Raw genomic sequence first — 57,671 nt, 5'->3', positions numbered from 1 at the left:
TGGTGTACGGATTCGATGAAAATTTCTTTTGCCTTCTGTTCAATGGCATCCTTGTTGCGTTCATCCTCTATCAGGTTTTCCGCCTTGATGCGGGCTTCAATCGCCAGTCTCGGCATATTCAGCGTAGTGAATGAAAGATTGCCACGACCTAAAGAAGATTTTTCTCCTGCCACGTTTTCAAAGACACGGGTGCGACAACCCATCGTCGCCAATTCGTAGATGTAACGTTTCGGATCGTCCGCTCTCCATTTCTCGTTCTGATTGAAAGGTGCGTCGAGGAACATGAAGTTCGGGAACAATGCTTTCGCCGTAGTCTGGCAAGCCTTCAACAGCAAGTCGAAGTTGGGAGCCTCGTAACGGTCGGTCATTGCCTCTTCGATATTTTCCGCTTTCATTGCTTTCTCAAAGTCTTTTTCCGAGTAAGAAACTCCGTCTTTCACCTTGAAAATCTGGATCGGGAATACAGGCACCTCACCTCTTGTACCCAATCCTTCAATGGTAGCTTTCAGCAATTCTTCGATCACCATGCGGCCTTCGGCAGAAGTGTCCGTACCGTAGTTGATGGAGCTGAATACCACCTGATTACCGCCACGTGAATGCATCGTGTTCAGGTTGTGGATAAATCCTTCCATGGCCTGATGGGTATCTTTGCGAGTCTGCTGATAAGCTTTCTCAACGATACGGGCAAGGTGTTCCTTATCTATAATAATCTGTAAAGCCACCAAAGCAATGCGCAATGTTTCGCGTTCGGCTTCAGTAGTCTTGATAGACGGAAGATATTCTTTAATCAATGTGCGGATGGATTTCTCATCGGCCTGATTTCCGTTTTCCATGGCGACATAGAAATTGATGAACGATGCCAGATGCTTGCGGAAAGATTTGGCCACACCTTTTGCCATGAAGAAATCGAAAGCAGGAATTGCCTGTCCGCCATGCTGCTCATTCTGATTCGTCTGGAAAATAATAGTAGCCAACGTAGCATAACTCTGGATGCTTTGCGGGGTACGGATACTACCGTTCTTGGTGCGAAAACCACGTTCAAAGAGGTCATCCATATCATATTGGATACAGGTCGTCGTCTTTGTCGGATAATAATCCAAGTCGTGAATGTGAATATCTCCCAACTGGTGCGCTTCGGCAAAACGTTTCGGCAACAGGTATTTATACGTATAATCTTTGGTTACTTCGGAAGCGAACGTCATCATCTGTCCGGCAGGCGTGTGACTGCTCATGTTGGCATTGCTCAAGTTGACATCGTTCTTGTCGATAGCAACGATGCCGTCCATCACTTGCTTCATCTGGGTTTTCTTATCGCGCTCCGTATTCCGCCATTCGCGATAAATAATATATTTCTTCGCTACTTCCGGGCGTACTTTCATCAACGACTTTTCTACTAAATCCTGAATCTCTTCTACGGTAATAGTAGGAGTAGTAAACTGACTGATTACGTTCATAGTGATGTCAGCCACCAACTGCTGCTCATCCTGAATACCTGTTGCACTGAATGCTTTACTAATTGCATTCTTGATCTTACTGATAGAGAAATCTTCTCTCTTACCATCACGTTTGATGATACAAATTTCCGCGTAGTTCATAACTTTAACTCCCGAAAGTTTAAATTTAAAATATTGATAACTAAAAGAAAAAGTTCCGGCAGGTCTTCTGACTTATCCCTCCCTCGCAACACCTTCCCACACCGACATCGATGCAGTGGCTTATTGTGCGGATTCTTAGAGAATTACAGCAGCGGGTACTGTCGCCGATTTACACAGCGTTCCCTCATTGACTAAACCTCTTTTAGCTCCGAAACCGGATACAAAGATAGAAGATAATCTAATAGCTTGGTTAGCTTTTAACATTAAATTTCGGGAAACATTTCTTTCTCGCTGATACAGAAAGTTTTCCAAAACGGAAAACTTTTTTCTGATTTTAACGTGGATAATATTCCAATTCCGTTTATTTCACCCAAAAGACATATATAGTTTTTAGCTACTTCACTCTTAGCGAAAAAAGAATGTGTTAAAAGTCTCCACAACTATCTTTTGCTTCATAAGTTACAGACTATTTTTCACTTTCGACCAAACCTTTCTTTCCGATAAAATGAAAGAAATTATAATTTTTCGATTTCTTCTTTCGAAAGCCCGGTAGATTTTATGATAATATCGTCAGCCACTCCTAATTCTTTCAAATTACGAGCTGTTTCTTCTTTACCTTTTTGCAAGCCTTTCTGTTCAGCAAAGTCCAACGTATTAAAATAATCGTTATAAACTTTCCATTCTTCTTCATACTGGGCTCTTTCCTCCTGGGTCATATTTGCTTTGGAAGCCAACTTTTCAAGTCGCTCGAAGACGGCCTTGCGAGCCTTGAAAGGCATCCGGTCAAGTGTATCCATATGCTTTAGTATATAAATCCGGCGTTCAAAATCATTTTCACATTCATCCTCCTCTTTGTTGAAGTTCGGCAGTTCGATAAAAATCTGCCGGAACTTGTTGCTGAAGAGCTTCCCCGTATCCCTGTCAGAAAGAACGATATCCGTTCTGATTTTAGAGGGCATATCCTTGTCCATCACGAAATTCATGAAGAACACTCCGTACACGGCATCCAATTGAAAGTTCCAAACTCCCCTTTTCGCCTGCTGCGTAATGGCCCTAGAAAGATAGAAGAGGGCACGATCTTTAAAGTAAGGCTGTTCCCGGTTCTGCATTTCTACGATAATACGTTCACCGGTATCGGTTACGCAATAGATGTCGTAGATAAGACCTCGTTCTGTTTTTACTTCCGGCTGCTGTTCACTGTTAAGGAACTGGATGTCGGTAATCACATGCTCTCCTACGAGCAAATCGTTCAAGAAGTCGATTAACAACTCCTTTTCTACCTCTCTGCCGAATAAAAACTTAAAGCCAAAATCGGTAAAGGGATTGATAAATCTTCCCATTATATGCTGTGTCTCAATTACAAAACAAAGATAGAGTTTTTTTGTTGAATACGGTCAAGAATAGAAAAAAATAAATGGGTACAAAAAAAGAAGCTGCCTCATTCATCGGGAGACAGCTTCTTCATTTGAACCTTGAGCCTTACTTTACTTTCACTTTATGAGTTGCTCCACGTTTGTTACCGGTTCCGTGAGCTATGTGCGGGCGGCACGTTTCGTTTTTTTTCAGGATCATTTTTTTACACGTACACTAATCTTTTTCCGTCTTACTGCTTCTCCGATGACGGAACCGCAGAACAGCCTCAAGAATGTCTAACAACTTTTCCAGTAATAATTTCATTCGCTTTTCTATTAAGGTTGATAATCTATTTTATATCGGTCGAAGTGCAACCATCAGCTATACCCGATTCGCGGCTACTGATAAGTCTATCAATAAGCTTTAGTTTGCCTGACAAACTTATCAGTTAATCCCTACGGATTCAGCTGCCAGCTGCACTTCCGGTCAAGCGGCCGGGTCCGGCGCTTCTCCTCCTCCGCCACCGGGTTCGTCGCCGTCATCCGGGTCTTTGTCAACGACATCGTCGGCCACAAACGAACCCGCTACATCCTTGATGTGCACAAACTCCACTCCGGTGGTCAATGCGCGGGTAGCACTTCCGTTAGCGGCACGGGTGTATTCAGGGGTAAACTGACAACGCAATGAAGTGATCTGCGAACTGCTGACTTTACTCTCCAACTCCACTCCTTTTCCTCCTGCTTTGGCAATCATTGTAAATGTTCCCAAGCCTTCGAGGCGCACCGTGCGGCTGTTGAGCAACTGTTCGCGCATCACCGACATCAGGTTACGAATCACGTTATGAACATCACCCGCCGTCAGCGAGGCTTTTTCTGCAATCAATTCCGCCATTTTCTGCGTATTGACCATTTTCCCGAATTTCACCAGACGGGGATAATAAAGTTTCTGTCCTTCCTTGTTGGCAAGTGTTGCCTGATAAGGTTTGTAAATTAATGGCATACTGTTTTCCTTTCTTTTTTGATTGATGAATAAATAACTACTGTTTGTAACCGATTACGAAGACAAAAGTACACGAAGAGAAAAAAGCAGGGAAACACGATGTTACAACCCGTCGCAAGAGAGAACAGACAAACACAATTTGATACGATTCATGCCTACAAAGGCTTCTGTACAAAACAGAACCAACCGACATAAAAAGGCGTACCTTTGCATGAGTTCATACAAAATAAACCTCTAAAAAACAGTCAATATGAAAACAGAAACAACTCCAAAAGCAGAAACAGAGAGCCGTACCCGCATACAAGCCTATAGCAAAAGCCAGTTGGCCGGACTTTACCTACCTCACATACAGTCCGCCTCGGCACGACGCACCCTCCGTAGTTGGATTGCCAAGAACACTGCACTGCAAGCCGCACTCGCTCAAACCGGATATAGTGAAAAAGCCATCCTGCTCACTCCGGCACAAGTAAGGCTGTTCTTCAAGTTTTTAGGAGAGCCCTGAAACGACTCTTTTACAAAGAAAATATCATTCGGAGAAAGATAAAGCCAAACAAGGCAAGAAAAAAGGCAAGCCAAAGCAAAGCGGACATTTCATCACAGATCACGCGAATCAAATTATAACTTGCTGATTGCTGTTATAAAGAGTCCAAGATAATCTGTAACGAACTGTCCGCTCATTATATAAAAAAAGGATTATATCATTCCGGAGTACCTTCTCCCGACGGCTTCATCAAATCGGCTGTAACCTCCGCTTTAAAACGGACACCGTCGTGAAGCCGCAGATTCAATTTGACAGTAACATTCTCATCGTTGTTACGCTTCACATAAAACGTTCCCGTCACCCTTTTATATTGGGAATAATAATAGAACGGATCTTCGTAAATAAAGAAATACTGGTCGTTTTGGTACAAGGTCGATGCATCCACCACTTGCCCCTCCCAATACATACCCAGAGAAAACAAAAAATAAGTACTAGTTTTCCCGTCCTGTATCTTTTCCGGAGAAAAGATACAGGTAAAATAACCACCGTCCATAGTAGCCTCACCGGACACGATCCTGTTCGCTTCCCCCCGGAATGAATAAGTACCGATGGAAGGCAATTCCTCCACATCCGGACCGGGATTTACCGGATCATTATCTTTATCGTCACTACATCCGGCAAAACCCACCAGAAGCAATCCCGATAAAACATATAAATTTAAATATTTCAATAAGATTTTCTTCATGAATACACTTCATTAAATCGTCACTCTATTACTGTCACCGCACCTTTATAGTAGCCGGACAAACTGGCATCGCCATATTTCTTAATACCTACCACTTCAAAAGTCATTTCAACTTCATTGCCCTGAAGAGACACCGAAGTCCGGCCTCCCAGAGCCAGATTGCCCAATGTGGTATTAGCCCGACTGTAAGTCACTCCTTCATACGTAATCGAGATTTTCACATTTTCATCATCACCGGAGAATCCGCGGAGCACTCCATCCAGCATTGTTTTCGAAAGACGCACCACTGCATCCGCTGCCGACATTCCCGCCACAGTAGTGATACCTGGTTGTCGTGAAAGGTAAATAACACAAATATCCGCATCCGTCTTATCTATCACCACAGACTGGATAGTGACCGGAGTACCGTCCGCCCCTAAGCGATATTCATTCGGGATCGTCGTATCATACACCGCGAAAGCACCGTTATAGTTACCTGATATTTTAAGGCTATTATCACCCAAATATTTGAGGTTAAGCGTCAATGAATATTCATTATCCGCTGATTTCGATACACTGAACGTACCTGCCGCATCCTCCAGGTGACCTTTGGATATTTGTATTCTTTCTTCGTCATACGGGCTATAATAAGTAAACTCAAAAGCCAGATTGGTATCTGTAATATCCACCTCCTGCCCGTTAAGTCCTGCATTCGGAACAAAAAGGCGCACATAATACGAGTTTACATTTTCCAAGTCCGCAGCAGATGAAATTCCCGACGGAGTGAGATACAACGCTACTCCTGCATCTGTCTTTTCATAGAAAGTAGCTTTGATGTCACGCGTTTTTTCTCCGTTCAACGTTAATATATTCGTCGTACTCTGCTTAATTTCAGAATAAGCACCCTCATAAGAACCTTCGAACTTTTCACCCGAAAGCAAAGTAAAGCTAAAAGTTACTTTCACATGATCGTCCGTCTTTTCTACTTTGAACTTACCTGCCGAACATATTTCAGACCATCCATAAGGCTCCACCGCAGTCAGGTCGTCAGCTCCCAATTCTGTCATATTATAGAAAGCATAATCCATACCGTCATAAGACGTGATATCCAATACCTGTCCCAACATAGCGGGATTGATTCCGATCATCAGGAACTCCGTATCCGACATATCTTCCACCGTTGTCAGTCCTGCGTACGGACTAAGATAAAAATATTGAATTCCCCCGATGACAGTAGCCACCACCGATTTCAACGGACGCACTTCACTTCCGAAAGAAAATTCACTGGGCAACTTTGCAGGAGCCTTGTAGCTACAACCAGCCTCCCCTGTAAACTTACCGCCACTTTTCAGCGTACAATCAAAAGTAGCTTTCACAGCCGATGTTTCATTCTCACCCGGAGTCATCGTCAAGGTGAACTTACCTTGCGTCAGCACCTCTTTCCACTCATAAGGATTGACAGCCAGAATAGCCTCACCATCGGCATCCATGTAATAAAGCACATAATTGTCATCTTCAGAGCCGCCTATCGTAACCGGGCTGCCCACCAGACTCTTACTCACTCCCAACATCACATATTCCTTACCGCTGTTCATAAAGTCTTCAAGCGTTTCCAAACTCTGCAACGGACTCATACACACATACACAATGCCATCCTGTTCAAAACAAGACACCGATTGGGCTTGTATGGTCTTATCCTTATACGTGTACGTATTCACAGTTTCCACAGGTTCCGGCTCCGGTTCGGGATCAGTGGCCGGATCATCGTCACTACATGCCACAAAACAACTCATTGCCAACATGAATAAGAAAAAGGAAATAAATCTAGTTTTCATATTTCTCGTTTTTTGGGGTTAATTATAAAATCGCGTTATTAGTAAAATGATGCCATCCACCCGTGTTTACTGCGGACGATAATCAAATACGGTAATAGGAGCATCCTGCGAATAAGTGGTACGTACATGATTCGGGTGTTCCTTATCACAGTCAATAAAATCTATCGTCAGCGTGTGTTTGTCACCGTCGCGTGCCACAGTCATGGTTCCGCCGTCTATGCGTGCATATTCTTTCATGGCTCCGTTCTGAAGTTTCTCATACCAGGTTCCTCCCGGATAAGTAAAGCCGTTAGGATAGCCCGAAGCTAGGTTTCCCGGTTTCAGCAACTCGCGCGGGATACCATATGATTCCTTATCACGCGCCACCACCGTATAAGTACCTGCCGGAATACCCTGTGTTACATCCGTAGCCCATTCCACGAAAAATTCCACCTTCAATACTCTTCCATTACCGGCCGGCCAAGTGTCGACAAGACTTATACTCTCTTCCGCCAGATAAAGCTCGACTACCCGGCACGACTCATCTTGCAGATAATAAGAATCGCCCTTATCCTGCAGGCGGGCTTGCGTCCATCCATTCAGTGCAATATCGGTGGTCAGCGTAGAATTAGGAGTTTCATCCTTGCTTTCGTGACGGTCGATGGTGATTACTTTTCCCGTATAGGTGAAATAACGTTTCAAGGAAAGATCGCCCACCAATGTTCCGCTAATCGAATATTCACCACCGGACAGCCGTTTCACCGTCATTTTACCACCGGAAAGCAAATCGGCATCGACACTCGTAGAGTAAGATTTCACATCACCGTAGAAAGTTCCGGCAGGAATATCCACCTTTCCGGTCGGGAGATCGATTTGATTCATATATCCGAGGTTGAATGTCCATTCATCAAACGTGTATCCGTTCAATGCTGCATCAAAAGTGCCTTCAGGGAGCGGAAATTCCGTAGCTTCCGAAGCAAATGGCGGGACATTCAGGCTGAACGCCATGATCTTGCCCGGTCCTATCGGATTACCAGTAGCATCTACTTCCATATCCGTATAAAGCGTCAATACAAAATGATCTGTGCCCACTCCGTCTTTATCTCCCCAGTACACCAGGTTGGAGTTGACAAACTCCACCACTTCCGGCGCCGGGTTTACGTCTTCTCCACCGGGTTTTCCTCCCTCCGGATTTTCGGCGTCATTGTCACTGCAAGCGGTCAACACCCCCACAGACGCAACAGCGAACAGGCAGACACCCAATAACTTCATTATTTTCTTATCCATATCAGACTGATTTATATATTTTACATCATTGAAAAGAACTTCCGTAGCGACCGGGAATCATAAAAAAGGCGGAGTAAGCTCGGGAAAAGGATTCCCATTCTTCGCACGAGTATCCCCGCCTGTCATATAGTAAAGTTAAATTAAGAGAGAATTAGTAAATTCTCATTCCGTTTCACAACGGTAGTTCTTTTCTTTATTCATCAATGTTATGTTCGTTTTATCTGAAAAGTGCAATATCCGGGAAAAGGATACAATCTTTCAGTGTCCCGGTCAGGAACTGCTGTCCGTCAAACAATGCTATCGCCAGGTAGCATCCGCTTTCCGGTGCTCCGGTCACGTCCTGAAAACTGACTCCGACAGAACCGTCCTGATAAAGCACAGGAGCGAAACCGAAATTTCCTTTCGAATAAATATTGGAAGAAGCCGCTACAGAAAAGCCGTACAGGGTTTGCAAAACAACACCTGCCCCATCATCCGATGTTCCGTCCGATACTCCACCTGACGTTCCGTCCGAAGCGCCTTCTGCCACCTCATCCGCAACTTCTTCCACGACCGTAAAGTCTTTCTGTGCCGCACCGATAGGAACCACAAACGATCCATTTTCATAGGTAGCCTGCAATGAAATCGTAGCCTTTGCGGGGTCTTTCAGATATTGCGCTGCCGGAGTATTTGCCAACGACATCTTAATGGTATATCCCTCGCCATCGACATTCTTCGAAATTTCAGTAGCCGACAAGGGATAGGCGTTTTCGATATTCTTCGTATCCCATTTCACATAAATCCGGCTATTTCCCCACACTCCAAGCAGGTCCGTCGCTTCATACTGGTAGACGTAGTAAAGGAACTTCCGCCCCTCATTGGTGCTGACCAATAACTGGCAGGCACGGGGATTTCCGGTTTTGTTCTCTTTCAACACAAGCAAGAAACCATCTTCTTTTGAAGCAGCCGGCACCTCCACCCAGTCGATTCCCCGCTGCACGCTCACTTTGAAATCAAACGAACTATTCACACGTACAATCGTCTGTGAAGGAGCATTTCCGAAGCGTATCACCTGCTGGTCGGAGTCGGGAGCAAAAATATTTCCCTCCTGCGTCACTACAATTTTCTGTTCGCTATTACCATCGCTCACGGTCACCTGCGTGGCACGTGACGTATATTCATAATTGGCTCTGGCAAGCAAAGTTATCTTTTCGTTTGTCACTTCGATTACCCTGCACCAGTCCGCACCCGAAACGGCAGTCAGTTCTCCGGTAGCCTGCAAAGCCACTTCCACCGTTCCGCCTCCGGCTGCCAGATCGACGTCCGCATTCATGATGCGGAAGCCTTGTGCCGTTTCATCGTTTTCCTTGTCGCACGCTGTCATCAGCAAACAGCACGCAGATAATAACAGTATAACTAACTTATTCATCATATCATTCTTCTATTGTTTTTTTAATCAACCTGATTGCTGCAACTGCATCCGTGTATCCCATGAAAGAGGCCTCCTCATCCTGCGAGTCGTACACACCGAAGATAAATCCGGAGATTTCACCCATCCACACTCCATTGTCCACCAGATAAATGCCGTCGGTGGTAGGATAACTGATAAGACCGATTGCCGAACTGCGCAAAACATAATCATTCATCAAATCCCACATAGCCAGATACACGTAACCTCCCTGTACTTTCTTCAAAAATTGCGGCAAGATGGAAAGTCCGCCACGCGGCTTGTCATAAGTTACCAGAATGTCATATTCGAGTCCTTTGAGCCAATAGCTCTTGCCGTCCTCGTCCTTCACCAGTTGAATCTCCTGCGAAGCCACTTCCATCTGGTTCGTCGCATCGTTCAGACGATAAAAATCCATCTGGTAAGTGCCTGGATAATAGTCGTAACTTTGATACCCGGCAGTATAGACACCCGCCAGTTTCACCTCCGTAGCTCCTTCGTCGGTACAAACAAAGCTGATCTCCTCGTTCTTCCAGACAAAATTCTGCATGGTTTGTCCGTCTATCGTCACCGGTTCGTGAAAACGCATTCCGTCGGTGGTAAACATAAAAGGTACGGTTTTCTGATGCACCTTTCCAACTTCGTCATAATAGGTCACAATGAACGTATAGTTGCTGCGTAGCATTTGCCCGGTGTAGAGTCCGTCCATCCGCAGGTCGTATTCATAAAAGAAAGCATCGTCTTCCACTTTCTTTATCCGGGTGAGATATTGCTTCCACGTCTGGTCGGCAGAAAAAGCCTTCATCACGATGCGGTTGCCATATTTCTTGCCTTTCAGTTCGATACGGTCGGCGGTGGCATCGGAGATCACGAATTCGTAGTCGCCTCCGAGCGTTCCGTTCGGGTCGTCGGCCATACTTCCCTGTGGTTGACCGAAATAATGCACCAGATAATTGTAGGTATCGAAAGACAACATCGTTGCCTGCTCGGACTTGACGCTATAAAGCGAACTGACCGTCTCATCCGCTCCCGCTATCTGCGAAGCCATCGTCACCCGCTGGCCGTCGAACTTGCAAAGCAGGGTAATACCTCCCAGCGAGTAGTCCTTACCGACGTAATATTCCATCACCCATCCGTTGGGTGCTGCTTCCAGCAGTTCGCTGCAACGCTTCACATCGGCCGTGGCACGGTTGGCAGACGAATCGTCAAAATAATCTTCTTCCTGAAAGAGGCACGACTGCAAACCCAGGCAGACAAGGGCCAACAGGAAATATATCGTTCTATTTTTCTTCATCATAATAATGTGTAATTAAATAATCATCCAATCGTCAATCAAAAAAACAAGAGGTGACCGGCACTTATTGAATAGTGCTCAAGTCAATTTCGGTAATCTCCTGCTGGCGGCGCAGCACGATTTTACGAAGTTCGTTGAGGTCGATCCCCCATGTGTCGCGCATATAGTTATAGACAATCGTGAATTTCTTGTTGATGATGGCAGCGCCCGATTCTCCGGCTGCCGTCATCATATTGTCCCAGTAGGCCTGCGTATGTGTGACGTACATGGCTATATTTTCCACAAAATCCTCGTTGGACTGGCTCATGGCATAAGCCGTCACGAAACCGTCGGACCAGGCCACATCGTCCGTGCGGGGCATGGCACCCTGGGCGGTCATGTAGTAATACCAGTCGGCTCCCACGTATTTTCCTTCCGAGATGCGGTTGAAAGAAGGGTCGAAATTCCGTTTCTGATGCAGGATATGGGCAAATTCATGATGCATCGTTTCAAAATAATACTCGTTGAGCTTTTCGATATTGATCTTCTTTATGTTGAGGTCGTTCACGTTATAGAGGGTGATTTTCTTCCCGCCTTCTGCCGTGCCGAGCACCATGTTACCGCTACTTTCGTAGGCGGGCGATCCGATGAGGTGGAATGTCTTGGGTACGTAGACACGGAGAAAATCCATTCCTGCCAGTTCGACGTAAGCGTCCATCCAGACGTGTTTGATGATTTTCGACAGTGCCACCGCTTTGTCATAGTCGGCGGGCACGAGGTTGTATTTATGATCGCTCTCGATATCCTTCATGCGGTACATGAAGTCGATGTTATAAGGATAGGTGTAGTTGTCGAGCAGCCAGTAATCGAAAGCATTTCTCTCCAGAGGTTCGGTAGAGAAGATGCTGTTCGCGGTGTCTATCTCGTCGTTATTGTTGCAAGCCCCCAGGCAGACTGTGGTGAGAGCAAGCAAAGAGTAAATGATCTGTTTCTTCATAATTTTCACTTTTTTCTCTGTTAGTTTCTTCTCGGGTTAGGTTGCATTCCCGCCACGATCACGTTTCGCGGAATCTGGATGGCACGGCGCAGGTCGTTCGGCGGCATTTCGTCGGTGACACGTTGAGTAGCCATGTTGCGACGGTAAATCATAATACCGTACCGTTTGATATCGGGCCAGCGCATCCCCTCGTGCAGGGTAGTGACACGGCGTATGTGCAGAATACAGTGAAGAATATTTTCCTGCATCCCTTCCTCGATAGTGAAATCGGGAGCTAGCTGTTTCTTGGGCGTCTGTTGCGTGAAAGGCGTGTAGAAATTCATTTTATCATAATACGCATTGATCTGGTCGGGTGTCAGGGCCGATTTGTTGCGGGTGTAGGCACGTTGCCAGCTCGTGATGTCGGCAGCCGACTGGGGGTACATTTTCTTCAACGCGTATGCTTCGGCACGGCAAAGCAGGGTTTCGTCCGTTGAAAACAATACCGGCATATAATAAAGGTAGCCGCCATCATAAAGTCCGCTCTTGCGCAGGATGCTGGCTACAAATCCGGTGGTAGAGAAAGGTTTCAGATACAAATAATCCGAGCTGCCCCACAGTCCTGCAGAAAGACAGGTTTCGCTGGTGGCGAGCGTTTGGTTGTGGAAGTAACGCGGGCCTACCAGGTAGTCGCTTCCGAGTGCGCCCCAGTTGGAGACGGTGCTGCTTATCAGCAGGTTGGCCTCATTGGAAGAAGCAATATACGCATCTGCCTGCACATTTCCGTTCACGGAAAGATTGCTCAATGCTTCCCAGTCGCGGAGCAGGTCGTCGGGGTTGCTGCCCAACACACGGGTGGCAAAGTCAATCACCCGGTCGCAGTTGGAGAAATCGGGTTTCATATAATAAAGGTAGAAACGGGCGGCAAAGGCATAGGCGGCCTTGCGGGTGAAATGGTATTTGGGGACGGAATATCCGTCGTCCGAAATCAGTTCCACTCCCTCCAGGAGGTCACGCTCCACTTTCCGGTACACTTCTTCCAGCGTGCCGCGCTCGTAACGGGGAGACACGGTGGTTTCCACGTCTTCCATATAGGGGATTCCCAACGATTCGGAGGCATGAGTGTCATAAGCATTGCAGAAGATAGTTGCCAGCATGAAATGGCAGTAGGCACGGCACACCAGTGCTTCACCGCGCTGCGGGTTGAGCGATGCCGGATTTCCTTTCTCCTCTATCGCCTTGAGTGCCATGTTGGCGGCTGAAATTGCACCGTAATAACCTCCCCAAAGGGAATTGGGTGTGTCCTGATATTCCTCTTTGGTATCTTCCCAGTTGTAACATTCCTTTTCGGAAAGCTGGTAGTAACCGTAGGTGGGGCCGCTATCATCGGAGTTGTCGCTGTAGAGTTCGAACAGTTCGTTGGGCGATACGTCGGGATAGGCCGATACAAGCAGTTTGGCTATTTTCTGGTCGGTGTTCAGTTCCGTGCGGTTGTCCGGTGTTTTGTCCAGAAAATCATTGCAGGAAACGGTAGTCAGACCGGAAGCTGCGGTGAGCAGCAGCACAGGGAGTATATGGTTTATTTTCGTCTTCATCTATCGTATATTTTTTCGGGTTCTCTATTGGGGGTTACAATCACAGTCCCAGACGCAGGGTGAGGGTAAACTGACGCGGAACGGGGGATGCCACCCCTCCGGTGTTCACAAATTCGGGGTCCTGCCCGTTCAACTTCTTGTCGGCGTAGATCAGGAAGAGGTTGGTAGCCTGCAACTTGAGCGACAGGTTGGATATTTTGGCAGGAGCGATCCAGCTTCTCGGGAACTCATACATCAGTGATATTTCTTTCATGCGGATAAAATCGCCTTTGGCGATGCGCTCCGTAGAATAGTTGTAGGCGTTGTAGGCAAGATAAAGCGATGTATTCGTCCTATATTGCGGGTCGCTAAGTATCACCGGGATATTCGTTCTCGCTTCGTCGCCGGAAACAGTCCAGCGGTTTTTGAATTCACGCGGCATGGCGGTAAGGTCGGAATATTTGTAGTTGAACACCGGGTTGAGGCGGACTACGTTGCCGAAAGAGTAAGTCATAAAGACATTTAGTTTGAAGCCTTTATAGGTGAATACATTACCGAAACTTCCCGTGACGGTGGGATCGGTAGGACCTTCGTATTTCAGGTAATCCAGTTTTTCGCGTTCCTGGAAGTTGATGCTGGTGCTAGTCACTTTTCCGTCGATGAGGTATTGCGGAATACCGTCTTCATCAAGTCCCGCAAAAGGGATGGAGAAGAGTCCGCGCACGGGGTATCCTTCGCGGGCAAAGCCGTTGCCGGAAACGAGTTCCATCATACTTGTGAGTCCTTTCAGCTGGGTGACTTCGTTCTTGGCATAGGAGAAGATAAAGTCTGTGTTCCATGAAAAATCATTCGTGCGGATGTTGCGGGTGGAGAGCGTAAATTCCACACCGTGAGATTTCATGGTGGCTACGTTGGCATATTTGTTGATGACGCCGCCTACTCCCTGTGTGGGGACTACACCGATCAGGTCGTAGTTGTTACGCTGGTACCAGTCGGCGGAGAAGTTGATGCGATTTTCGAGCAGGCCGAGGTCGATGCCGATGTTCAGCTCATGCTTTTTCTCGTAAGTGAGTTCGCTGTTCTCGATGTCATCGATATAAAGTCCCGTTTCCTGAATGTCGGTAAAGGGGCGGTAGGGCGAGAAGCTGCGGATGATGGCTTGCGAGTTGGTCACTTCCGCCGGGCCGCGGTCGGCGGTGAGGGAGTATGAGGCTTTCAGTGTCAGGTTGGAAAGGGTGGGTTGCAGCGCTTTGAAGAAAGATTCTTCATGCACGTTCCAGGCACCGGACAGGTTCCATGTGGGTAGCCAGCGGGATGAACGGCTGCGTCCCATGCGGTTGGTTCCTTCATAGCGGAAAGTGCCGTTGAGGGTGTAGCGTCCGTCGTAAGAATACGTGGCGTTGAAGAAGCTGGCTATACTCCGGGTTTCGGAGTGTCCCAGGCTGTAATAGCGCGAACCGGATTCGATGCCGTTCTTAAAGAACTGGTAGATGTAGGACGGAATTTCCCCCATCGAATATTGCATTCCCCAGCCTTGGAAAGAGGAATATGTTTTTTGAAGGCTGTTCACTTCCATTCCGGCAAAGAAGTTGGTGATGTGCTTTTCGGCGAAAAGATGATTCCATGAGAGTGTTCCACGGAAATCGAGTCCCAGCATACGGCGGTCCTGATGCTGGTAGATACCGCCTTCGGGCAGCAGGGTGATAGGCAGGGCGTATGGGTTGTCGGGGTCGGTATAGAGCAATTTGTTTTGCTCGCGGATGGTGGCGTCGTCCATACCGGTGCGGTAGGCGATTGCCTGATTGGCGTCGTCGAGCACGTTGTGTTCCTGCGATGAAGTCTGGTATCTAACGGCTCCGAGGGCACTCAATTCGAGTCCCTGAATCACTTTCCACTTCATCTCGCCTTGAAATTTCACATCGACCATATTGATTTCGATGTAGTTATTGTCGAGTTCGTGGAGAATATTGAATGGGGCGTAGTTGCTGATATAGTCCACAGAGGGGTCGAGTGTGCGGCTTGTGTTGAGCGCGTATGAATAAGGGTTGATGTCGAATCCGCGGGACATCTTTCCTGATGCGATGTCGAGGGTGGAGTTCATCGTTCCCGGCGCGTTCTGCTGGCGGTAGGAGGCGTTGGATATGAGGTTGAGCGACAGATTTTTATATATATTATAGGTTGTGTTCACATTGGCCGTGTAGCGTTTCACCTTGCTCTGCTTGTACCAACCCGGATCGAGCATGGCACTCAAGGAGGCATAGAAAGAGGATTTTTCCGTTCCGGCGGTGATGCTGACGGAATGGTTCTGCGAAACGGCATTGGTGAAAAGCACGTCGAACCAGTCAGTGTTGCGCATTTCCGCTTCGCGGAGGTAAGCGTTACGGGCTTCGGTGGTGTTGAGCAGTCCGCGTTGGCCGTTACTGTTGTTGTATTCGTCGATGAGGCGGTACATACGACCGTACACTCCGGTGTCTCTGGTGCGGAAAAGGTCGGCACTGTTCAACCAGCCTTTCTGTTCCATTTCTTTGTAGATTCCCATCTGTTCCTGCGAATTCATGATATTGAATTCTTTGTAGCTGGGGATAGCACGGGTGGTGAACTCGCCCGTATAACTGATCTTGCTGACTCCGGCACGTCCTTTCTTAGTGGTGACTACGATAACGCCTGCCATCGCACGTGCACCGTAAATGGAGGTTGCCGAACCGTCTTTCAAAATTTGGAAACTCTCGATATCGTCGGAATTCAGTCCGGCTATGGCGGAACTAATCAGTGTCTCGGCATCACCGGAGGAAAGATCATCGGGACCTACGTCGATGGCGTCTTCCAGAATCACGCCGTCAACAACCCACAACGGTTTGGAACTTCCGTAAATGGAAGTGGCTCCACGCACACGAATCTTGGGGGCAGTTCCAAAAGTGCCCGAAACATTCTGAACGGAAACTCCTGCCGCACGACCTTCCAGTCCGCGACTAATGTCGGGCAAACCGTCCAGCTTCACATTATCGGCATTTAATTGTTTGGTGGCTCCGGTAAAAAGACGTTTATCCATTTTCTGCATACCGGTCACTACCACTTCCTGTAATACTTCGGAATCGGATTTCATCATTACCTTGATGGTCCCGGACTTGATGGGAACATCCTGCGACTTCATGCCGACATAGGTGATTTGCAAAGTTCTTGATGAACTCATGCATTTTCTGCCCCTCCTTCCATAAGTGCTTGAGCACAAAATATTTAATAAATATAAAAAAGAAAATACAGAAAGGGGAATAAGAAAAGCAAAAAAGGAAGTGAAACGCAAAATAAATCGTCCTTTTTTGCTTTTTATCTACTTACTGAAAAGGTAGAAAATATCTTTCATGTAGCAAACTTCAAGTCCGGCAGCAACTCTCGTCTCCCCAATTAGGGTATTAATATAAGAGACTACGGATAGAATTTCTTTCTTTGTCCAATAAACTATCTTTTTTCTACCTGCAATTATTTATTTGCAGATTATTATGTGTTATTAAACATCTTATCTACGAATTTATCCACATTTATTTATCAAAAAGATACTTATTTTCGTTTATTAATCACCAAAAAGAAATAAGAAACCGCCTTTCATGTACTTATCTTGTATTTAAGTCCTTTTGCTACAAGTATTTTGTATCGACAGCACAAATTCATATTTTTTTCATATTTTTCTTTGTTTTTCTAAAAAAGTGGTTACTTTTGCGAATCGTAAGATAGCAAAACAGACTATTCTACTATATAAAAACTATATGAAAAGAAAACTAACGCTGTTATTAACCTGCCTGCTAGCAGGCATTAGCCTGGCAATCGCTCAAACCTCCAGAAAGGTAATGGGCGTTGTCTTCTCCGAGGAAGACAACCAGCCCGTCATAGGAGCATCCGTTTTAGTTAAAGGTACATCTATAGGAACCACCACCGACCTCGATGGAAAGTTCGTTATCAATAATGTACCAAGTTCATCAAGAACTTGGTAATTCCCCTCCCGCTTTCCTCTATTTTCCATCTTTTTTCTTCACCTTTCCTTCCTTTTCACCAGTCTCCAGGAACAGTGTTTTATCGTCATGAAACTGAATATCTATACGAATATGATGACTATCATCAACTGTATAGCCTACATCCGCAGAATCTCCTAGAAAAAGCTTCAGAATCCAGCACAACACCTCCGGAATATTGACAATAATCGTTGCCTTTCCAATCACACAAGAGAAAAAATTAAAGATAGTTGTCCAATTTGGTATAGGACTCCGACCGTCGAAATTACACCTGTACACACGCCCCACGGACGAACGCGAACAATCCGAATTCTTTTCAACATATTTTTCTGGAATATTATTCAGTTGCCCCAACTTAAAAACACAATCAATTACTTTCTTCTTAACATCATCGTCGCTGTGACGTACACCGGTCATTTCTTTCTGACCATTTTCACTGTTAAAAACCACTTCTCTTTCTACCTTAGTCATTTTTTTACATTTTATTTAATATTTACATATAAAATTCACGACAAAAGTACAATGCTTATTTTAACATATATGTTCAAGCATGACACATTCTATATTTTTCATCCATATTTTCACAAAGAAAGAGGGTTTGGGGTACCCATTTTCTACCTTACCGGTATTATCAAGAAAATAGATGAAATAAAATCTGCCAAAGAGGAAAGAAATCACTCGTTCCAAAAGCTGTGATTTGCGCTAAAAAAGAGAAAGCATTCCTGCACTAAAAGTTTCAACGTTTCATTATGGTTCAAGCTTGGACAGCCTTTGCATTACCTGCTCTCTACCTTTGTCCCCATAATCAAATCATTAAAACGAATCAAAATGACTGAAACTGAAAAAAATCATTCCTTCCAACGGGTACAGCTAATGAAGCAAGCTGCCGTCATCCGGCAAAACAACGGTATGAACCGGCACGATGCACTCGTCACGGCTCACCGGATAGGGGCTCTCATCCGGCAGATGCATCACGGAAATGTCTGTTTCCGCTACACCAAACAGGATGGAACCATCCGACATGCCACCGGCACCCTCACCGGATATGAACATAGTTTCCACCGTCCGTATCTACCCAAACCGGAAAATACGTTCGTTGTCTACTATGATATCGAAGCCAAAGGCTGGCGCACCTTTCACGCTGAAAATTTTCTGGATATCGAAACGGACGGGCAAGACAGCAACAAGTAAAAATGAATCTGCAAAAGAACGGAATGAACGGGCAGGAACGAAAAGAATGGGAGGCGCTTTGCAGACAGTATAACGTAGATTCGCTATACGAGGCCATTCAAGGCTGCCGGGAAGAACTGGAGTTTCTGATTCATTGTGCCGAACGGCTCGAACCTCATACGGAGGAGGAGGAAGAAACGCCGTTTAACACATACAGACCACAGCGTTTCTCCGCACCAGAAAGCGCCGTTTAACAGATGGAGGAAACGCCGTTTCTCCCCGCATGATTCAGAAAAACGATTATTTTTTAACAGAGTATAATTTTATTAACATTATCAATATCAAGTATGGAAAATTGGAGATTTATTGAAGAAAACCCCGACTATATGATTTCAGATCACGGACGGGTATTGAGTTTCAAGGGCAGATCAAAGTTGATCCTTTGTGCCAAAATCATGGGGACCGGTTACGAAACTGTCATACTGCCGAATAAAGGTGTTTGTATCGAATACAAAATTCATCGTTTGGTTGCCAAAGCATTCATCCCCAACCCGGAGCAGCTGCCACAGATTAACCACCTCGATGGCAATACGATGAACAACCACGTGTCAAACCTCGAATGGTGCGATGCATACACCAATATGATGCACGCCATCCGGACGGGATTACGACGTACGGGAGTGGGATCTCATCAAACACCTTTCGCCGTTACGGATGCAACGGGGAAAGTATTGCGTGCCTACCCGTCTATGAAAGAAATGGTCAGAGAGGAACGTCTGAAGCCTGCGCACCGAAACTGGCTTATCCTCCAACTAAAGCATCCGGACCGCGTGAAACAACACGCCTTGCGTGTGCAACATCATCGGGGAGATGCTTTTATTATGGTTCAGACAAGGCCTAACCAGACCACAGTGCTTAATCGGACGACAATACCTAATCGGCCCACCATGCCTAATCAAACGACAACGCCGCCGATGGATGCTCCCTTCTCTCCGGTGCTCCATTCAGTAACAAAGCAATATTACCGCCAACTGTCCAAAGAGGAGGCTATTGCGTTCGGGGTTATCTCACGTGCCGTCTGCAAACAGGAAAGGAGGATTCTGCCATGAAAGACACGATCATCATCCACTGTTCCGCCACTCGTGCGGGACAGGATTTTACCGCTACCGACATCGACCGCTGGCATCGTCAACGTGGTTTTCGTTCTATCGGTTATCATTTCGTCATCCGTCTCGACGGTACGATAGAACCGGGAAGAGATGTTGCTCTCGACGGAGCGCATTGTACAGGTTGGAACCATCGGTCTATCGGCATCTGCTACATTGGCGGATTGGACAGGAACGGCCGGCCTGCCGACACACGAACGGAAGCGCAACGTGAAGCGCTCGTCCGGCTGGTAGAAGATTTGCGCCTTGTCTTCCCTTCTCTGAAGCAGGTGATAGGGCATCGGGACACCAGTCCTGACCTCAATGGAGACGGCATTATCTCACCTGACGAGTATATAAAATCTTGCCCCTGCTTCGATGTAAAAGCAGAATTTATTCAGTAATAATCAACCATTTACAACCAGCATTTTATCATCATGGCCCGCATTTCCAAACCCGGATTAGATTATTTCCCCCTCGATGTCAATTTTCTGCAGGACAGAAAAGTACGCCGCATCTCCTGTCGCCACCACGCGGCAGGGATTGCCGCACTCACTTCGCTGCTCTGCCTCATCTATAAAGAAAAAGGTTATTATATTTTGTGGAACAAAGACACTCTTTTCGACATCGCCCAGGAAGCGTGTTGCGGGGAGGAGGAAATGCAGGCCATCATTGATGATTGCCTGTCAGTGGGGCTGTTCGATGATCTTATATATAAGGAGTATGGCGTACTGACTTCACAGGCGATTCAGGAACAATATCATAAAATCATCACCGACAGCCGGAGAAAATATAAATTACCCCTGGAACATTTCTGGATTATCAAGGAGGAGAGTAGTGAAATAGAACCGGAAAATACGGATGACTCCGGCAAAGATGTTACAAAACCCCATGAATTTGCTACAACAATGCCACAAACAAAAGAAGAAACGGATACAGATATCAAAGGTAAACAGGAAAGGAATATGGAAAATGAAATCAAACCTGAAATAAAAAAAGACATAGAGACAGAGAGGGAAGGAAAAGACGGAAAGGAGAATGAGAGGAGCATGCCGCCCGTTCCGTCAAACAGCGTTTTTCAGGCTTCGCCTGTCGTTGTAGAGGGTTTGTCTTTGGATAAATCGATTGGAAAAGAAACGGTTTCGGAAGGGATGCAAGCGGGAGGAGGCTCGGAAGCTATACTTCTACTTAATATGCAAACTATCGGCATCCGGAACGAACAGACCGTAAAAGCGATTGTCGCCCTTGCCCGACGTAAAGAATTGGGAGGCCCCGGCGGTATTTTATGGAAAATTCTTAGTTCCCAATACCGCCCTACCCTACTCAAAAAGAATGAACCGGGTGATTACATTCTTTGGGCACTCAATCATCCGACGGAATTTGAAAACACCTACAACGGGACACTGAAAAAGCTAATCAGGGGAAGATAAAGCGGAAAAGTCTGCCTATAAACAAGGAACCTTTTTATTTTTACTGCAAAAGGGATGGAAAACCAAGAATTATCGTACCTTTGTAGTACGAAGAAAAAGCCTCTTTTTTATGTATAAAGAGAAACGTCTCTTTGCAAAACATAAAAAGAAGCGACCCAAAACAATGAGTAAATTTATCAATCCGTTCACCGACTACGGATTCAAACTAATATTCGGCAGAGAAGTGTCTAAGGATTTACTAATCGAATTTCTGAACGACCTGCTCGAAGGTGAACGAGTGATAACGGACTTACAGTTTTTGAATAATGAGCAATTGCCGCTCTATCCGGAAGGACGAGGTATTATCTATGATGTATATTGCACCACGGACACAGGCGAAAAAATCATCGTTGAAATGCAGAACCGTATGCAAAGCAACTTCAAAGAACGCTCGATTTATTATTTATCGCGTGCCATCATCAATCAAGGAAGGGTAGGCAATGAATGGAAGTTTGAAATAAAAGCCGTATACGGAGTTTTCTTGATGAATTTCATTATCGACAAGAACATAAAACTCCGCACGGATGTTATTCTAAGTGACAGGGAAACAGGAGAACTCTTCTCGGATAAGTTCCGGGAAATCTTTATCGCCCTCCCTCTCTTCAACAAAAACGAAGAGGAATGCGAAACGAATTTTGAACGTTGGATTTATATATTAAATAATATGGAAACTTTAAAACGCATGCCGTTCAAGGCACGAAAAGCTGTCTTCGAGAAATTGGAAGATATCGCTGATGTGGCTTCTATGTCTCCGGAAGACAGGGAGCGATACGACAATAGCGTCAAAGTGTACCGAGATTATTTGGTGACAATGGATGCAGCTGAACAAAAAGGAATAAAAGAAGGGTTGGAGAAAGGTATAGAGAAAGGAATGAAAGAAGGTACACAAAGAGCCCAGCTGAAAATAGCCCGGAACATGAAAGCCAAAGGGATAGACAATGAGTCTATCGCCGAATGTACCGATTTACCTTTAAGCATAATCGAAGGGTTATAAAGTAATCGGATTCATAAAGGCACTATCTTGTAACCAACCGTTTACGAACGAAGAAAATAAAAAGAGGTGAGCTCCCTTTGCAGGGTAGTCCACCTCTTTCTCTTCATACACAAACATTCAAATTATCAGGTTTCAGGTGTTCGTCAATATAACGGATACCGTCCATCTTAAAAAGCCCCCGCAGAAGCGTATAGTTCAACATACGCTGCACCAGGTACGGGGTGCCTTGCAAGCTGCTCTGGTAGATGACCTCCTGCAAATCCGGTGCAAAACGGTCGGGATCGACTCCGGGAAGTAAATAACCGCAAATCTTACAATGCGTCAAGACATCAATCAACTGCTGCAACCAGAAAGCTTCCTCCCGCTCGAAAGCAGCACGGTATTCCCTGTCGGTAGCAATATCCATCAGCAACTTCTTCCCCAGCGAATGAAGCAGGGTGAGATAGCCATCCACTGTGATGAAAAGTGCCTCCATGCACGAGCTGTCCATCCGTATCTGTTTTTGCTGGATCCGGCTTCTGATTCCGTTGGCAAAATCAGAAAGACAGACACGGAACAGACTCGTTTTGCTGGGAAAGAGCTTGTAGAGTGTCCGCTTCGACATCTTCATTCCCCTGGCTATATCATCCATCGTCAACCCGTCGGCACCATGCTGGTACATTTCCCGCTTGGTGTAGTCGAGTATCCGGCAACGCAGTGTTTCTGGATTCATACATACCTCCCTACATACGGCCGCCACCCAATGCCTGATACAAAGTGATTACGCCCTGGATTTCGGTAAAGCGGTTCGCTACTTGTGACAGTTGCGCGTTGAGCAACGTCTGTTGGGCGGTCAATACTTCCAGATAAGTGGTGTTGCCATGTTTCATCAACAGGCTTGTGCTTTTGGCTGCTGTTTGCAGGGAAGCCACCTGCTTGTTGTAGTAGTCGGCTTTCTCGCGGGCAGTCTGGTACTGCACCAGTGCCTCGTTCACTTCCACGCCTGCGTTCAGCAAGGTCTGTTCGAAACTAAGGCGGGCTTCCTCCTGTTGGGCTTTCGCTATTTTCAGTTGGGCGATGTTCGCTCCTTTATTAAACAAAGGCTGCGTCAGGGAAGCCACGGCGGAGGCCAGGAACTTACCCGGGTTGACAATCATGCTCCCTGCACTGTTGGTCCATCCTGCACTGCCGCTCAACGTGATGGAAGGATAGAAAGCGGCACGGGCGGCATTCGTGGTATAGAAAGCCTGTGCCAACGAAAATTCTGCGCTACGCACGTCAGGACGGTTGGCAAGCATCTGTAAGGGAACACCCACGGAGAAGTTTTCCGGCAACTGTTGATTTCCCAATTTGCCACGCTGTATTTTGTGAGGAGTTTCTGCCAGTAAAAGTGCCAGTGAATTTTCCGCCTGATTGATTTGCTCTTTCAGGTCGAGTACGGTGGTACATATATTGAAGTAGGTAGCCTCCGTCTGCGCCAGTCCGGCCTCATTCACCATCCCGGCCTTTTTCATGGCACGGGTGGCATTTACACTTTCTTTCCAGGCAGCTTCGGTAGCCACAGCTATCTCATACTGCGAATCGAGCATCAGCAAGGTGTAATACGTATTGGCAACGGATGCTACTAACTGCGTCTTGACAGCCTGTTCATATTCCTTGCTCTGTTCGTAGGCAGCTTTCGCACGACGTTTCGCTGTTGTCACCTTTCCAAAAATATCCAGTTCCCACGAAGCAGTCACGGGCAGCGAATAAGTTTGTGTAGCCTTTCCACGGTCGAAGCTGCTGACAGCTCCTTCTGGTGCCAGAAACAAAGAAGGCAGATAAGACAGTTTGGACGTCAACAGCGTGGCTTCCGCTTCTTTCACACGCAAATGGGCAGTCTGCATATCGGTGTTGCGCAAGAGTGCCGAATCCACCAAATTCTGCAGATAAGGGTCGGTAAAGACCTCCCGCCACGAGAGGTTACCGAAGTTTGCCGTATCGGTGGCAGCAACAGACTCGCTGCCGTAAAGTCCTTCGGGAACTTCCGATACCGGTTTGTATTTATTGTAGATACCGCAACTACTCAATATAAGCGTTGCTGCGGACAGAATGATTATTTTTCTCATTAGTTCTTATTTTAATTCAGGTCTAAAACCTTTAATCATCAATTATTCTTTTCCAGCTTTAGATTTTTCTTCCTCGCTCACTTTGATTTCTTCTTCAATCTGCCAGTCATGCGTCGGGACGCTCTGCACGGGACGCAAACGTTCCTGCAACCACTGGAAAGCAATAAACAAAGTAGGCACGATGAAGAGCAACGCCAACGTACCGATGGTCATACCACCTACTACACCCGTACCCAATGAACGGTTACCGTTGGCTCCCACTCCACTTGACATCATCAACGGGAACAGACCGAAAATCATCGTCAATGCCGTCATCAGAATCGGACGCAGACGGGCTTTAGCCGCACTGACCGCAGAAGCAATCAGCCCCATACCTGCTTTACGACGTTCGGCAGCATATTCCGTCAGCAAAATAGCCGTCTTCGCCAGCAGACCGATCAACATAATCAAACCTGTTTGCAGATAAATATTATTCTCCAGTCCGAACATCCAGGCGAAAAGGAAGCTACCCATCAATCCGCAAGGCACACTCAAAAGCACAGCGAACGGAATAATGAAGCTCTCATAAAGCGCACTCAAAATAAGGTAAATCATCAGGAAGCAGATACCGAAAATAATGATCGTCGTACCGCTCTGCTGGTTTTCCTCACGGGTGATACCTCCGTAATCATAGCCATAGCCTTTCGGAAGAGACTGTTCGGCAGTTTCCTGCACAGCCTTGATGGCGTCTCCCGTACTATATCCGTCGGCCGGCATCGCATTTACCGCAATGGAGTTATACATATTGAAACGGCTCAACGATTCCGCACCGTAGCTACGGGTCAGCGTAACGAACTGGCTCAATGGCGCCATCTCTCCATTCGACATACGCACAAAAGCATTATCGAGGGAAGTTTCGTCCAAACGGAACACCGGATCGGCCTGAATCATAACACGGTACACTTTAGAGAAACGGTTGAAATTGGACACATACTGCCCACCGTAATAACCGGACAGCGTACTCAACACAGCGTCGGGCGTGATACCTGCACGCTTACATTTAGCCGCATCCACCTCTACCGTCCACTGCGGATAGCGAACGTCGAACGTCGAATAAGCCATCGATATTTCAGGCCGCTGGTTCAAAGCTCCCAAGTATTGCTGGGTGGTGGTGAAGAACTCGTTCATATCACCGCCCATCTTATCCTGCATGTGGAGTTCGAGCGCATTACCCATACCGTAACCCGGAATCATACCCGGAGAGATGGCGAACACACTGGCATCCTTGATATCAGCCGTACGCGCATATACCTGACCGATCACCGACTGCACATTGTCCTCATCACCCGGACGTTCGTCCCACGGTTTCAGTTTGAGAATCAACATACCGAACGAACTACCCTGTCCTGCCAACAATCCGTAACCGGCCACTTTCTGCACGTGTTTCAGTTGAGGTATTTCTATCAGGCGTTTTTCGATACGTTCCATCACCTTATCCGTCGTTGTCAGCGAACTGCCTGCCGCTGTACTCACATTGACGAAAATAACACCCTGATCCTCGTCGGGTACCAGACTGGTCTTCGTGTTATTCATCAGTAACACAAGCAATACCACGGAACAAGCCAGCAACGACCATGTCAACCATCTGCGCTTGATAAAGAACAATACAATCGTCTTATATTTATCCACCATCATATCGAAAGCCGAATTGAAAGCCTTACGGAAGCGTGCCGCAAAGTTGTTCTTCTGCGTTCCGTCTTCATTAATATAAGGTTTCAGCAGCAATGCACACAAAGCCGGACTCAAAGTCAACGCGTTAATAGCGGAGATACCTACCGCAACCGCCATCGTCAAACCGAACTGGGTATAGAACGTACCGGAAGTGCCGCCCATGAAGGACACCGGAATGAACACCGCCATAAACACCAGCGAAGAGGTGATAACGGCATTACTGATACCTTTCATAGCGTCGATACTTGCCATATATGACGACCTGTAGCCCACATCGAACCGCGCCTGCACCGCCTCGACGACAATAATGGCATCATCCACCACCGTACCGATAACGAGCACTAGCGCAAACAGGGTCAGCAGGTTGATACTGAATCCGGCTATCGCCATGAAAGCAAACGTACCCACCAGGGAAACCACAATTCCGACCAGCGGAATCAATGTAGAACGGAAGTCCTGCAAGAAGACGTACACCACAAGGATAACCAGGATGATAGCCTCGATCAACGTTTTCACCACCTCATGAATGGAAGCGAACAGGAAGTCGTTGGAGCTCATCATCTGCGTCAGTTCCACGCCTTTCGGAAGGTCTTTACTTGCCTCTTCGAGGAGTTTGTCGATATTCTGGTTTACTTCGGTCGCATTGGAACCTGCCGTCTGGAACACCATACAGGATACACCCGGATGACCGTCCATACCACCGTGGTAAGCGTAGCTGTCCTGTCCCAGTTGGATATCGGCAACGTCTTTCAGTTTCAAGACTTCGCCATTGTCGGTGGAACGGATGACGATATCCCCGAATTCTTCGGGAGTAATGAGACGTCCGGTGTACTTCATCGTATACTGATAAGTCTCATCGGAATTTTCACCGAACGAACCGGTAGCCGATTCGATATTCTGCTCGGCAAGCACACCGGTGATATCGGACGGAATCAGTTTGTACTGTGCCATCACGTCCGGTTTCATCCATACACGCATACTATATTCACCGCCCATAATCATCAGGTCGCCCACACCGGAGATACGAAGAATCTGCGGTTTCAGGTTGATGCTGATATAGTTGGACAGGAAGTTCTCGTCGTAACTGTCGTCCGGACTATACAATGAGAACATCTGCAGAATACTCGTCTGACGCTTGGAAGTGGTCACACCGACCTGGGTTACCTCCGCCGGAAGTTGTCCCGTAGCACGTGATACACGGTTCTGCACGTTGACAGCCGCCATATCGGGGTCTGTGCCCTGCTTAAAATAGACGGTGATGCTCACCGAACCGGAATTGGTGGCGGAGGAAGTCATGTAGGTCATGTCTTCCACTCCGTTGATCGCCTCTTCCAAAGGCGCAATAACACTCTTCTGCAATGTTTCCGCACTGGCGCCATAATAGGTGGTACTCACCATAATGGTAGGCGGAGCAATATCGGGATACTGCTCAACGGGCAAGCTGAACAGCCCGATGATACCCACTACGACAATCGTGATAGAGATGACTGCCGATAATACGGGGCGTTCTATAAAGGTTCTTAAATTCATGAATGATTCCTCCTTGGTTTAATTTTCAGTAGTAGTTGCCGGAGACTTCGTTGTTGTCTCTGTTGATGAGGATTGATTAGCATTTGTCACTCCTGCCACTGGAGTTTGAGCAGCCTTTGCCTTGACCGGAGTACCTTCACGAAGCAAACCTACTCCTTCTGCCACGATCACATCTCCCGGTGCCAATCCTTCATCTACAATAAATTCCCGACCGCCATTGACACGGGTCACTTGTACCTGGCTGGATTGAGCCTTGCCGTCCACTACCTTATAGACATATCTCTTATCTTGTATTTCGAAAGTGGCAGCCTGTGGAATGGTCAGCGCAGCTGTTTTTTGAACAGGAACAATCACATTACCCGCACCACCGCTATGCAGCAATCCTTCCTTGTTCGGGAAAACTGCACGCAGGCTGACCGTACCCGTCGAACGGTCGATCACTCCGCTGATAGATTCAATCTGTCCCCGTTCGGAGTAGGCTGACTTATCGTTCAGTTGCAGGTCGATGGCAGGCATATTTTTCAATGCTTCCTCTTTAGAACCGTATTGGCGGATCAGTCCCAGTAATTGGTTTTCCGTCATGGAGAAGTAGACGTACATATCCGAATTGTCGGAAACGGTAGTCAACGGCTGGGCAAGAGCGGAACTAACCAAAGCTCCTACACGGTAAGGCAACGTGCCTACCACTCCGTCGGCCGGACTTTTCACAACCGTATAAGAAAGATTATTGCGGGCACTCACTTCCTGCGCCTTGGCCTGTGCCAACTGTGCTTTGGCAGCCAACAGGGAGTTTTTTGCCGTACTCAAATCGAAAGAGGAAATTACGTTCTCTTTATACAGTTCCTCTTTACTGTCATACGTCAGTTGCGCTGTAGCCAGAGAGGCCTTGGCCGATTCAACGTTTGCCACTGCCGTCTGCAAAGCAGCTTCATACGGCACTTGGTCGATGATGAACAATGTCTGTCCGTTCTTTACACGCTGCCCTTCCGTTACACAGACTTTAGTCAGCGTACCACTTACCTGGGGGTAAATATCAATATCCTGACGTCCGCGGATGGTCGCCGAGTAGGCGCTTGAAATCATCCGGTCGGCCGGAGAAACGGTCATCACTTCGTATTCTGTTTCCATTTGTGCCGGAGGAGCTTGTTTACAGCCCGTAGCAGCTACCATACAGCAGAGCAACAATAGCCCTTGCTTCACTTTACATACCTTTTTACTCATTTTCTGTTACCTATTTAACTATTTTTGAACGCGGCAAAGGTAGACTGTTTTCTTCATAGGAAACTGGACTTAGTATCTTCAGTTTTGTTCATTTTAGGAACATTAAAACCGATATTTAGTGAAAAAGTCCTATTTTTGTACCCAAAATAAGAACAACAATGGAATCAAAAAACTCTAGCCTAGCCATACTTCATGAACCGTTCGTTGCCGGAATGGACGAAAACCTGTCTCCAATTATGCAACGCCTGTGGAAACTGGAAGGGGGTGCCATCTATTTTTGCAGAAGCGGATGGGCACACGTCACAATCGACCTGAAAGACTATGAAATAGTAGAAAACACTCAAATCGTGCTCTTGCCGGGAACGATTATCCGCATCAATGGCAACAGCAGCGATTTCACAGCTTCTTTCTTCGGATTTCCCAAAGAAATGTTTCGCGAAGCCTGCCTCCGTTTCGATCCGATCTTCTTCCGGTTCATCAAAGAAAAACCGTGCTATACACTCAAGGATGAAAGCACAGGAGCAATCAACGGGTTAATGCGTGCCACAACAGCTATATACAACGATCGTGAAAACCGTTTCCGCAACCAGATCGCCAAAAATCATCTCCAGTCGTTTATGCTGGATATTTATGATAAGTGTTACCGCTACTTCGACCGACAGGAAATCGAAGGAGGAAGCCGGCAGGATGAAATCTTTAAGAATTTCATCGCACTGGTACATGAAAACTGTATCTCACAACGGGAAGTGACTTTCTACGCCAGCAAACTGTGTATCTCCACCAAATACCTGACAGGTATTTGCAAAAGCGTGACGGGCGAGGCTGCCAAAAAGATTATCGACGACTTTGCCATCCTGGAGATAAAAGTGTTGCTTCAATCCACCGGACTGACGATTCAGGAAATAGCCGACCGACTTGGTTTTCCCGATCAGTCGTATTTAGGAAGGTACTTCAAACGGCACGAGGGAATGTCGCCGAAAGAGTATCAGAGTAAGTATTCTATCTAATCAAGTAAAATAATCTTTTATTATTAGATTATTAGGCACGGATTACGCGGTTCTTTTATTAACTAAAACCGTGTAATCCGTGCCTCCATTTATTTTATTAATTTGTATTTATCGCACAACACAGATTGTTAACAGATCTGTAATACTATCTTAATCTGCCTTGCATTCCTTTGCACCGTGAAACAAAAACACGGGTGTGAATAACTTTATTTCATTTAATAAATTAAAAGAAGCAAGGTAAAAGATTATGAAAAGAAACAAATGGCTGCTTTCTCTGTCGATTGGGCTCTTGTGCTGTGGCTCTGCATACGCACAGACAACAGTGAAAGGAAAAATCACAAGTGAAGGCGGGGAACCGTTAATCGGGGCTACCGTAGCTGTGAAAAACTCGACAGACGGCACGGTGACCGACATCGACGGAAACTACTCCCTGAAGACTAAGAAAACATTGACTCAAAAGGATTTGCTTGTATTCAGTTATGTGGGATATAAAACGCTACAGAAGAACTATGCAGGCAATACGATGAACGTAAAACTGGCGGAAGAGTCGCAACAACTGAATGATGTGGTGGTGACTGCCCTGGGGATCAAACGTGAAGAAAAAGGATTGGGATATGCCACGGAAACCGTGAAAGGGGATATGATTACGAGTGCCCTGCCCACCAACTGGTCGACGGCACTGAACGGCAAGGTAGCCGGATTGAGTGTTATCTCTTCCGGTGGTCCGCTTAATTCGAGCCGTATCTCGCTGCGGGGGGACGTCTCGCTGAACCAGAACGGAAACGACGCATTGGTGGTAGTGGACGGTGTACCGATGAGTAGTCCGATGACCAATCCGGGTGTTGCCTACGGTGCAGGTTCAAACAGCGAACTTTCCGTGGACTATGGTAACGGATTCTCCGACATCAATCCGGATGATATCGAAAGCATCCAAGTATTAAAAGGGGCCAGTGCGACAGCCTTGTACGGTACGCGTGCAGCCAATGGCGTGATTATGGTGACTACCAAATCGGGAGCGGGTGCACCCAAAGGTATCGGTGTGTCTTACAGCGGTAACTTCAGTATTGACGATGTGATGAGATGGCCCGATTACCAGTATGAATTCGGACAGGGATTGCCGAGCAATATCGGTCCGGCAGGTTCTATCTACGAAGGCCAGCCCTATTACTCTTACGGGAAAGCGGAAGACGGCAGTTACGCAAGCACTAGCGGAACCAGTAGCGCCTACGGAGCACGTTTCGACGCCAACAGGTTGTTCTACCAATATGACCCCGTAACGCAGGGACGCGCTTCTGTTGCCACCCCTTGGGTAGCGTACAAAAACAACCGCAAAGATTTGTTCCAGACAGGATACACCCTGACCAACTCGGTAGCCTTGACCGGAAAATCCGACCGGGGCAGCGTACGGGCGTCCATCACCCACACTAAGAACGAATGGATTCTCCCCAATACAGGTTTCCAGCGTATCACCGCCATGGTTTCCGCCCAACAGCAGATTTCGAGGGCACTGCGCATTAATTTCAAGTCGAGTTATACGTACCGCAAGCTCAACAACACGCCTGCACTGGGATATAACAGTAACTCTATCTCCTACTTCCTTATCTTCCAGAATCCGAATGTCAACCTCGACTGGTTGCGTCCGATGTGGCGTACCGGACAGGAAAATGTGAAACAGCTCCAACCGTACAGTTCCTTTATCGGAAACCCGTATGTCATTCTATACGAATCTGAAAATCCTTCGGAGAAACACAGTAATGTATCATCCATTTCTGCCAATCTGCGCATCAACAGTAAATTCGATTTCATGATCCGGTCCGGTATCCAGTTGTCAGCCGACCAACGCGAACAGCATCGTCCTATCAGTGACGTGGTTTTCGGAAACGGGTTTTTCAAGAAACAGAATGTGTTCGATTATGAATTAAACAGCGATGCTTTATTTACTTACCATGATTCATTCGCCAACGGATTGCGTGTCAACGCTTCGGCAGGTGGAAACATGATGCAACAAAGCTACGATATGTTGGCTGCCTCGGTGGTAGGATTGATTACGCCGGGAGTATACAAACTGGCAAACGGTGTTTCCAACCCGAACGTGCAGACGGTTATCAAAAAGAAAGCGCTGAACAGTCTTTATTTCACGGCCAATTTCTCGTATAAGGATAAACTGTTTCTCGATGTCACCGGGCGCAATGACTGGTCGTCTACCCTGCCGAAAAGTAACCGTTCTTTCTTCTATCCGTCGGTCAGCGTCAGTGCAGTGATGAACGAGTGGTTCACGTTGCCGGAACAGATCAGTCTGTTGAAAGTGAGAGGTTCGCTGGCACAGGTGGGCAATGACACAGACCCTTACAAGACATCGCCCTATTATGGCACGAGCGATTTCCCCGGATCGGTCATCGTATCTTCTACGCTCTATAATCAGGATTTCAAACCGGAGATTTCGACCAATTACGAAACGGGATTCGACTTCCGTATGTTTCACAACCGCATCGGACTCGATTTCACATTCTATTATAACCGCACCAAAAACCAGATTCTGGATGCTCCGATGGACCCGACCACAGGTTACAGCAAAGCTACCATCAATTCGGGATGCGTCCGCAACCGCGGTTACGAAATCCAGTTGGACGTTACTCCGGTAGTCAGCAGGGATTTCCGATGGAATGCTACTTTCACCTGGTCTAAGAACGAGAACCGGATTCTCTCACTGGCGGAAGGGGCGGATGAGAACCAGTTAATCAGCAGTATCGGTAGTGTGTCTATCATCGGACGTGTGGGTGGAACTACGGGCGATCTCTGGGGATATAAACTGGTACGCGACCCGGAAGGAAATGTGGTCATCAACGACAACGGATTGCCCGAACGTTCGGGAGAGATCGAATACGTCGGCACGGCCTATCCGAAATGGAAAGCCGGACTGTACAATGAATTTTCTTACAAGAACTTCACGCTTAGCGTCCTGCTCGACGGACAGGTGGGAGGTAAAATGTACTCGCACTCGCACCACAAAATGACGGAACAGGGAAAACTGCAACATACCCTGAACGGACGTCTGCCGGGAACGGAATTTTATATGTCGAAAGACGACCCGCGCATCGCTGCCGCCGGACTTTCACCACAAGACGGGATGTACATGATTGCTCCGGGAACAGTGAAGAACGATGACGGAACTTACTCGCCAAACACCAAAGTGGTGACCGTGGAAAGTTATTATAAGGAATATTACCGGATGGCCAATGTGGAAACTAACACGTTCGACACTTCATTCCTCAAGTTGCGCGAAATGAGACTGGAGTACAAGTTGCCGAACAGCACACTGAAGAAAACACCGTTCAGCAAAGCATCGGTGGCACTCTACGCACGCAACCTGTTCTGTATCACTGACTATCCTCTGTTCGACCCCGAATCTGCCGCCCTCAACGGAAGTTCGATGGTGACCGGTGTGGAGACGGGCTCACTGCCTACGGCACGTACTTTCGGACTGAATATTAACGTATCTTTTTAAACACTGACTTATGAAAACCAATAAACTTTTCAAAAATATAGTATGGGGAATGACTTTGTGCGGAGCTCTCTACACGACTTCCTGCACCAGCTTCGACGAACTCAATACAGACCCCACCCGCATGGATGAGGTGAATCCCGGCACGCTGCTCAACCCGATTTTATACGAAACATCGGTCTACAACTGGAAACGCTACAACAGCTATACCTACGACCTGATGCAATGCGCCGTATCTACCAGCAGCACCAACGGTGTGGGATGGTGGTATATGACGGACAGCGAAGGAGACGGCACATGGACTACTTATTATAAATGGATCAACAACGCCAAAGAGATGATGCGCCTCACCGGAAAATTGCCGGAAGCCTCCAAACAACCCAACTACGATGCTATATCGCTGACTTTGCAATGTTGGTTATACCAGATTCTGACGGATGCCTTCGGTGATATTCCGATGAGCGAAGCCTGCTCCGCCGACGAGGGAATACTTGCACCGAAGTTCGACACCCAGCAGCAGGTGTACCAACAGATTATCGACAATCTGAAAACAGCTAACGAGTTGTTCGACAAAGCTAACGGGTTGATCTACAACCAATCGGGCGAAATGTTGTACAAGACGTCCAAAGGGGATGCAACCGGTATTTTGAAATGGAAGAAGTTCTGCAACTCGCTCCGTCTGCGTGCACTGCTCCGGGTGATCGACGTGCCGGAATTCAACGCGAAACAGGAGCTGCGTACCATGCTGACCGATCCCGCCACTTATCCGGTATTCGAATCGAACGATGATGCTGCCCTGCTTGCCATCAGCGGAACTTATCCGGAGGAAGCTCCGCTCACCCGTCCACAGGATTTCACTTCTTATGTTCAGATTTCAGAGTTCTTTGTTAATCTGCTGAAAGGTTGGAACGATCCCCGTCTGCAGGTGTATGCAACACAGGTCACTCTCCCCGACCAGACTAAAGATTATGTGGGTTTGCCCAGCGGTTATCAGACGTTGCCTTCAATCACTGCTTCGGGACTGAATCAGGAAATGGCGAAGGCACCTATGAAACTTGCCATGATGCCTTATGCCGAAGTGGAATTCAAATCAAAGCGGAATTACTGAAAAAAGGAGTGATCGACGGAGGAAGTAGCGCTGCCAAAGAGGCTTATCAGAAGGGAGTGCAGGCGGCTATCGAACAGTGGGGACAGAAAATGCCTGACCATTATTTTGAAAATCCGGAAGCTGCTTATGATGATACGCTGGAACGAATCATGAACCAGAAGTTTGTCGCACTGTTCTTCTGCGATTATCAGCAGTGGTTTGAATATAACCGTACCGGTTTTCCTGTGTTACCTGTGGGGCCCGGCATCGCAAATGCTAATAACAAAATGCCGAAACGCTTTAAATATCCATCTGCTCTGCAGCGTACTAATCTGAAGAATTATCAGGCGGCTAAAGCGAACATGGGAGGCGATGACTTCCATATCCGACTGATGTGGCAGCAATAAATGAATGTGTCGGTCACCAAGATTGCGGCAATAATTATCATTTCAATCAATCTTTAAAATTCAATGAATATGAAAAGAATAATCAGTATGGCTGTTGTGTTAGTTATAACGATGGCAGCAACGGCGCAAAAAGGAGAGCTCGCCATGAACGAGAATATCTCCGGAAAAAACCATATTTCCAAAAACGAAAAAGAAGCTACTCCCGTAGGCAAAAAGCCGAAAGCGGTGTTTATATTCGACGTGTATGGAGAAATCCCGACTACCAAACCAGTGTTTGAAGCGGAACATTATCTGGGGAGTGACATTACCGGAAAATGGAATACTTTCATCCAGAATTATACGCATGAGTATGATGTAACAATCGGATTTACGGATTCTTCGGTCGAAATTTTGAAGCCTTCTATTTACAAGGCGGTTAATAAGGTGAATAAATATTATAAGAAGGCATTGAAGAAAGAAGAGGTGAGCCGGGAAGTTGCTACATTCAACATGGGTCATATTCTGGATTGCGCCAATGTGATGTGTTTCGATGATAACAGCAAGTCTTTTGAGGAGGCTCTCAAGTCGGCAGATGAACCGGAAGAAATTATCGCATTATTCAATCAGGTTACTTTAAGAAAGTTATAAGCAATGAAAAAGATCAATTTTAGAAAAACGCTGTTTGCAGCGGTTTTGCTTTTCCAGCTGAACGCTATTGCCGCCTTTGGTCAGACGGTGGTGAAAGGTAGTGTGAAAGATAATACAGGTAAACCCATCAGCGGTGTAGTGGTGACAGACGGGGCACATTTCAATACGACTGATGCAGAAGGAAATTATGTTCTGAACACTGATCCGACACGTTATCCAATGGTTTACATCTCTACTCCGGCAGCGTATGAGCTTCCTTCCAAAGAGGGGGTAGCCGATGGTTTCTATCAATATCTGGATGCCGGGAAAAGCGAGAACCAATATGACTTCGTATTGACTAAACGGCAGAAACCGGTGGATGAATTTGTCTACATCGTCCTTTCCGACCCGCAAGTGAGAAACGAAAAGCAACTGGACCGCTTCCGCACGGAAACAGTGCCCGACCTGAAACAGACTGCCGACTCACTAAAGAACTTCGAAATCGTCGGCATGGGACTGGGGGATCTGGTGTGGGATGCCATGAACCTGTACGCTCCTTACCGGCAAGCGGTGTCCAACTTGGGAATGACGATGTTCCAACTGATGGGAAACCACGACTTCAACCTGCTCTACAAATCTATAACGCAGACGGATCATCCGGCGGATGGTTATGGGGAACAGAATTATTATCAGTCATTCGGCCCGGCCAACTATTCATTCAATATCGGTAAAGTGCATGTGATAGCAATGAAGGATATTGATTACGACGGCAACAAGAAATACACGGAACGCTTCACGCCGGAAGATTTGGACTGGTTGAGAAAAGATTTAAGTTATGTGCCTAAAGGAAATATCGTGTTCCTGAACGTTCACGCTCCAGTAGCTAATAACACGGTAGCTGCGGGGGGAAATGCGCGCAACGCCAATGCGCTTTTCCAACTGTTGAGGCCTTACCAAGTACATATTTTCTCCGGACACACGCACTTTTATGAAAATCAGTTGCCCGCCCCTACCATTTACGAACATAATATCGGAGCGGCCTGCGGCGCATGGTGGGCAGGACACGTGAATCGTTGCGGAGCACCAAACGGTTATCTGGTGGTACAAGTGAAAGGTGATGATGTGAAATGGCGTTACAAGGCAACAGGGTGTTCGCCGGACTATCAGTTTCGGCTTTACCAACCGGGAGAGTTTGAAAGCCAGAAAGACTATGTGGTAGCCAATATCTGGGATTGGGACTGGACGTATACGGTAAACTGGTACGAGGATGGAGTGTTGAAAGGTGCTATGCAGGCTTTTGACGATGAGGATCAGGATTATATCAATATGGTAAAGGGAAAGAAAACGGGTTATCGCACACGTCATCTTTTCCGTGCACAGCCTTCTAAAGATGCAAAATCTGTCAAGGTGGTGGTTAAGAATCGTTTCGGGGAGATATTCACGGAAGAGATAAAACTGTAGTTTTATTTCAGTCTGTTTATACTGGTAGTAATTATAATTATGCTGGTAGTAAATTATAAAAGTCATGAGGGAGTTTAAGCTTTAACTTCCTCATGACTTTTATTTTTGAAACAATCTCACTTTAACGGAAAATCCGGCACATTGCTACTTTCATCGGTACTTTCCTCATCGCCCATAGTGCACAAAGCAGGGAACAGATGGCGCAGACCACAAATGTAACTCCGGTAGATACAAGGATATTTCCCAAGCCGACCAACGGAGAAACAATACCTCCGGAAGCAAAACAGAGTGCTCCCAGCAGGGCGGAAGCTGCTCCGGCGTAACGGCGTTCGCTATCCATCGCCAAGGTGGTGGAGGAAGTAAAGGTCAGTCCCATTGTGAAAAGTAATGCGAACATCAGCAGTTCATAGGTCCAGAAGCCGCATCCGTTATACAAGGCAATCATCACACAGACGGACAGGCACAACATACCGATGCATCCGGTCAGCGTCCCAGTTTCAGGTTGGCGGAATTTCACGGAGATAGCTGCTGCCACCCCGATAGCTACCGCATTCACCGCGAAGCAAGCTTCACCTTACGGTACATATTATATCGCATCTTTACTTCAGGAGTGGTTGTGCTTCTTTCTATTCTTTCTCCTATTTGATATGCTAGCTGCCATTCGTTAAAAAACATTATATTTGAGCCTATATAGGGTTACAACTTACTTGTTTTTTTTCATAATTTTGCAAACCAAAAATAGAAAAATAGGTATCAAGATGAAACTAAGATATTATCAAATCGCCATTCGTTACAAGAACAAAATGCATGACTTTCACGGTTGGGGTGTAGCAGCGCAGATTTGATAACCCTCCTATTTTCACTACAGAGAATTCACTACAGAGAATGCCAGAGAACACAGCGTTCAAATAATCTTCATTAATTTGTGTCAACTGACATATTTCAAAAGAAAAAAACTCTGTGTTACTCTGTATTATTCCGTGGTGAAGAAAATTCAAAATTCTACTATTAATTAAATTTCTTTTCACTTTATGAGCAAAAAAAGATGGCTCATAGTGCCGCTATGTGCCGTGCTATGCAGTCAGGGACTGTTTGCCCAGACGCTTGACAGGAGAGTGTTGGGCATTGACGAAATGTTCCGTCTGGCAGACGAGAACAGTCAGAGTATTCAAACGTATAAAACCGGAAAGGAAGCAGCCGATGAAGCTTTGAAGGCTGCCAAGTCACAACGTTTGCCGGACATAGGTGCCTCACTCTCATTTAGTTACCTGGGCGACGGATATATATGGGACCGTGACTTCAAAAACGGGCAGAATATCCCTATGCCACACTTCGACAATAACTTTGCGTTGGAAGCGCAACAAGTGATTTACGCCGGAGGAGCCATCAACAGCAGTATTACTCTGGCTGAACTCGGTCAGCAAATGGCTGCATTGGACTGGCAGAAGAACCGTCAGGAAATCCGCTTTCTCCTGACCGGCTATTACCTGGATTTATACAAGTTGAATAACCAGCTGCAAGTGTTACAGAAGAATCTGGATTTGACGGAACAGGTGATCCGCAACATGGAATCACGCCGCACACAGGGAACGGCCTTAAAAAATGACATCACCCGCTATGAGCTACAGAAAGAGACGCTGAAACTGCAACTGGCAAAGGTGCAGGATGCCCGCAAAATAATGAATCATCAACTGGTGACTACCTTACATCTGCCTGCCGGAACAGAAATCGTTCCCGATTCTACCTTGCTGAACGAGGAAGTGACAGCATTAGCCGAAAACGACTGGCAAATGATGGCCAGTCAAAGCAATGTCGGACTGCAACAAGCCCAGCTGGCTATGAAAATGAACGAGCAGAAAGTGAAATTGGAACGCTCGGAACTGCTTCCGAAAATTGCACTTGTGGCCGGTGAACATTTAGATGGTCCTATCACCATCGAAGTCCCGGTGCTCGACAATAACTTCAATTACTGGTATGTGGGGGTCGGTATCAAATACAATCTTTCTTCTTTATTTAAAAACAACAAGAAAGTGCGCCAGGCAAAACTGAACGTCCGCAGAGCACAGGAGGAATATTCACTGGCACAGGAACAAATAGAAAACGGTGTACAGGCGAACTACGTCAACTTTCTCACCTCTTTCACAGACCTGCGTACACAGGAGAAAAGCGTGGAACTTGCCGACCAGAACTATAACGTAACCAGCAACCGTTATAAAAACGACCTTGCTCTGCTCACCGATATGCTCGATGCCAGCAATATGAAACTAAGTGCCGACCTCGGTCTGGTCAATGCACGTATTAACTTGATATACAGTTATTATAAAATGAAATATATCACACACACTCTCTAGCAGAGAAGTAATGACTTATCAAAAAGAATCCAACTTATAATAGAACCAAATTCTCATCTCTCTTAAAATAGAACAGATTATGATAGCTAGAAAAACCCAGAAGATAATATACAACATTGTAATTATCTGTTTACTTATCGGTGGTGTCACTTATGTTTGTTCCCGGTTTATCCACTTGGGAAATATCGAATATACGGATAATGCGCAGGTGAAACAACATATCACGCCGATCAATACCCGTGTACCGGGATTCATCAAGAAAATCTACTTTGACGAGTATCAGCAAGTGCGCAAAGGCGACACGCTTCTTATCATCGAAGATGCGGAATTCCGTCTCCGTGTGGCACAGGCAGAAGCGGATTTGGCGAATGCCACCGCAGGACGCCAGGCCACTACCATCGGTATCGCCACTACGCAAAACAATTTAAGTGTGAGCGACGCAAGTATTGAAGAAGTACGTGTACAGATGGAAAATGCCAAACGTGAACTGAACCGTTTTGAGAAACTGTTGCAGGAAGACGCAGTGACGAAACAGCAATATGACAACGTACATACAGCATACGAAGCTGCCAAAGCCCGTTATGAACAGGTGTCACGGGCTAAAATGTCTACTTCTTTAGTGAAAAGTGAGCAGACTCATCGCCTGGGACAGAATGAAGCAGGTGTCCGCCTGGCAGAAGCTGCGTTGGAACTTGCCCGTCTGAATCTCTCTTATACAGTCATCATTGCTCCGTGTGACGGCACGACAGGAAAGAAAGAAATCCTGGAAGGGCAACTGGTGCAACCGGGACAGACTATGGTTGATATCGTAGACAGCAGTGATTTGTGGGTAATCGCCAATTACCGCGAAACCCAGCTTCCGAATATCAAGGAAGGTGCAGAAGTGGAAATAACCGCAGACGCCGTGCCGAACGTCACATTCAAAGGAGTAGTAGAATCCATCTCCGATGCAACAGGAGCCGCCTTCTCAATGATTCCGCAAGACAACGCCACCGGAAACTTCGTGAAAGTGGAGCAACGTATTCCCGTACGTATCAGTCTGAAAGGAAACAAACCGGAAGATTTAAAACGCATGCGTGCCGGTTTTAACGTGGAATGTGAAGTGAAATATTAACCGCTTTAACCCTTTATCGTTTTAATCATTGTTTTAATTATCAATTGCTTTAATTTTTAATTTCTAATCTTTAATTCTTATGAGTGCTCCTGTTCTGAACGGTCCTTTTGTTTTGCCGATGTTCCGCAGCTTCGTGCCGCGGAAAATGCAACCGTGGATTTATCTTTTCATAGCCGTCACCTTCCAACTTTCGGGAGGTGTCTATTTGGGTGCATTGAATCAGATGATCGGCAGCATGTCACTGATGCGGGAGGATATTTTAATGTGCATGTATGCCAACCTGGCCGGTATGGCGATCTACTTTCCGTTACTGTTCCGCATGAAGTTTCGTTTTACCAATAAAACCCTGCTTACATCGGCCGCACTGGGAGTATTACTCTGCAACCTGATAGCACCGCATATCACCTTTCTCCCTCTATTGTGGTTGGTCTGCTTCATCGAAGGTATGTGCAAAATACAGGGAACTTTCGAGTGTATGTCAAACATTCAGCTGTGGATGACTCCTAAACGGGATTTCACCGTTTTCTTTCCCTGGCTTCATATTGTTATTTTGGGAAGCATCCAGCTATCCGACCTGATTACGACCCGTTTGATGTATCATTATCACTGGACATACATGAACCTGTTCGTTGCCGGTCTGATGCTGATTGTCTTATTGATACAGTTCACTTGTGTGAAGCATTTCCGGTTCATGCGCAAATTTCCTCTGTTTGGTATCGACTGGCTGGGCGGGATACTATGGGCTGCCTTATTAGCGGAAATCGCCTTCCTCTTCAACTACGGAGACTGGTACGACTGGTGGAACAGCCCGGTCATCCGCCAACTTACCATCGTGATTTTCATCACTTTAGGAATTTGTATTTGGCGCATGATGACCGTTCGACACCCATTTCTCGAACCAAAGATGTGGACGTACCGCCATTTTTTGCCTTTATTGGGATTAGTCACTTTAGTGGAAGCGTTCCTCGCCACGGAGCACGTGCTGGAGGAAGTCTTTTACGAGGAAGTAATGAAATATGAAGAACTGGTCAGTTCCCAACTCGATTGGCTTGCCATTGTCGGTATCGTATGCGGTTGTGTGTTTTCGTATTGGTGGATGCACGTCAAGCAGTATAATTATGTACGCCTGGTCATTGTCGGCTTTATCGGGTTGATCGGTTACCTGATCGGTTTCTACCTGACTTTATCCACCGACATCCATATTTCACAGCTTTACCTGCCGACCGTATGTCGGGGCTTCGCTTATGCCGTATTGAGTGCTACTTTTATGGTGTGTCTGGAGGAAATCATGACTTTCCAGCATTTCTTCCAGGGATTAAGTGTGTTCAATATGCTGCACATGGTAGTAGGCGGCGTAGTGGGAGCCGCAGTCTATGCACAGGGATTGGCGTATTATGTTCCCGACAATCTGGCCCGTTACGGTTCAGCCATCGATCATGTAGCTTTCAGCAGTAGTCCGTTCAATCTGGGTCACTATATGGAAGAGTTTATCAGTCAGATGATGGAGATAAGCATCAAGCAGATTTACGGCTGGGTGGCTTATGCCTGCATTTTCCTCTTCCTATTGTTATTGCTCTACGATTTCCCGGTTCGACGCTCATTAAAAAGTATGCCAAGCTGGAAAGAGGTGGCAAGGGAGGTGAAAAATACGTTCTGGCGGACAACACACATGCCGTCGGAGAAAGAAAAATAGGAAGACTGTTTACCTGTATATTTATTGAACTGATAATCAATAGAGTTTATGCCACCCGGCTACGAAAACAAACTGCCGTAGCTATCCGGCATAAACTCTACCTTTTTCTAACTAGTCACTTACCTTCTATATCTTTATAAATAGTTGCTTTTTGTACAGCCCCCATACAATCAGATAATTGAATCCGATAAACAGAAGGGCGTAAATCAGAGAGGCCAGATGAGCATCGGGAAGAACGCTCCAAATAGAAGTGTAAATCTTCTCCTGCAAGCTACTCTCCCCAACTGTAATTACCTCCAGCAAAGTAGCTAACACACCGGCCACTATATAAATAAACAATGGATTCGTACCAAAAACATGGAAAGGATATCCCCATTTCTGCTTTTTACGAATATCAATCAGCCAGGTGAGAAACACAAGCAACAAGGAAGCAAAACCACAAGTCACCAGCACAAAAGTCGGACTCCATACTTTCTTATTCAACGGACAGCCGTAACTCAACAACCATCCTGCAAACAAAAGAGCAATACCCAGTATGGAGATCTGCAACAGCCGGTGATGGATTTCAGTCTTCTCCCGCAAAATATTTCCGCAGAAATAACCGATAATCACTTGCGCAATGCACGGCAAGGTACTCAACAGGCCTTCCGGGTCGAAAAAGATACGCCCGCCATCCGGCAACCACTCCCGATACAAATGGGCTTCTCCGAATAGTGTGCGATCTGTAACGGCAATAATATTCTGTTCGGAAAGTTCAAATCCGTGTCCCAAAGCCAGCAAGGTGGAATAACCTGCCAGAATGATCCCGGAGATCCATGCCAGATTTGCCGGACGCCGGACACCCACAATCAGCAAGGAACCAAAGAAATAAGCCAATGCCAACCGCTGCAACACTCCCAGAATACGTATGTGCGAGAAAGGTTGTTCTACTCCTGTGCACACCAACGAGAACCAGGAAAGAAAAAGTCCCAACAAAAACAAGATCAACGTGCGCCGTACCAGTTTGATGATAAAACCGCGACTGAAATGATGATCGAACCGGGATAAGGCAAAACTCATGGAAACGCCCATTATAAACATGAAGAACGGGAAGACCAAATCAGTCGGAGTCAGTCCGTTCCATTCGGCATGTCGCAAGGGTGCGTAAATGGATTCCCATGTTCCGGGGTTGTTCACCAAAATCATTCCGACAATGGTGATTCCCCGGAGTATATCTAATGAAAGTAAACGTTCTGATTTCATATTGTTCTTAGTGTACCAGGATTAAAGAAATCCCGGTTTGGTGAAATAGAATCCATTCGCATTCAACCATTTAACATGCCATTTCAGGCGATTGGTAAAATCAATCCAGTTACGGCTACTTCCCCACGCCAACTCCGAAAATGCTTGAAGAGAGGGAAACACGTGCTGGCCAAACTTCCGTTCATTAGGAATCATCTCCGTCCATACACAAGCCTGGAAGCCTAACACATTTTGCTTCACGATGCCGGGAAACTGGGGTTCGAACTCGAAGTTATACAAAGAGCTTAATCCTTCGTCTGAAGGCGTTGCACTCAAATAGAAACGGGACCATTCCATGAATATAATCGGATAACCTTTCTGGGTAATCTTTCCCGGCTGATCGGGCAGCCAGTCACGCCAATAAGTATAAATCAAATCCTGTGGCTCTTTTTCAAGAAAAGCATCGTCCCATCCCATCACTTTCTTGCCTTTACCCTTCACATAGTTCGTCATAATCTTCACAAAACGGTTTTGCAGTTCATCCACTTTCTGATAACCTTCCTGCTGCATCAATCGCTGACAAACTTCACACTGTTCCCAGTTATCTTTCTCCACTTCATCTGCTCCGATATGGAAATATTCCGAAGGGAAAATCTCGACCATCTCATCAATGATGGACTGCACGAACTGATAGTTCTCCGGGCGCGAGGGACAGATAGGATAAGAGAATTCTTCTCCCCATCCGGCTTCTCCCGTGCACGACAACTCGGGATAGACTTTGATAGCCGCCGAGAAATGACCTGGCATGTCAATTTCGGGTACAATATCGATCCCTCTTTCCAACGCATAACTTACCAAACCTTTCATCTCTTCCTGCGTATAATGACCGCCATATTGAGAACCGTTTCTCACGAAACGGGGATCTATCTCATAGTTATAATCCTGTTGGGAAAGTTCTACGCATCTCTTGTCATATTCGTCAAAGTCGCGCCAGCTGCCTTCCTGCGTCAGCAACGGATATTTTTTCACTTCAATGCGCCAACCCTGATCGTCCGTCAGATGCAAGTGAAGCTTGTTTATCTTGTAGAAAGACAAACAGTCTATCACCTTTTTCAGATAATCAACCGTAAACATGTGGCGGACTACATCGATATGAAATCCGCGCCAATCATATTTGGGAGCATCTTTTATATCGACCATCGGAAGATATTTAGCACTTCCGGAAGTGAAGAAATTTGCTTGTTCGAGCGCTTGTCTCAATGTCTGGATTCCCCAGAGAAGTCCGGTTTCCGTTGAATAATAAACGCAGGCTCCCTCTTTGGTAACGGTGAGCCGGTAAGCCTCTTTTGCCAAATCCGATTCCTGTTTCACACGGATAAAGGCACGATCGTTGGAGGCATCACTGACGGAAAGAGAAAGTTTCTCTTCCAGGGTGGATTTCAACAGTTGCGACGTGGAAGCCGGAATGTTCTGGCTGACAGTCACATTCTGCGGAAGAGAGACAACCGATTCTTTATAATCGACTCTTTCCGGCAAAGGCATCACCGACAGGCGGGTGGGCACTCGCTCCGGGTAGTTCGCGTTATCATTATCATTGCACGACAACGATGTGATCGCACCTATTCCCAACAAGAATAATATTCCGGTTCTTTTTATCTTATCATAGTTCATAACTTATCTACTTTTGTGGATTAATCTACTTTGAGAGTGCTTGTTACACTCTCTTTATTTAAATAAAACAGTTTCGCTTTCACAACGGAAGCATCACAGGCTACGGGAGCTTTCCAAAGTTCCGAACGAAGGGTCGGTTCCGTGCCATCGGTCGTATAGCGTATTTCACCTCCCCGGATAGGGGTACTGGCATGGAGTTGCCCTTCTTTGATGCAAAGTCCGGGATGAGGTAAACGGAAATTGATACTTCGGGACGCCCAGTGAGGCATTTCTTTCTCACTCACTTTGGAGTAGAACAGGCCCAGTTCTTTATTGAAAGCCTGACGTTCTTTCTCTCCTGTTAAAGTGCTCCAGGCGGGAAAAGCGTTCCAACCGCGTTCCACCAATCCGAGGATTTTGGGGAAGGTGTAATATTCCACCCATTCAAAATCACGGATGGTTTCAGCAAATAATTGTGCCTGCACTCCCTGGATATGTTCCTTTCCGGAAGCGGTCAAAGTCGTTTTTCCCTTTCCTGCGATGTCCGGATCGACCGGATTGCCTGCCATATCGGTACGCGAAGAACGATAAATGCTATATGGAAGCATGGAGAAACCTTTGGACTCGTCGACATATCCCGCCCACGAGAGACCTCTTTCGTAGGGATGAGCGTCATAGGCCAAATCCAGATAGAAATTGTTCACGTTGCAGAGAATCACCGGATATCCTTTGTTAGCTATCTGGTAAGGTATTTCATCCGCTTCCCATTCAGGAACCGTATTCCAGCAATACACTCCTGCTGCAAGTTGGTTCAAATGCCGATCGGTTGTTTCCGGATGCCCCAACGCTACTTCCTGCCAGCCGCTGAATTGCAAATGATGTTGTTGCAGATAGTCTGCCATCTTCGTAATATAGTATTCAGACAGTTCGTAGGCACTTGTCATCCCGTTTTCATCCATAAACGTCCGGCAGACAGGAGAACCCATCCAGACTCCTTCGGGAACTTCATCGCCACCTAAATGAATCGTAGTCAAAGGTACCTCCGCTTCCTCATACATGGCTATCAACTCACGAATCACTTTTTCCATAAACCGGTATGTAGAAGGCAATGCTACATTCATGACATTATCCGTATAAGACTGCGCGGAAACATAACGGGAAGTGTCCTGTGCGTCACTTAATAAATATTCGTTGGCCTTTTCAGGGGCAGTATTCACATACTTATGATAGCGCGCTTTCATGGACACGATTGCCGCACGGGCATGTCCCGGAGACTCAATCTCCGGAATCACACGCACATGTCTTTGAGCTGCATAACGCAATAAATCGATAAATTCTTCACGGGTGTAATATCCGTTGCCGGAGGTAGCTGCAGACGGATCATAGTTGCCATCGTAGCCCGGATATAAACATTCCAGTTCATCCGTGGTATGTCCCCGGCGTGCGCCAACCGAGGTCAATTCTTCCAAGCCGGGAATCTCCAGACGCCAGCCTTCATCATCCGAAAAATGGAAATGCAGTACGTTCAGTTTATAAGAAGATATTACATCTACCAGCTTTTTCAGATGTTCAACAGTCGTAAAGTTCCTGGCAATATCGAGCATTTGCCCGCGATACGGCAAATCGGGATAATCGCGGATGGAGAGAGCTCCCAAACGGAACGGCTTTTCCTGACCTTTCAACAGGGAGAGCAAGGTTTGCGTCCCATTGAAAATGCCATGTGAAGTGGAAGCTGAAATATTTATCAGCCCGTTTCCCGTATCAATCCGATAATATTCGCCGTTCACTGCTGTTTCCCGTTCCGGCAAATAATCCAGATGAACTGTTACCGGTGCTTCGGATACAACTTCCAGGCCATGGATGGTTGCCAGCTTTTCTTTCAGTAATTCAGCTTCGTTGGCAAAATCGGGATGGAAAGTCAATTTTACTTTATTTTCTATAGCAAAACCCTCTTTGCCGGTAGCCGGCACCGCTTCTTTCACTGACGGAAAAATATCAGTTTGCTGCAACTGGGCTGTAGTCTCCAACGCCAAATTCGAAGCATATATCTTATCAGGTGCGGGATACCAGTCTTCTGTCTCCATTCCTTTCAGCGGCTGTATGGTCAGTCCGACAGGCAAGGGAATACCTTGCTTACTGCCTGACTGACTCACCCAGTAAGTGCCTTCGGGAGCATGTGACATTTTTTTCAATCCGTTGGTACAACAGAATTTGACGGTCAACGAATCTCCCGGAGCCAGTGGTTGAAAATTTTCTGCCGGATACATCCGGAAGAAGTTCGCATTCACCACTTCCACTTTGACCGGAGCAGACTCTTCCTGCAGAATCTCACGAGGCAGCTGCGAATAATAGATGATCCAATCCTTTTCTAAAGGAACATCTGAGATGTTCTTCAGGACAAATGAATTCTCATAGTAACCGGGCTGTACTTCCACAGCTCCCATCTTCCAAGTCAATGACACGGGGGCTTTCGCCCCGTCAGTCGATTTACAACCGGAAATGACCAGCAGGAGGCACAGACTTCCCCATATTATATATAGCATATTTCTCATAGGCTTTCCTGTTTTTCTATATATCATTCTTTTAGGTATTAATCACTCAATCGTTCGATGTGCAAAGTTTCTTTGCCTACTCCCTGCGAGGCGTCGAAAGTCAGACGATAATAGCCGGGAACGAAACCGTCGCCACTCGTTATTCCATTGGAACCAGATAGTTCAATTCCATCCGTATCGCCGGACAATGAACCCTCTTGCAGTAGCATGCCTTTATCTTTATTCCATTGCAAATCGCTGTAAATTTCAATTTCGAAGGATTCCCATTCATGAGTGTTACTCAAATACACGGTGGTCTGGTATTTCTGTTCACCGATTGGCACAATATATCCTAACTGTGATATGTCTTCCAAATTCCAGCCTCCACTATTATATGCTTCATTCCAGACGGGTGCGCATGTAAATCCGTGTCCTACCAGCCAGAAGCAAGTGGGAGCCGTATCACCCATCCGTGCCACCCAGATATAATTATACTTAGAAGAATAATAGATCTCCCAGGTTCCTGATTTGCGCAAGAAGGTAAACTTGCCATTATCCGGATTATAGCTAAAGAAGTCGCGATTGTAAGCGTGTTCCACATCTTCAAATCCACTCATTTCGAACTCTTCCCCCTGCGTAAAGCTAATCTGTGCACGGAAAAATCCCTCACTGGCTATCAACTCGGTTTCTTTAATTTTCAGGTTCTTTTGGTAGCCGACTACTCCCAGTTCAAAAGTCATCACATTGAAAGTGATTTGTTCGACAAACCAATCCCGGTAATCAAAAGCAAAGCTAGGGCCCGACGCTTCAATAAGAACTGCCGTATTGCTTGCTTCGGCAGCTCCCCAAATCAGTTTTGCATCATCCAATGATGCTGTGGTTGAGATCTTTCCGGATAGCTCCATCGGATAACCCTCTTCCGAATCGGAAACTTCCGTAAGGTACAGGTAAGGATTGTCCTCACTCCGGGTCATTTCTACCACCTCACCGTTATAGTGAAGATAAAGCACTTCGGGAATCTGCGGACGGGTGATATGGAAATCAAATGTTTGAGTGACTTCACTACCTTCCACATTAATGGCTGTCAGAATCACCTTCGCTTCCTGATTCTCTTCAAGTCCGGCTTCAAACGGGATATAAATCCCTTTTTCAACAATCGAAACATCAGTGCCTTTCGTACGGATCGACTGCGAACTGACCAAAGTTTCACCTGTCATCAATTTCACTTCCAGCGTAGACAAAGGAGTCTGCGGATCGTGAATCTTCACAGAAAAATAAAGAGAATCGGCAGCAGGTGTCTGATCGGTAGTTGAGAATTGCAGTTCCGATATTTCGGGACACGAATATGGATACGTCACCCGGCCATCTTCTTCGCTGCATGAAGCCAGCCAACAAACAGTCAGCCCCAGCAGCCATAAAAACAGATTATTGTGTTTCATCATTTTTTCTTTTAAAGTTTTACGTTCCTCTTTTCATTAATAGCCTTCATTTTGAGTCAGATTGGTGTTCTTATCTTTCTCTCCTTGAGGAATCGGCCACAACTGCCGAAAAGCCTGCAAACCTGCAAACAGCAATCTGCCGTCTTTGTCTTTATGCTTCTGCATCACTTCCAGCAAACGATTATTGCGTACCAGGTCGAACCAGCGTTGACCTTCCATATACAACTCTAATTGGCGTTCGTTCTCTACCGCCAGGCGTCCTCTGGCCTGCCCCATATTTTCATCTAAAGAAGAAGGAGCAAAACCGGCACGTTCTCTAATACTATTTACAATCCGGATGGCTTCCGGGGTGCGGTCCAACTCTACCAGTGCTTCGGCTTTCAACAGCAGTATATCTGCCAACCGCATCAAAATGATATTGGAAGTCTTCTCGCGAATCTTATAAGACAACGGGTAACTGTCTGCCGGCCAATAGGTATCATAAGGCACTGATTTCCAAAGAATACTGGATGCATAACGGGTATCTTTCTCTTTGTCAAATTTAGCAACCAGATCATGAGTAGGTGTACAATAACGTCGCCAGGTTACTGATCCGTCATCTTCTTTCAGCAATACCCAGTAAGCCCAGTTGGGTGCATCGGAGGTGTAATAGACTTCGAAGATGCTTTCTGAAGAAAATTTCTTGTCGGGTTGCCACAACTCGTCAAAATTGCTGACCAGCGTATAGCCTTCTGCTATTACTTTGTCACAAGCCTCAACCACTTTGGTATAGTCGCGTGTTGATTTCTCCCCTCTCGTTGCTAACACTTTGGCACGTAAGGCATAGGCTGCTCCCTTAGTTGCCTGGAAAATTCCTTTATTCTTGCTTACCAGGTAACGAATGGTATTTTCTTCATTCAGGTCGTCCAGGATCTGGTCATATATTTTATCTGTGGCAGAACGTTCCGGATACATCACCGGATACCATTTATCGAGGTTTTCGGCTGTAATGGTCGGAATCAAATCCAGCACCATCGGGGCATCACCCCATAAACGGACAATATCAAAATACGCCCATGCCCGCAAGAACTTGGCTTCTGCAATAACACGATTACGTTCTTCTGCTACGGTAGAAGTAGGATCCATCATCTTCGTATTTTCAATTACACTGGTTGCAGTGCCCGCCATCGAATAATACTGTGACCAGACCAGTTCTACTTTATAATTGGTAGAGGTCAGTTTCAACAAATCAAACTCCTGTTCGGCCACACCATCTCCGCCGATATAACAATTATCGGACTGCACATCTCCAATAGTATAATTTTCCGACTGGAATATATCTGCTTTAAAACTCTCATACACACCCTGCAACTCGGCCTGTGCATCTGCCAGACTTCCATATTTAGACTCCTGATCTTCCGTTCCGGTACCTTCCTGCATAAAATCCGATTGCGGTTTCTCATCTAGGAAACTACTGCATGAAACGACTAATGTACAGAGTACGACATACACTAAATTTATTATGTTTTTCATTTTTGCAGCTATTAAAATTCAACATTCAAACCAAAAATTACCGCCCTCGATTGAGGATAAGTACCATAGTCCACCCCTTGAGCAACGGAGTCTCCGCCAAAAGCATTTACTTCAGGATCGTATCCTTTGTATTTTGTCAGTGTGAAGAGATTCTGTCCGGTGACGTAAGCCTGCAATCTGGACAGATGTATCTTATTCAACCATTTCTTAGGAAAATTATAGGATAAAGTGACTGTTTTCAGGCGCAGATAAGATCCATCTTCTACAAAACGGGAGGAGTTATGATTATTCTCTGTATTACCAACGCGGGGGACATTGGTAATCATACCCGGTCGTTTCCAACGATCCAACACACGAACCGACTGGTTTCTAAAGTCTGTCATGCCTTCCATATCAATACGCGATGCATTAAAAATCTTATTGCCCTGACTTCCCTGCAAGAATACAGACAGGTCGAAACCGGCATACGAAAATGTATTCGTCATACCGTAAATGAACTTGGGCTGGGCATTTCCCAAAGTAGTGCGATCTTCCGGATCGATAAAACCGTTACCATTCAAGTCACGATAGATAATATCTCCGGTTTCCGGATCAACGCCTTCTGATATGTAACCAAAGAATGTGCCTAACGGAAGACCTTCTTTCAGGATGACGGCTTTCTCCTTGGATTCGTACATTTCAGCATAATAATAGACTTTATTCAAACCGAGCTTCGTCAGCTTATTCCGGTTGAAAGATATATTGAAATCGGTATTCCACTGAAAGTTACCTTTAAAATTCTGGGAAGAGAGAGTGAACTCCATACCTTTATTCACCATCTCACCGTCGTTTCTTGTCACACTGCTCGGCACCACATTCTCCGGCAGGCTGACTGTCAATAGTAAATCGGTGGTCTTTTTGTAGTAAGCATCAACCGAGAAGGATAAGCGGGAATCAAACATAGTCAGGTCAAGTCCCAGATTCCATTGGCTTGTTTTTTCCCAGGTCAGTTCTTTATTGGCTGCCGAGCCGGGTTTAATGGCAAGTCCCGGATATAAGTTTCCCTCCGAAACGGGCAGTTTACTGACGCTCATGGAAGCCATGTAAGCGTAGTTTCCAAAACCGCCTTGGTTACCATTCATACCCCATCCGGCACGTAATTTCAGGTCGGTAACAATGTCTTGTAAAGGTTGCATGAACTTTTCGCCTGAAATTCTCCAACCTGCAGAAACAGAAGGGAAAGTACCCCAACGATGTCCCGGGGCAAAACGAGAAGAACCGTCTGCACGGAAGTTAACTGTCAGCAAATAACGGCTGTCGTAATTGTAGGCTACACGACCCAGAAAAGAGGCCAGCGTCCATGCGGAAGCAGAAGAACCGCAAGCATCCTTATCCAGTTGATTGGCGGCACTGATGGAATGAATATCGGGATAAGACTCTGCCAGGTCGAAACCTGCCATCCACGAACCGTTATATTGTGCACGCTGCTGGGTAGCCCCTCCCAAAATAGAAAGGTTATGTTTGTTGAATGAACAATCATAGGTCAGCAAATTTTCAAAAAGCCATTCGAAGTTTCGTGAGAAACTCTCTTCCACACGCCCTTTTGTACCCCGTCCGTCCGAAGTTGAAATCGGGTCCAGATAGTAGTCCCAATGTTCATTGGTCAGTTCAATGCCAAAAGTGGTTTTAAACTTCAGTCCTTTGAGTATGTCAACCGTGAAGCCGAGTGAGCCATTTATATGGTCTGTATTCGTGTTACTGTCTGCGGCATTGGCAGCCAGCGGATTCAGAATACGTGCACCGTAAGCCTGTTCATCATATTCGTTCGGATCATACGGATTCCGCTTCTGCATAAACGGAGGAGTATTCACAACGGATAAGATGGAACCGGCACGCAAAGAACTACGGCTTTCGTTCACCCATTGTCCGCCTGTATGCGAATATGCAAAATTGAGTGCCATCTTTAGCCATTTGGTCTGCTCACTATCCAGGTTTGCACGGAAATTATACCGATTGAAATGTGCTTTCTCCACGATACCCTGTTCGTCGGAATAACCCCCGGAAACAAAATATTGCAGTTTCTCGGTTCCATTTGCCACAGACAACTGATAGTTCTGATTGACACCCGTACCGAAGAATAAATCAGTCCAGTCCACATAGCGCGTTTCACTTTCGGGGATATTGGGGGCAACATCCGAAACTGCTTTCAAGTCTTTCATCAAGTCTTTATATTGTTCTGTATTCAACGCATCTATTTTTTTCCCTAATTTAGAGAAACCCACATAAGCACTCATTTTCACTTGTGGTGCACCGATCTTTCCTCTTTTAGTCGTAATCAACACTACTCCGTTTGCCGCACGTGCTCCGTAAATAGCTGCCGATGAGGCATCTTTCAGAATTTGCATGCTTTCAATATCATTCGGACTGATATTCGAAATGTCATCCGACGGCAAACCGTCCACCACATACAACGGTTCATTGGATGCCTGTACCGAAGTGGCTCCTCTCACCCGGATTGTCACTCCGGAACCCGGCATACCCGACGGCTGCACAACCTGAATACCGGCTGCCTTTCCCTGAATAGCCTGTGCAGCTGTCATAATCGGACGTTCTTCAATATCTGCCGTGGAAACGACAGATACCGCAGTCGTAATATCTTTCCGTTTCATAAACCCGTATCCCACTACGACTACCTCTTCCAGTACCTGCGAATCTTCGCTCAATGACACATTGTATATGTTCTGCTTATTGACCGTATGAGATTGGGAAACATAACCGATATAGGAGAAACTGATTTTTGCCCCCACAGGAGCTTCCAAAGAGAAACGACCGTCTATATCGGTAGCGGTTCCAATATTCTCTCCCTCCACTCTCACTGTGACACCAATCAAGGGTTCTCCCCTCCGGTCGGCCACAACACCGGTGATTGTTTTCTTATCGCCTTTCTGGGGGGCGTTCTGTTCACTTTTCAGAGTAAGCACCACTTGCTTACCCGATTCTATTTTATAACTAATAGATGATCCTTTGAAAACTTTTTCTAAAACCGCATCAATACTTTCATTACTCACTGTCAATGAAATTTTTTGATCTAATCCGGGAAGCTTATCCGTATAAAAAAAGCTGTAATCAGCCTTCTTTTCAATCACTCGTATCGTCTGGCGTATCGTCTGATTCTTCACAGAGAAAGTGATCTGCGCACTTGCCTCTTGAGACACAAACAACAAGATACAACTGAACATAACAAGCCTGAATATGATATGTAATTGTTTTCTCATTAGTAATTAGCTTTAAATTCTTTAAAATATAAGTCTGAAAATTAGACTTTTTATTATCTTTGTAAAATCGTGAAGCAAAAAGGATTCCCTTTCCCTTATCCGCATAAGGAAAATTTCTTTTTTACTATCATGTATAAACCGTATTTGATTTCGGGGTAGAATTATGCTGCTACATAATTCTACCCTCTTTATTTTATTATGAGGTGTCTTCCATAAATCGTCCTTTTTAGTTAATACTACTTCCTATTCTCACCGTATCTCCTTCTAACTCATAGGTTAAAGGATAAGTAAGGCTTATAATGTAAAATACATTATGCAAGCTGCTGTTCCGGATGGTTCCGGAAAATGGCACGTTCTTCAGTTTCTCGGAGTCAAACACGACTTTCACTCCGTACATCCGCTCCAGCGTAGTCGCGATCTCCGCTAAAGAGGATGAATTAAAAATCAACATATTGTTCCGCCAAAAGTCGATTTCACGCATATCCGAGATGGGCGATTTAGTAAATGTCTGCTTGTTCTTATGGTATTCTACCTTCTCCCCGGGTTTCAACAAGGTTACGTCCGTTTTATTAGAAACCTTGACGCTTCCTTCTGCCAGCAGTGTTGTGACAGAATGATCGTCACAATAGCCTTTCACATCAAAGGTGGTTCCCAACGCTTCTATCTCCAGATCATTGCAGCAGACGATAAAACGTTTATCTTTGTTTTTCGCCACTTCGAAATAGGCTTCTCCGTCCAAATAGATTTTCCGGTCGGATTTGTTGTACTCCGCATCATAAGAAAGATGAGTAGCCGAATTTAACCAGACTTTCGTTCCATCGGGCAAAGTCAGATTCGCTTTCTGTCCATAATCGACAGCCACCATGAAAGGGTCCTGTGACACCTTATTCATGTGTTCTACCCCAAAGTAAGTGGCCAGTCCCAAACAAACCGGTAATAAGATAGTGGCTGCCACCTTATATATAATAGGTTGCCAGCGCCGTTTCTTCGGAGATAGTATCTTGGGCTCATCCAGATTCCTCTGCAGATGGTTCCACATTTCTTCTTCCACTGTCTTATCGATTTCGACGGCTGCTTCTTTCCACATTTGCTCGCAAAGCAGATTAAACTCATTACGAATTCCGGGTTTACGAATCCATTCAATAAGTATCCTTCTTTCTTCAGAAGAGGCCTCCTTTTTGAAGAATTTTTCCAATAGTACTATGTAATCGTGTTGCTCCATAATTTTCCTGTTCTATTTATACTAGTCTTGAGAGACAGAAAAGGACTACAGAGAAATCGAAATAGTTCAGATATTAACTTTTATTAAAACTTCTATATTAGATATCATGTAAGAAGAGAGAGACTGAAAAGGCAATTATTCCCAGTTTGTCACGCAAGAAATCCAAAGAACGGTGTACCTGTGTGGCAACAGTCTTTTCCGAGATATTCAACTGGTCGGCTATCTCACGATAGTTCAACCCTGATTTCCAATAAAGCATAAAAACTTCCCGGCGCGCTGGAGGCAGTTCTTCTAAAAGTTTCAGGATATATTCTTCCAAAAACAAATAATCCAGTTCTTCATCTATCTCTACGGATTCGTCAGATGACTCATTCGCAAGCCTGTCTACATAATTTTGAAGCAGGAGTTCGCGTCTTACATAATGATATACCATGTTTTGGGATATTTTAAAAAGATAGCCGTCAAAATTCCCTTCCAGATCGATATTAAGCCGCTTCTCCCAGATATGGAGAAAAATATCTTGTGTGATATCTTTCGCCACCCCGGCATTGCTCACCATAGAAAGGACAAAATTATAAATGCGAGCATTGTATCCACGATACAATGCCTCAAAAGCATTTTTATTTCCTTCTTTCAATAATTGAAGTTGCTGGGTGGTAATCATTATAAAATAAGGTTAAATCATATATCGATTCAAAAATAGCGAAATAACTAAAGCCGACAACCAAAGCACTTGTTAAAATTTCAATAAATCAATATCATAGCATTTAAAAGGGAATAGAATACAAAAACACATCCTTGACATATCATATCATAAATTCAGCCATTTTGCTATAAAATTAATAGAAATTATTAATCAACAGCTACAATTTCGAACTTTTATTCCTACATTTGCGGTCAAATGATAACTTATTAACAAATTTCATAAATACCATGGCTAAAATAACGAAAGAAGCCGCTTTGCTCTATCATTCACAGGGCAAACCCGGTAAGATTGAGGTAGTGCCTACCAAACCTTACAGTACACAAACCGACTTATCACTCGCATATTCTCCCGGTGTAGCAGAACCTTGTCTCGAAATTGAGAAGAATCCGCAAGATGCGTATAAATATACGGCTAAAGGTAATCTGGTAGCCGTTATTTCCAACGGTACAGCCGTACTCGGACTGGGTGATATAGGTGCATTGAGCGGTAAACCTGTAATGGAAGGTAAAGGTCTGCTTTTCAAAATTTACGCGGGCATCGACGTTTTCGACATCGAAGTGGATGAAAAAGATCCAGAGAAATTTATTGCTGCAGTAAAGGCTATTGCTCCTACTTTCGGAGGTATCAACCTGGAAGACATCAAAGCTCCCGAATGTTTTGAAATCGAACGTCGCCTGAAAGAAGAACTGGATATACCTGTCATGCACGACGATCAGCACGGTACTGCTATTATCTCCAGTGCCGGTTTGGTGAATGCCCTGCAAGTGGCCGGAAAGAAAATCGAAGATGTAAAAATCGTTGTGAACGGTGCAGGTGCATCTGCCGTATCTTGTACTAAATTGTATGTGTCACTGGGTGCACGTCTCGAAAACATCGTCATGCTGGATAGTAAAGGCGTTATCAGCAAGGCGCGCACGGATCTGAACGAACAGAAAAGATTTTTTGCAACCGACCGCACGGATATTCACACGCTGGAAGAAGCAATCAAAGGTGCAGATGTATTCCTCGGCCTGTCGAAAGGAAATGTGTTAAGCCAGGATATGGTGCGCAGCATGGCTCCGATGCCGATTGTGTTCGCATTGGCTAACCCGACACCAGAAATCTCTTACGAAGATGCCATGGCAGCACGTCCTGACGTACTGATGGCTACCGGACGTTCTGACTATCCGAACCAGATTAATAATGTAATCGGTTTCCCGTATATCTTCCGCGGTGCTTTGGATACTCACGCTAAAGCTATCAACGAAGAGATGAAGATTGCAGCCGTACACGCTATCGCTAATCTGGCAAAACAGCCGGTACCCGATGTAGTTAATGCGGCATACCACGTGAACAACCTCTCTTTCGGCGCGGAATACTTTATCCCGAAACCGGTAGATCCACGCCTCATCACCGAAGTTTCCTGCGCAGTGGCAAAAGCTGCTATGGAAAGCGGAGTGGCTCGCACTGAAATCAAAGACTGGGATGCTTACTGTGTTCACCTGCGCGAATTGATGGGTTATGAGTCCAAACTGACCCGCCAACTGTATGATACAGCCCGCCGTTCACCGCAACGTGTCGTATTTGCCGAAGGTATCCATCCGAATATGCTGAAAGCTGCCGTTGAAGCGAAAGCCGAAGGTATCTGTCATCCTATCTTATTAGGAAATGACGAGGCTATCGGAAAACTGGCAGAAGAAATGGATCTCAGCCTGGAAGGTATTGAAATCGTCAATCTCCGTCACCCGGACGAATCGGAACGCCGCGAACGTTACTCACGCATTCTTGCAGAAAAACGTGCACGCGAAGGCTTTACTTATGAAGAAGCCAACGATAAAATGTTCGAACGCAACTACTTCGGTATGATGATGGTGGAAACAGGAGATGCGGATGCTTTCATCACCGGACTTTATACAAGATATAGCAATACGATCAAAGTGGCCAAAGAAGTAATCGGTATCCAACCGGGCTTCAAACACTTCGGAACAATGCATATCCTGAACTCCAAGAAAGGTACTTACTTCCTGGCAGACACACTGATTAACCGCCACCCGGATACGGAAACATTGATTGACATCGCTAAATTGTCTGATAAAA

General features: G+C 46.0%; 40 protein-coding genes, 2 pseudogenes and 1 riboswitch (2 of these 43 running past the window's edge). Of the genes and pseudogenes, 17 read left to right on the top strand and 25 right to left on the bottom strand.

Features of this window, described 5'->3' with window-relative positions:
• From BSCG_RS11170 to BSCG_RS11180, 3 genes are all read right to left on the bottom strand, one after another.
• Positions 1–1,595, bottom strand: partial view of an anaerobic ribonucleoside triphosphate reductase gene (locus tag BSCG_RS11170; RefSeq protein ID WP_004296781.1) — the 5' portion only. 799 nt of this gene lie to the left of the window's left edge; only the first 1,595 of its 2,394 coding nucleotides appear in the window; the start codon lies at positions 1,593–1,595; the stop codon falls past the left edge of the window.
• 39 nt (positions 1,596–1,634) lie between these two features.
• A riboswitch (cobalamin riboswitch) is annotated at positions 1,635–1,829 on the bottom strand.
• A gap of 281 nt (positions 1,830–2,110) precedes the next feature.
• Entirely contained in the window at positions 2,111–2,935 is an 825-nt protein-coding gene (locus BSCG_RS11175) for an Rpn family recombination-promoting nuclease/putative transposase (RefSeq protein ID WP_008776341.1), read from the bottom strand.
• 499 nt (positions 2,936–3,434) lie between these two features.
• On the bottom strand, positions 3,435–3,947 hold the full coding sequence (locus BSCG_RS11180) for an HU family DNA-binding protein (protein ID WP_004296776.1): 513 nt from the start codon (positions 3,945–3,947) through the stop codon (positions 3,435–3,437).
• Positions 3,948–4,197: 250 nt separating this feature from the next.
• On the opposite strand from BSCG_RS11180, the gene BSCG_RS0127550 reads away from it, so the two are divergent.
• The gene (locus tag BSCG_RS0127550) at positions 4,198–4,449 is read left to right on the top strand and encodes a DUF4248 domain-containing protein (RefSeq protein ID WP_004296773.1); all 252 of its coding nucleotides are present in this window, start codon (positions 4,198–4,200) and stop codon (positions 4,447–4,449) included.
• Positions 4,450–4,645: 196 nt separating this feature from the next.
• Here the strand turns inward: BSCG_RS0127550 and BSCG_RS11185 are convergent, their stop codons facing one another.
• From BSCG_RS11185 to BSCG_RS11220, 8 genes are all read right to left on the bottom strand, one after another.
• Complete coding sequence (locus BSCG_RS11185) at positions 4,646–5,173, bottom strand: hypothetical protein (protein ID WP_004296771.1); 528 nt, start codon at positions 5,171–5,173, stop codon at positions 4,646–4,648.
• A 20-nt stretch (positions 5,174–5,193) separates the two neighbouring features.
• A complete protein-coding gene (locus BSCG_RS11190; RefSeq protein ID WP_004296769.1) occupies positions 5,194–6,987 on the bottom strand; it encodes a hypothetical protein in 1,794 nt (597 codons plus the stop codon).
• Between the two features lie 66 nt (positions 6,988–7,053).
• On the bottom strand, positions 7,054–8,253 hold the full coding sequence (locus BSCG_RS11195; protein ID WP_004296767.1) for a hypothetical protein: 1,200 nt from the start codon (positions 8,251–8,253) through the stop codon (positions 7,054–7,056).
• 217 nt (positions 8,254–8,470) lie between these two features.
• On the bottom strand, positions 8,471–9,664 hold the full coding sequence (locus tag BSCG_RS11200) for a BACON domain-containing protein (protein WP_004310111.1): 1,194 nt from the start codon (positions 9,662–9,664) through the stop codon (positions 8,471–8,473).
• A 1-nt stretch (position 9,665) separates the two neighbouring features.
• Positions 9,666–10,976 (bottom strand): DUF4302 domain-containing protein, encoded by a 1,311-nt coding sequence (locus BSCG_RS11205; protein WP_004296764.1) that lies wholly within the window; start codon positions 10,974–10,976, stop codon positions 9,666–9,668.
• A gap of 61 nt (positions 10,977–11,037) precedes the next feature.
• Complete coding sequence (locus BSCG_RS11210) at positions 11,038–11,949, bottom strand: putative zinc-binding metallopeptidase (protein WP_004326042.1); 912 nt, start codon at positions 11,947–11,949, stop codon at positions 11,038–11,040.
• A 20-nt stretch (positions 11,950–11,969) separates the two neighbouring features.
• Positions 11,970–13,523 (bottom strand): RagB/SusD family nutrient uptake outer membrane protein, encoded by a 1,554-nt coding sequence (locus tag BSCG_RS11215; protein WP_004296760.1) that lies wholly within the window; start codon positions 13,521–13,523, stop codon positions 11,970–11,972.
• A gap of 40 nt (positions 13,524–13,563) precedes the next feature.
• Entirely contained in the window at positions 13,564–16,692 is a 3,129-nt protein-coding gene (locus tag BSCG_RS11220) for a SusC/RagA family TonB-linked outer membrane protein (RefSeq protein ID WP_004310108.1), read from the bottom strand.
• A gap of 571 nt (positions 16,693–17,263) precedes the next feature.
• Here BSCG_RS11220 and BSCG_RS28825 point away from each other — a divergent pair.
• Complete coding sequence (locus BSCG_RS28825; RefSeq protein ID WP_004310107.1) at positions 17,264–17,488, top strand: carboxypeptidase-like regulatory domain-containing protein; 225 nt, start codon at positions 17,264–17,266, stop codon at positions 17,486–17,488.
• Between the two features lie 18 nt (positions 17,489–17,506).
• On the opposite strand, the gene BSCG_RS11225 is transcribed toward BSCG_RS28825, so the two are convergent.
• Positions 17,507–17,977, bottom strand: a complete 471-nt coding sequence (locus tag BSCG_RS11225; RefSeq protein ID WP_004296754.1) for a hypothetical protein — start codon at positions 17,975–17,977, stop codon at positions 17,507–17,509.
• 357 nt (positions 17,978–18,334) lie between these two features.
• On the opposite strand from BSCG_RS11225, the gene BSCG_RS11230 reads away from it, so the two are divergent.
• The 6 genes from BSCG_RS11230 (at position 18,335) to BSCG_RS11255 (ending at position 22,284) form a co-directional block, all read left to right on the top strand.
• Positions 18,335–18,697 (top strand): SH3 beta-barrel fold-containing protein, encoded by a 363-nt coding sequence (locus BSCG_RS11230; protein ID WP_004296751.1) that lies wholly within the window; start codon positions 18,335–18,337, stop codon positions 18,695–18,697.
• A gap of 2 nt (positions 18,698–18,699) precedes the next feature.
• A complete protein-coding gene (locus BSCG_RS11235) occupies positions 18,700–18,930 on the top strand; it encodes a hypothetical protein (protein ID WP_004296750.1) in 231 nt (76 codons plus the stop codon).
• A 93-nt stretch (positions 18,931–19,023) separates the two neighbouring features.
• Positions 19,024–19,785: an HNH endonuclease gene (locus BSCG_RS11240; RefSeq protein ID WP_004296749.1), complete on the top strand. Its 762-nt coding sequence runs from the start codon at positions 19,024–19,026 to the stop codon at positions 19,783–19,785.
• Positions 19,782–20,225, top strand: a complete 444-nt coding sequence (locus BSCG_RS11245; RefSeq protein WP_004296748.1) for an N-acetylmuramoyl-L-alanine amidase — start codon at positions 19,782–19,784, stop codon at positions 20,223–20,225. Before BSCG_RS11240 ends, BSCG_RS11245 begins: the two co-directional genes overlap by 4 nt.
• A gap of 33 nt (positions 20,226–20,258) precedes the next feature.
• Positions 20,259–21,251 (top strand): DUF4373 domain-containing protein, encoded by a 993-nt coding sequence (locus BSCG_RS11250; RefSeq protein ID WP_004296747.1) that lies wholly within the window; start codon positions 20,259–20,261, stop codon positions 21,249–21,251.
• 109 nt (positions 21,252–21,360) lie between these two features.
• On the top strand, positions 21,361–22,284 hold the full coding sequence (locus BSCG_RS11255; protein WP_083793666.1) for an Rpn family recombination-promoting nuclease/putative transposase: 924 nt from the start codon (positions 21,361–21,363) through the stop codon (positions 22,282–22,284).
• Positions 22,285–22,387: 103 nt separating this feature from the next.
• Here BSCG_RS11255 and BSCG_RS11260 read toward each other — a convergent pair whose 3' ends face one another.
• Genes BSCG_RS11260 through BSCG_RS11275 form a run of 4 tightly spaced genes read right to left on the bottom strand, consistent with a single transcriptional unit; the run spans position 22,388 to position 28,832 of the window.
• Positions 22,388–22,996 (bottom strand): TetR/AcrR family transcriptional regulator, encoded by a 609-nt coding sequence (locus tag BSCG_RS11260; RefSeq protein WP_004321749.1) that lies wholly within the window; start codon positions 22,994–22,996, stop codon positions 22,388–22,390.
• Between the two features lie 10 nt (positions 22,997–23,006).
• The gene (locus BSCG_RS11265; RefSeq protein WP_008776336.1) at positions 23,007–24,371 is read right to left on the bottom strand and encodes a TolC family protein; all 1,365 of its coding nucleotides are present in this window, start codon (positions 24,369–24,371) and stop codon (positions 23,007–23,009) included.
• A 42-nt stretch (positions 24,372–24,413) separates the two neighbouring features.
• A complete protein-coding gene (locus BSCG_RS11270; protein ID WP_004296741.1) occupies positions 24,414–27,611 on the bottom strand; it encodes an efflux RND transporter permease subunit in 3,198 nt (1,065 codons plus the stop codon).
• Positions 27,612–27,629: 18 nt separating this feature from the next.
• Positions 27,630–28,832 carry an efflux RND transporter periplasmic adaptor subunit gene (locus BSCG_RS11275; RefSeq protein ID WP_004296740.1) on the bottom strand — a complete coding sequence of 401 codons (1,203 nt, stop codon included), beginning with the start codon at positions 28,830–28,832 and terminating at the stop codon, positions 27,630–27,632.
• Between the two features lie 158 nt (positions 28,833–28,990).
• Between BSCG_RS11275 and BSCG_RS11280 the strand changes: the two genes are divergently transcribed.
• The 5 genes and pseudogenes from BSCG_RS11280 (at position 28,991) to BSCG_RS11300 (ending at position 36,902) form a co-directional block, all read left to right on the top strand.
• The gene (locus BSCG_RS11280) at positions 28,991–29,839 is read left to right on the top strand and encodes a helix-turn-helix domain-containing protein (RefSeq protein WP_008776334.1); all 849 of its coding nucleotides are present in this window, start codon (positions 28,991–28,993) and stop codon (positions 29,837–29,839) included.
• Between the two features lie 247 nt (positions 29,840–30,086).
• Positions 30,087–33,344 carry a SusC/RagA family TonB-linked outer membrane protein gene (locus tag BSCG_RS11285; RefSeq protein WP_032849570.1) on the top strand — a complete coding sequence of 1,086 codons (3,258 nt, stop codon included), beginning with the start codon at positions 30,087–30,089 and terminating at the stop codon, positions 33,342–33,344.
• A gap of 10 nt (positions 33,345–33,354) precedes the next feature.
• Positions 33,355–34,835, top strand: a pseudogene (locus tag BSCG_RS11290) (SusD/RagB family nutrient-binding outer membrane lipoprotein).
• A 69-nt stretch (positions 34,836–34,904) separates the two neighbouring features.
• A complete protein-coding gene (locus BSCG_RS11295) occupies positions 34,905–35,462 on the top strand; it encodes a hypothetical protein (protein ID WP_008998758.1) in 558 nt (185 codons plus the stop codon).
• Positions 35,463–35,465: 3 nt separating this feature from the next.
• Positions 35,466–36,902 carry a calcineurin-like phosphoesterase C-terminal domain-containing protein gene (locus tag BSCG_RS11300; RefSeq protein WP_004296734.1) on the top strand — a complete coding sequence of 479 codons (1,437 nt, stop codon included), beginning with the start codon at positions 35,466–35,468 and terminating at the stop codon, positions 36,900–36,902.
• A gap of 121 nt (positions 36,903–37,023) precedes the next feature.
• On the opposite strand, the pseudogene BSCG_RS11305 reads toward BSCG_RS11300, so the two are convergent.
• Positions 37,024–37,467, bottom strand: a pseudogene (locus BSCG_RS11305) (Bcr/CflA family drug resistance efflux transporter); the annotation flags it as partial.
• A gap of 466 nt (positions 37,468–37,933) precedes the next feature.
• Between BSCG_RS11305 and BSCG_RS11310 the strand changes: the two are divergent.
• From BSCG_RS11310 to BSCG_RS11320, 3 genes are all read left to right on the top strand, one after another.
• Positions 37,934–39,253 carry a TolC family protein gene (locus tag BSCG_RS11310; RefSeq protein WP_008776331.1) on the top strand — a complete coding sequence of 440 codons (1,320 nt, stop codon included), beginning with the start codon at positions 37,934–37,936 and terminating at the stop codon, positions 39,251–39,253.
• A gap of 79 nt (positions 39,254–39,332) precedes the next feature.
• Positions 39,333–40,367: an HlyD family secretion protein gene (locus BSCG_RS11315; protein WP_004321762.1), complete on the top strand. Its 1,035-nt coding sequence runs from the start codon at positions 39,333–39,335 to the stop codon at positions 40,365–40,367.
• Positions 40,368–40,446: 79 nt separating this feature from the next.
• Positions 40,447–42,060 carry a hypothetical protein gene (locus BSCG_RS11320; protein ID WP_008776330.1) on the top strand — a complete coding sequence of 538 codons (1,614 nt, stop codon included), beginning with the start codon at positions 40,447–40,449 and terminating at the stop codon, positions 42,058–42,060.
• A 126-nt stretch (positions 42,061–42,186) separates the two neighbouring features.
• Here BSCG_RS11320 and BSCG_RS11325 read toward each other — a convergent pair whose 3' ends face one another.
• The 8 genes from BSCG_RS11325 to BSCG_RS11360 form a co-directional block, all read right to left on the bottom strand.
• Complete coding sequence (locus BSCG_RS11325; protein WP_004310095.1) at positions 42,187–43,302, bottom strand: acyltransferase family protein; 1,116 nt, start codon at positions 43,300–43,302, stop codon at positions 42,187–42,189.
• Between the two features lie 21 nt (positions 43,303–43,323).
• Positions 43,324–44,952, bottom strand: a complete 1,629-nt coding sequence (locus tag BSCG_RS11330) for a beta-N-acetylhexosaminidase (RefSeq protein WP_004296726.1) — start codon at positions 44,950–44,952, stop codon at positions 43,324–43,326.
• Positions 44,953–44,972: 20 nt separating this feature from the next.
• Positions 44,973–47,483 (bottom strand): family 20 glycosylhydrolase, encoded by a 2,511-nt coding sequence (locus BSCG_RS11335; protein WP_032849569.1) that lies wholly within the window; start codon positions 47,481–47,483, stop codon positions 44,973–44,975.
• Between the two features lie 38 nt (positions 47,484–47,521).
• The gene (locus BSCG_RS11340) at positions 47,522–48,904 is read right to left on the bottom strand and encodes a DUF5016 domain-containing protein (RefSeq protein WP_008776328.1); all 1,383 of its coding nucleotides are present in this window, start codon (positions 48,902–48,904) and stop codon (positions 47,522–47,524) included.
• Between the two features lie 33 nt (positions 48,905–48,937).
• Positions 48,938–50,413, bottom strand: a complete 1,476-nt coding sequence (locus tag BSCG_RS11345; RefSeq protein WP_008776327.1) for a RagB/SusD family nutrient uptake outer membrane protein — start codon at positions 50,411–50,413, stop codon at positions 48,938–48,940.
• Between the two features lie 11 nt (positions 50,414–50,424).
• Positions 50,425–53,667, bottom strand: a complete 3,243-nt coding sequence (locus tag BSCG_RS11350) for a TonB-dependent receptor (protein WP_032849568.1) — start codon at positions 53,665–53,667, stop codon at positions 50,425–50,427.
• A 226-nt stretch (positions 53,668–53,893) separates the two neighbouring features.
• Positions 53,894–54,889: a FecR family protein gene (locus tag BSCG_RS11355; protein ID WP_008776325.1), complete on the bottom strand. Its 996-nt coding sequence runs from the start codon at positions 54,887–54,889 to the stop codon at positions 53,894–53,896.
• Positions 54,890–54,986: 97 nt separating this feature from the next.
• The gene (locus BSCG_RS11360; RefSeq protein ID WP_004297676.1) at positions 54,987–55,553 is read right to left on the bottom strand and encodes an RNA polymerase sigma factor; all 567 of its coding nucleotides are present in this window, start codon (positions 55,551–55,553) and stop codon (positions 54,987–54,989) included.
• Between the two features lie 269 nt (positions 55,554–55,822).
• On the opposite strand from BSCG_RS11360, the gene BSCG_RS11365 reads away from it, so the two are divergent.
• Positions 55,823–57,671, top strand: the 5' portion of a protein-coding gene (locus BSCG_RS11365) for an NADP-dependent malic enzyme (RefSeq protein WP_004306858.1). Its footprint extends 443 nt past the window's final position; 1,849 of the gene's 2,292 nt are visible here — the first part of the coding sequence; the start codon lies at positions 55,823–55,825; its stop codon lies beyond the right edge, outside the window.

Source organism: Bacteroides sp. 2_2_4, from assembly GCF_000157055.1.
GTDB classification, from domain to species: domain Bacteria; phylum Bacteroidota; class Bacteroidia; order Bacteroidales; family Bacteroidaceae; genus Bacteroides; species Bacteroides ovatus.
Note: the sequence above shows the minus strand (reverse complement) of the source record. Positions and strands in the feature narration are given on the sequence as shown.

Excerpts from the sequence above, each read along its gene's own strand:
- BSCG_RS11175 (WP_008776341.1), bottom strand. The coding sequence starts at position 2,935 with ATGGGAAGATTTATCAATCCCTTTACCGATTTTGGCTTTAAGTTTTTA.
- BSCG_RS11180 (WP_004296776.1), bottom strand. The coding sequence starts at position 3,947 with ATGCCATTAATTTACAAACCTTATCAGGCAACACTTGCCAACAAGGAA.
- BSCG_RS0127550 (WP_004296773.1), top strand. The coding sequence starts at position 4,198 with ATGAAAACAGAAACAACTCCAAAAGCAGAAACAGAGAGCCGTACCCGC.
- BSCG_RS11185 (WP_004296771.1), bottom strand. The coding sequence starts at position 5,173 with ATGAAGAAAATCTTATTGAAATATTTAAATTTATATGTTTTATCGGGA.
- BSCG_RS11190 (WP_004296769.1), bottom strand. The coding sequence starts at position 6,987 with ATGAAAACTAGATTTATTTCCTTTTTCTTATTCATGTTGGCAATGAGT.
- BSCG_RS11195 (WP_004296767.1), bottom strand. The coding sequence starts at position 8,253 with ATGGATAAGAAAATAATGAAGTTATTGGGTGTCTGCCTGTTCGCTGTT.
- BSCG_RS11200 (WP_004310111.1), bottom strand. The coding sequence starts at position 9,664 with ATGATGAATAAGTTAGTTATACTGTTATTATCTGCGTGCTGTTTGCTG.
- BSCG_RS11205 (WP_004296764.1), bottom strand. The coding sequence starts at position 10,976 with ATGATGAAGAAAAATAGAACGATATATTTCCTGTTGGCCCTTGTCTGC.
- BSCG_RS11210 (WP_004326042.1), bottom strand. The coding sequence starts at position 11,949 with ATGAAGAAACAGATCATTTACTCTTTGCTTGCTCTCACCACAGTCTGC.
- BSCG_RS11215 (WP_004296760.1), bottom strand. The coding sequence starts at position 13,523 with ATGAAGACGAAAATAAACCATATACTCCCTGTGCTGCTGCTCACCGCA.
- BSCG_RS11220 (WP_004310108.1), bottom strand. The coding sequence starts at position 16,692 with ATGAGTTCATCAAGAACTTTGCAAATCACCTATGTCGGCATGAAGTCG.
- BSCG_RS28825 (WP_004310107.1), top strand. The coding sequence starts at position 17,264 with ATGAAAAGAAAACTAACGCTGTTATTAACCTGCCTGCTAGCAGGCATT.
- BSCG_RS11225 (WP_004296754.1), bottom strand. The coding sequence starts at position 17,977 with ATGACTAAGGTAGAAAGAGAAGTGGTTTTTAACAGTGAAAATGGTCAG.
- BSCG_RS11230 (WP_004296751.1), top strand. The coding sequence starts at position 18,335 with ATGACTGAAACTGAAAAAAATCATTCCTTCCAACGGGTACAGCTAATG.
- BSCG_RS11235 (WP_004296750.1), top strand. The coding sequence starts at position 18,700 with ATGAATCTGCAAAAGAACGGAATGAACGGGCAGGAACGAAAAGAATGG.
- BSCG_RS11240 (WP_004296749.1), top strand. The coding sequence starts at position 19,024 with ATGGAAAATTGGAGATTTATTGAAGAAAACCCCGACTATATGATTTCA.
- BSCG_RS11245 (WP_004296748.1), top strand. The coding sequence starts at position 19,782 with ATGAAAGACACGATCATCATCCACTGTTCCGCCACTCGTGCGGGACAG.
- BSCG_RS11250 (WP_004296747.1), top strand. The coding sequence starts at position 20,259 with ATGGCCCGCATTTCCAAACCCGGATTAGATTATTTCCCCCTCGATGTC.
- BSCG_RS11255 (WP_083793666.1), top strand. The coding sequence starts at position 21,361 with ATGTATAAAGAGAAACGTCTCTTTGCAAAACATAAAAAGAAGCGACCC.
- BSCG_RS11260 (WP_004321749.1), bottom strand. The coding sequence starts at position 22,996 with ATGAATCCAGAAACACTGCGTTGCCGGATACTCGACTACACCAAGCGG.
- BSCG_RS11265 (WP_008776336.1), bottom strand. The coding sequence starts at position 24,371 with ATGAGAAAAATAATCATTCTGTCCGCAGCAACGCTTATATTGAGTAGT.
- BSCG_RS11270 (WP_004296741.1), bottom strand. The coding sequence starts at position 27,611 with ATGAATTTAAGAACCTTTATAGAACGCCCCGTATTATCGGCAGTCATC.
- BSCG_RS11275 (WP_004296740.1), bottom strand. The coding sequence starts at position 28,832 with ATGAGTAAAAAGGTATGTAAAGTGAAGCAAGGGCTATTGTTGCTCTGC.
- BSCG_RS11280 (WP_008776334.1), top strand. The coding sequence starts at position 28,991 with ATGGAATCAAAAAACTCTAGCCTAGCCATACTTCATGAACCGTTCGTT.
- BSCG_RS11285 (WP_032849570.1), top strand. The coding sequence starts at position 30,087 with ATGAAAAGAAACAAATGGCTGCTTTCTCTGTCGATTGGGCTCTTGTGC.
- BSCG_RS11295 (WP_008998758.1), top strand. The coding sequence starts at position 34,905 with ATGAAAAGAATAATCAGTATGGCTGTTGTGTTAGTTATAACGATGGCA.
- BSCG_RS11300 (WP_004296734.1), top strand. The coding sequence starts at position 35,466 with ATGAAAAAGATCAATTTTAGAAAAACGCTGTTTGCAGCGGTTTTGCTT.
- BSCG_RS11310 (WP_008776331.1), top strand. The coding sequence starts at position 37,934 with ATGAGCAAAAAAAGATGGCTCATAGTGCCGCTATGTGCCGTGCTATGC.
- BSCG_RS11315 (WP_004321762.1), top strand. The coding sequence starts at position 39,333 with ATGATAGCTAGAAAAACCCAGAAGATAATATACAACATTGTAATTATC.
- BSCG_RS11320 (WP_008776330.1), top strand. The coding sequence starts at position 40,447 with ATGAGTGCTCCTGTTCTGAACGGTCCTTTTGTTTTGCCGATGTTCCGC.
- BSCG_RS11325 (WP_004310095.1), bottom strand. The coding sequence starts at position 43,302 with ATGAAATCAGAACGTTTACTTTCATTAGATATACTCCGGGGAATCACC.
- BSCG_RS11330 (WP_004296726.1), bottom strand. The coding sequence starts at position 44,952 with ATGAACTATGATAAGATAAAAAGAACCGGAATATTATTCTTGTTGGGA.
- BSCG_RS11335 (WP_032849569.1), bottom strand. The coding sequence starts at position 47,483 with ATGAGAAATATGCTATATATAATATGGGGAAGTCTGTGCCTCCTGCTG.
- BSCG_RS11340 (WP_008776328.1), bottom strand. The coding sequence starts at position 48,904 with ATGATGAAACACAATAATCTGTTTTTATGGCTGCTGGGGCTGACTGTT.
- BSCG_RS11345 (WP_008776327.1), bottom strand. The coding sequence starts at position 50,413 with ATGAAAAACATAATAAATTTAGTGTATGTCGTACTCTGTACATTAGTC.
- BSCG_RS11350 (WP_032849568.1), bottom strand. The coding sequence starts at position 53,667 with ATGAGAAAACAATTACATATCATATTCAGGCTTGTTATGTTCAGTTGT.
- BSCG_RS11355 (WP_008776325.1), bottom strand. The coding sequence starts at position 54,889 with ATGGAGCAACACGATTACATAGTACTATTGGAAAAATTCTTCAAAAAG.
- BSCG_RS11360 (WP_004297676.1), bottom strand. The coding sequence starts at position 55,553 with ATGATTACCACCCAGCAACTTCAATTATTGAAAGAAGGAAATAAAAAT.